General features: G+C 36.8%; 63 protein-coding genes and 2 tRNA genes (1 of these 65 running past the window's edge). 47 read left to right on the top strand and 18 right to left on the bottom strand.

Annotated features, from left to right (window positions below):
• Together IJF99_RS08135 and IJF99_RS08130 are read left to right on the top strand one after the other, a co-directional pair.
• Positions 1-709, top strand: the final stretch of a protein-coding gene (locus IJF99_RS08135) for a glutamate--tRNA ligase (RefSeq protein WP_292794045.1). 962 nt of this gene lie to the left of the window's left edge; the window shows 709 of its 1671 coding nt (coding positions 963-1671); the start codon falls outside the window, past its left edge; the stop codon is at positions 707-709.
• 8 nt (positions 710-717) lie between these two features.
• Entirely contained in the window at positions 718-1188 is a 471-nt protein-coding gene (locus IJF99_RS08130) for a hypothetical protein (RefSeq protein WP_292794042.1), read from the top strand.
• Positions 1189-1205: 17 nt separating this feature from the next.
• On the opposite strand, the gene IJF99_RS08125 is transcribed toward IJF99_RS08130, so the two are convergent.
• Positions 1206-2633, bottom strand: a complete 1428-nt coding sequence (locus tag IJF99_RS08125; RefSeq protein ID WP_292794040.1) for a hypothetical protein — start codon at positions 2631-2633, stop codon at positions 1206-1208.
• A 255-nt stretch (positions 2634-2888) separates the two neighbouring features.
• Here IJF99_RS08125 and IJF99_RS08120 point away from each other — a divergent pair, with 255 nt between their 5' ends.
• The 9 genes from IJF99_RS08120 (at position 2889) to fdhD (ending at position 11724) form a co-directional block, all read left to right on the top strand.
• Positions 2889-4124, top strand: coding sequence for an LL-diaminopimelate aminotransferase (locus IJF99_RS08120; protein ID WP_292794038.1), 1236 nt, complete (start codon positions 2889-2891; stop codon positions 4122-4124).
• A 9-nt stretch (positions 4125-4133) separates the two neighbouring features.
• Positions 4134-4826, top strand: coding sequence for a DUF6882 domain-containing protein (locus IJF99_RS08115; protein WP_292794036.1), 693 nt, complete (start codon positions 4134-4136; stop codon positions 4824-4826).
• 4 nt (positions 4827-4830) lie between these two features.
• Entirely contained in the window at positions 4831-5421 is a 591-nt protein-coding gene (locus IJF99_RS08110; protein WP_292794034.1) for a hypothetical protein, read from the top strand.
• 1 nt (position 5422) lies between these two features.
• A complete protein-coding gene (locus IJF99_RS08105) occupies positions 5423-6016 on the top strand; it encodes a hypothetical protein (RefSeq protein ID WP_292794032.1) in 594 nt (197 codons plus the stop codon).
• A 139-nt stretch (positions 6017-6155) separates the two neighbouring features.
• Entirely contained in the window at positions 6156-7175 is a 1020-nt protein-coding gene (locus tag IJF99_RS08100) for an adenylosuccinate synthetase (protein ID WP_292794029.1), read from the top strand.
• Positions 7176-7290: 115 nt separating this feature from the next.
• The gene (locus tag IJF99_RS08095) at positions 7291-8088 is read left to right on the top strand and encodes a class II glutamine amidotransferase (RefSeq protein ID WP_292794026.1); all 798 of its coding nucleotides are present in this window, start codon (positions 7291-7293) and stop codon (positions 8086-8088) included.
• Positions 8081-9472: a hypothetical protein gene (locus tag IJF99_RS08090; RefSeq protein WP_292794024.1), complete on the top strand. Its 1392-nt coding sequence runs from the start codon at positions 8081-8083 to the stop codon at positions 9470-9472. Before IJF99_RS08095 ends, IJF99_RS08090 begins: the two co-directional genes overlap by 8 nt.
• 24 nt (positions 9473-9496) lie before the next feature.
• Positions 9497-10885, top strand: a complete 1389-nt coding sequence (locus tag IJF99_RS08085) for a glutamate--cysteine ligase (RefSeq protein ID WP_292794022.1) — start codon at positions 9497-9499, stop codon at positions 10883-10885.
• 179 nt (positions 10886-11064) lie between these two features.
• Positions 11065-11724: a formate dehydrogenase accessory sulfurtransferase FdhD gene (fdhD, locus tag IJF99_RS08080; protein WP_292794020.1), complete on the top strand. Its 660-nt coding sequence runs from the start codon at positions 11065-11067 to the stop codon at positions 11722-11724.
• Between the two features lie 45 nt (positions 11725-11769).
• On the opposite strand, the gene IJF99_RS08075 is transcribed toward fdhD, so the two are convergent.
• From IJF99_RS08075 to IJF99_RS08060, 4 genes are all read right to left on the bottom strand, one after another.
• Positions 11770-12954 carry a coenzyme F420-0:L-glutamate ligase gene (locus IJF99_RS08075; protein WP_292794018.1) on the bottom strand — a complete coding sequence of 395 codons (1185 nt, stop codon included), beginning with the start codon at positions 12952-12954 and terminating at the stop codon, positions 11770-11772.
• Between the two features lie 106 nt (positions 12955-13060).
• Entirely contained in the window at positions 13061-13816 is a 756-nt protein-coding gene (locus tag IJF99_RS08070) for a HesA/MoeB/ThiF family protein (RefSeq protein WP_292794016.1), read from the bottom strand.
• 9 nt (positions 13817-13825) lie between these two features.
• Positions 13826-14833 (bottom strand): ATP-binding protein, encoded by a 1008-nt coding sequence (locus IJF99_RS08065; protein ID WP_292794013.1) that lies wholly within the window; start codon positions 14831-14833, stop codon positions 13826-13828.
• Between the two features lie 249 nt (positions 14834-15082).
• The gene (locus IJF99_RS08060) at positions 15083-15697 is read right to left on the bottom strand and encodes a class I SAM-dependent methyltransferase (RefSeq protein WP_292794010.1); all 615 of its coding nucleotides are present in this window, start codon (positions 15695-15697) and stop codon (positions 15083-15085) included.
• Positions 15698-15746: 49 nt separating this feature from the next.
• Here IJF99_RS08060 and IJF99_RS08055 point away from each other — a divergent pair, with 49 nt between their 5' ends.
• Both IJF99_RS08055 and IJF99_RS08050 read left to right on the top strand, forming a co-directional pair.
• The gene (locus tag IJF99_RS08055) at positions 15747-16682 is read left to right on the top strand and encodes an ABC transporter substrate-binding protein (RefSeq protein ID WP_292794009.1); all 936 of its coding nucleotides are present in this window, start codon (positions 15747-15749) and stop codon (positions 16680-16682) included.
• Between the two features lie 174 nt (positions 16683-16856).
• Positions 16857-17828 (top strand): ABC transporter substrate-binding protein, encoded by a 972-nt coding sequence (locus IJF99_RS08050; protein WP_292794007.1) that lies wholly within the window; start codon positions 16857-16859, stop codon positions 17826-17828.
• A gap of 21 nt (positions 17829-17849) precedes the next feature.
• Here IJF99_RS08050 and IJF99_RS08045 read toward each other — a convergent pair whose 3' ends face one another.
• Positions 17850-18476, bottom strand: coding sequence for a DUF447 domain-containing protein (locus tag IJF99_RS08045; protein WP_292794004.1), 627 nt, complete (start codon positions 18474-18476; stop codon positions 17850-17852).
• Positions 18477-18554: 78 nt separating this feature from the next.
• Entirely contained in the window at positions 18555-20651 is a 2097-nt protein-coding gene (gene acs, locus IJF99_RS08040) for an acetate--CoA ligase alpha subunit (RefSeq protein WP_292794001.1), read from the bottom strand.
• Between the two features lie 277 nt (positions 20652-20928).
• Here acs and IJF99_RS08035 point away from each other — a divergent pair, with 277 nt between their 5' ends.
• Positions 20929-21849 carry a DUF2121 domain-containing protein gene (locus IJF99_RS08035; RefSeq protein WP_292793999.1) on the top strand — a complete coding sequence of 307 codons (921 nt, stop codon included), beginning with the start codon at positions 20929-20931 and terminating at the stop codon, positions 21847-21849.
• Between the two features lie 12 nt (positions 21850-21861).
• Entirely contained in the window at positions 21862-22785 is a 924-nt protein-coding gene (locus tag IJF99_RS08030; RefSeq protein ID WP_292793997.1) for an MBL fold metallo-hydrolase, read from the top strand.
• Here IJF99_RS08030 and aroC read toward each other — a convergent pair.
• Entirely contained in the window at positions 22782-23882 is a 1101-nt protein-coding gene (aroC, locus tag IJF99_RS08025) for a chorismate synthase (RefSeq protein ID WP_292793994.1), read from the bottom strand. The two genes, IJF99_RS08030 and aroC, sit on opposite strands and share 4 nt — an antisense overlap.
• A gap of 98 nt (positions 23883-23980) precedes the next feature.
• Between aroC and hemB the strand changes: the two genes are divergently transcribed.
• From hemB to IJF99_RS07980, 9 genes are all read left to right on the top strand, one after another.
• Complete coding sequence (gene hemB / locus IJF99_RS08020) at positions 23981-24982, top strand: porphobilinogen synthase (RefSeq protein ID WP_292793991.1); 1002 nt, start codon at positions 23981-23983, stop codon at positions 24980-24982.
• Complete coding sequence (locus IJF99_RS08015; protein WP_292793989.1) at positions 24982-25860, top strand: triphosphoribosyl-dephospho-CoA synthase; 879 nt, start codon at positions 24982-24984, stop codon at positions 25858-25860. The genes hemB and IJF99_RS08015 overlap by 1 nt, the downstream gene beginning before the upstream one ends.
• A gap of 53 nt (positions 25861-25913) precedes the next feature.
• The gene (locus IJF99_RS08010) at positions 25914-26543 is read left to right on the top strand and encodes a stage II sporulation protein M (RefSeq protein WP_292793987.1); all 630 of its coding nucleotides are present in this window, start codon (positions 25914-25916) and stop codon (positions 26541-26543) included.
• A gap of 111 nt (positions 26544-26654) precedes the next feature.
• Complete coding sequence (locus IJF99_RS08005) at positions 26655-27275, top strand: TetR/AcrR family transcriptional regulator (protein ID WP_292793985.1); 621 nt, start codon at positions 26655-26657, stop codon at positions 27273-27275.
• A complete protein-coding gene (locus IJF99_RS08000) occupies positions 27272-27883 on the top strand; it encodes a GNAT family N-acetyltransferase (protein ID WP_292793982.1) in 612 nt (203 codons plus the stop codon). The genes IJF99_RS08005 and IJF99_RS08000 overlap by 4 nt, the downstream gene beginning before the upstream one ends.
• Positions 27884-28615 (top strand): NAD(P)H-dependent oxidoreductase, encoded by a 732-nt coding sequence (locus IJF99_RS07995; RefSeq protein ID WP_292793980.1) that lies wholly within the window; start codon positions 27884-27886, stop codon positions 28613-28615.
• Between the two features lie 44 nt (positions 28616-28659).
• Positions 28660-29043 carry a putative zinc-binding protein gene (locus IJF99_RS07990; protein ID WP_292793978.1) on the top strand — a complete coding sequence of 128 codons (384 nt, stop codon included), beginning with the start codon at positions 28660-28662 and terminating at the stop codon, positions 29041-29043.
• A 130-nt stretch (positions 29044-29173) separates the two neighbouring features.
• The gene (locus IJF99_RS07985; protein ID WP_292793976.1) at positions 29174-30715 is read left to right on the top strand and encodes a phenylalanine--tRNA ligase subunit alpha; all 1542 of its coding nucleotides are present in this window, start codon (positions 29174-29176) and stop codon (positions 30713-30715) included.
• Positions 30715-31488, top strand: coding sequence for an exodeoxyribonuclease III (locus IJF99_RS07980; protein ID WP_292793973.1), 774 nt, complete (start codon positions 30715-30717; stop codon positions 31486-31488). Before IJF99_RS07985 ends, IJF99_RS07980 begins: the two co-directional genes overlap by 1 nt.
• A gap of 10 nt (positions 31489-31498) precedes the next feature.
• Here the strand turns inward: IJF99_RS07980 and IJF99_RS07975 are convergent, their stop codons facing one another.
• Together IJF99_RS07975 and IJF99_RS07970 are read right to left on the bottom strand one after the other, a co-directional pair.
• On the bottom strand, positions 31499-32194 hold the full coding sequence (locus IJF99_RS07975; RefSeq protein ID WP_292793970.1) for a TIGR02253 family HAD-type hydrolase: 696 nt from the start codon (positions 32192-32194) through the stop codon (positions 31499-31501).
• Between the two features lie 36 nt (positions 32195-32230).
• Complete coding sequence (locus IJF99_RS07970) at positions 32231-32914, bottom strand: DNA polymerase domain-containing protein (RefSeq protein WP_292793967.1); 684 nt, start codon at positions 32912-32914, stop codon at positions 32231-32233.
• Positions 32915-33105: 191 nt separating this feature from the next.
• Here IJF99_RS07970 and IJF99_RS07965 point away from each other — a divergent pair, with 191 nt between their 5' ends.
• From IJF99_RS07965 to IJF99_RS07935, 7 genes are all read left to right on the top strand, one after another.
• Positions 33106-33453 carry a hypothetical protein gene (locus IJF99_RS07965; protein ID WP_292793964.1) on the top strand — a complete coding sequence of 116 codons (348 nt, stop codon included), beginning with the start codon at positions 33106-33108 and terminating at the stop codon, positions 33451-33453.
• Positions 33454-33611: 158 nt separating this feature from the next.
• Positions 33612-33902 carry a hypothetical protein gene (locus IJF99_RS07960; RefSeq protein ID WP_292793961.1) on the top strand — a complete coding sequence of 97 codons (291 nt, stop codon included), beginning with the start codon at positions 33612-33614 and terminating at the stop codon, positions 33900-33902.
• Positions 33903-33906: 4 nt separating this feature from the next.
• Positions 33907-34143 (top strand): hypothetical protein, encoded by a 237-nt coding sequence (locus IJF99_RS07955; protein ID WP_292793958.1) that lies wholly within the window; start codon positions 33907-33909, stop codon positions 34141-34143.
• A gap of 192 nt (positions 34144-34335) precedes the next feature.
• Positions 34336-34710, top strand: a complete 375-nt coding sequence (locus tag IJF99_RS07950; RefSeq protein WP_292793955.1) for a 30S ribosomal protein S8e — start codon at positions 34336-34338, stop codon at positions 34708-34710.
• A gap of 109 nt (positions 34711-34819) precedes the next feature.
• A complete protein-coding gene (gene hypE, locus IJF99_RS07945; protein WP_292793953.1) occupies positions 34820-35839 on the top strand; it encodes a hydrogenase expression/formation protein HypE in 1020 nt (339 codons plus the stop codon).
• 9 nt (positions 35840-35848) lie between these two features.
• Positions 35849-36244 carry an RDD family protein gene (locus IJF99_RS07940; RefSeq protein WP_292793951.1) on the top strand — a complete coding sequence of 132 codons (396 nt, stop codon included), beginning with the start codon at positions 35849-35851 and terminating at the stop codon, positions 36242-36244.
• Between the two features lies 1 nt (position 36245).
• A complete protein-coding gene (locus tag IJF99_RS07935; RefSeq protein ID WP_292793948.1) occupies positions 36246-36884 on the top strand; it encodes a hypothetical protein in 639 nt (212 codons plus the stop codon).
• A gap of 13 nt (positions 36885-36897) precedes the next feature.
• On the opposite strand, the gene cas4 is transcribed toward IJF99_RS07935, so the two are convergent.
• Positions 36898-37584 carry a CRISPR-associated protein Cas4 gene (cas4, locus tag IJF99_RS07930; protein ID WP_292793945.1) on the bottom strand — a complete coding sequence of 229 codons (687 nt, stop codon included), beginning with the start codon at positions 37582-37584 and terminating at the stop codon, positions 36898-36900.
• Positions 37585-37642: 58 nt separating this feature from the next.
• Here cas4 and IJF99_RS07925 point away from each other — a divergent pair, with 58 nt between their 5' ends.
• Both IJF99_RS07925 and IJF99_RS07920 read left to right on the top strand, forming a co-directional pair.
• Entirely contained in the window at positions 37643-38503 is an 861-nt protein-coding gene (locus IJF99_RS07925) for a radical SAM protein (RefSeq protein ID WP_292793942.1), read from the top strand.
• 35 nt (positions 38504-38538) lie between these two features.
• Positions 38539-39813 carry a DEAD/DEAH box helicase gene (locus tag IJF99_RS07920; protein ID WP_292793939.1) on the top strand — a complete coding sequence of 425 codons (1275 nt, stop codon included), beginning with the start codon at positions 38539-38541 and terminating at the stop codon, positions 39811-39813.
• On the opposite strand, the gene IJF99_RS07915 is transcribed toward IJF99_RS07920, so the two are convergent.
• From IJF99_RS07915 to IJF99_RS07900, 4 genes are read right to left on the bottom strand one after another with little or no spacing between them, the layout of a single operon-like run.
• Positions 39814-40617, bottom strand: a complete 804-nt coding sequence (locus IJF99_RS07915; protein WP_292793937.1) for a winged helix-turn-helix transcriptional regulator — start codon at positions 40615-40617, stop codon at positions 39814-39816. It lies immediately after the preceding gene.
• Positions 40618-40677: 60 nt separating this feature from the next.
• Positions 40678-42066, bottom strand: coding sequence for a single-stranded-DNA-specific exonuclease RecJ (recJ, locus tag IJF99_RS07910; protein ID WP_292793934.1), 1389 nt, complete (start codon positions 42064-42066; stop codon positions 40678-40680).
• A 23-nt stretch (positions 42067-42089) separates the two neighbouring features.
• The gene (locus tag IJF99_RS07905) at positions 42090-42359 is read right to left on the bottom strand and encodes a signal recognition particle subunit SRP19/SEC65 family protein (RefSeq protein WP_292793931.1); all 270 of its coding nucleotides are present in this window, start codon (positions 42357-42359) and stop codon (positions 42090-42092) included.
• 4 nt (positions 42360-42363) lie between these two features.
• Complete coding sequence (locus IJF99_RS07900; protein WP_366931262.1) at positions 42364-43125, bottom strand: uroporphyrinogen-III synthase; 762 nt, start codon at positions 43123-43125, stop codon at positions 42364-42366.
• Positions 43126-43252: 127 nt separating this feature from the next.
• Here IJF99_RS07900 and IJF99_RS07895 point away from each other — a divergent pair, with 127 nt between their 5' ends.
• Positions 43253-43717, top strand: coding sequence for a flavodoxin (locus tag IJF99_RS07895; RefSeq protein WP_292793926.1), 465 nt, complete (start codon positions 43253-43255; stop codon positions 43715-43717).
• A 24-nt stretch (positions 43718-43741) separates the two neighbouring features.
• Positions 43742-44257, top strand: coding sequence for a flavodoxin family protein (locus tag IJF99_RS07890; RefSeq protein WP_292793924.1), 516 nt, complete (start codon positions 43742-43744; stop codon positions 44255-44257).
• A 28-nt stretch (positions 44258-44285) separates the two neighbouring features.
• Here IJF99_RS07890 and IJF99_RS07885 read toward each other — a convergent pair whose 3' ends face one another.
• Both IJF99_RS07885 and IJF99_RS07880 read right to left on the bottom strand, forming a co-directional pair.
• On the bottom strand, positions 44286-45725 hold the full coding sequence (locus IJF99_RS07885) for a hypothetical protein (protein WP_292793922.1): 1440 nt from the start codon (positions 45723-45725) through the stop codon (positions 44286-44288).
• Between the two features lie 91 nt (positions 45726-45816).
• Positions 45817-46011 carry a hypothetical protein gene (locus tag IJF99_RS07880; protein WP_292793920.1) on the bottom strand — a complete coding sequence of 65 codons (195 nt, stop codon included), beginning with the start codon at positions 46009-46011 and terminating at the stop codon, positions 45817-45819.
• A gap of 105 nt (positions 46012-46116) precedes the next feature.
• Between IJF99_RS07880 and IJF99_RS07875 the strand changes: the two genes are divergently transcribed.
• From IJF99_RS07875 to IJF99_RS07840, 8 genes are all read left to right on the top strand, one after another.
• Positions 46117-46494: a hypothetical protein gene (locus IJF99_RS07875; RefSeq protein ID WP_292793918.1), complete on the top strand. Its 378-nt coding sequence runs from the start codon at positions 46117-46119 to the stop codon at positions 46492-46494.
• 5 nt (positions 46495-46499) lie between these two features.
• Positions 46500-46784, top strand: a complete 285-nt coding sequence (locus IJF99_RS07870) for a hypothetical protein (protein WP_292793916.1) — start codon at positions 46500-46502, stop codon at positions 46782-46784.
• Positions 46785-46872: 88 nt separating this feature from the next.
• The gene (gene purC, locus IJF99_RS07865; protein WP_292793913.1) at positions 46873-47601 is read left to right on the top strand and encodes a phosphoribosylaminoimidazolesuccinocarboxamide synthase; all 729 of its coding nucleotides are present in this window, start codon (positions 46873-46875) and stop codon (positions 47599-47601) included.
• Positions 47602-47868 (top strand): phosphoribosylformylglycinamidine synthase subunit PurS, encoded by a 267-nt coding sequence (gene purS, locus IJF99_RS07860; protein ID WP_292793910.1) that lies wholly within the window; start codon positions 47602-47604, stop codon positions 47866-47868.
• A 9-nt stretch (positions 47869-47877) separates the two neighbouring features.
• Positions 47878-48522 (top strand): phosphoribosylformylglycinamidine synthase subunit PurQ, encoded by a 645-nt coding sequence (gene purQ / locus IJF99_RS07855; protein ID WP_292793907.1) that lies wholly within the window; start codon positions 47878-47880, stop codon positions 48520-48522.
• Between the two features lie 14 nt (positions 48523-48536).
• Positions 48537-49253 (top strand): uroporphyrinogen-III C-methyltransferase, encoded by a 717-nt coding sequence (gene cobA / locus IJF99_RS07850; RefSeq protein ID WP_292793904.1) that lies wholly within the window; start codon positions 48537-48539, stop codon positions 49251-49253.
• A gap of 4 nt (positions 49254-49257) precedes the next feature.
• Positions 49258-51042, top strand: a complete 1785-nt coding sequence (gene glmS / locus IJF99_RS07845; RefSeq protein WP_292793902.1) for a glutamine--fructose-6-phosphate transaminase (isomerizing) — start codon at positions 49258-49260, stop codon at positions 51040-51042.
• 407 nt (positions 51043-51449) lie between these two features.
• Positions 51450-53276 carry a collagen binding domain-containing protein gene (locus IJF99_RS07840; protein WP_292793900.1) on the top strand — a complete coding sequence of 609 codons (1827 nt, stop codon included), beginning with the start codon at positions 51450-51452 and terminating at the stop codon, positions 53274-53276.
• Here the strand turns inward: IJF99_RS07840 and IJF99_RS07835 are convergent.
• A complete protein-coding gene (locus tag IJF99_RS07835) occupies positions 53273-54481 on the bottom strand; it encodes an MnmC family methyltransferase (protein ID WP_292793898.1) in 1209 nt (402 codons plus the stop codon). The two genes, IJF99_RS07840 and IJF99_RS07835, sit on opposite strands and share 4 nt — an antisense overlap.
• A 148-nt stretch (positions 54482-54629) precedes the next feature.
• On the opposite strand from IJF99_RS07835, the gene tgtA reads away from it, so the two are divergent.
• The 4 genes from tgtA to IJF99_RS07815 all read left to right on the top strand — a co-directional run bounded on the left by tgtA (position 54630) and on the right by IJF99_RS07815 (position 57514).
• Entirely contained in the window at positions 54630-56606 is a 1977-nt protein-coding gene (gene tgtA / locus IJF99_RS07830) for a tRNA guanosine(15) transglycosylase TgtA (RefSeq protein ID WP_292793896.1), read from the top strand.
• Positions 56607-56610: 4 nt separating this feature from the next.
• The gene (locus IJF99_RS07825; protein WP_292793894.1) at positions 56611-57279 is read left to right on the top strand and encodes a class I SAM-dependent methyltransferase; all 669 of its coding nucleotides are present in this window, start codon (positions 56611-56613) and stop codon (positions 57277-57279) included.
• A gap of 77 nt (positions 57280-57356) precedes the next feature.
• Positions 57357-57430, top strand: a tRNA-Gly gene (locus IJF99_RS07820).
• A gap of 10 nt (positions 57431-57440) precedes the next feature.
• Positions 57441-57514, top strand: a tRNA-Gly gene (locus tag IJF99_RS07815).
• The last annotated feature ends 157 nt before the right edge of the window (positions 57515-57671 follow it).

Here is a 57671-nt window from a genome sequence, read left to right as displayed (position 1 = left end):
TGGAAGATTAAAGATGGAAGACATTGCCCTGAGCACATCAAAAGCTAAAGAGGGTATCGAAAACGGCACCTATAGCGGATGGGATGACCCAAGATTAGGAACCTTAAGGGCAATTGCAAGAAGAGGGATCCAAGCCAAAACAATCTATGATTTAATCATTGAAATTGGTGTCAAAATGGCGGATTCTGCAATCAGCTGGAAGAAAATCTATGGATTAAACCGTAATCTTTTAGAACCGATAGCAAACAGATACTTCTTCTGTGAAAACCCTGTTAAAATTGAAGTTGAGGGTTATGAAGGCGGAAAAGCAGATATTGAAAGACCGCTTCACGCCGACCATATGGACAGAGGCAACAGGCATCTTGCATTTGATGGAAGTGCCTATCTTGCCGAGGCAGATATAAATGACGGTATTTTCAGACTGATGGATGCGGTCAATGTCAATATCGATGGTGAAAAAATCACTTATCATTCCACTTCATTTGAGGATGCAAGGGCAGCTAAAGCCAAAATAATCCAATGGGTTCCTGTAGAGGACAACATCAATGTTAAAATAGTGATGGATGATGCTTCAATTAAAACAGGTCTTGGCGAAAGCGCACTTAAAGATTTGAAAGTCGGTGACATTGTCCAATTCGAAAGAGTCGGTTTTGCACGTCTTGATGAAATATCCCAAGGGGAGTTAATTTTCTACTTTGCCCATAAATAGGTGATAAAATGACCATGTTTACAAATGGATTTTCAACACTTCAAATGCCTGAAGACTTTGAAGCTATTGAAGCTAAAGATGAATTTACAGAATTATATCTGGTAAATACTAAAATTCCAATGTCCATAAAGTTCTCAACAACCCCTACACTTGTAGGGCTTCCGGATATTAAGGCAGACATTGAACGGAACGTAACGGCAAATGAAAAAATAAATGTGATCAATTCCGACTTTATGGTGATAAATGATAATATCTATTATTTTATCATTTCCTCTTTTTCAGATGGGGAAAATCAAATCAGAAGAAACGAATTTTTATATGTTGAAGACAACAATCTCTACATTTTCGAATTTACTTATCCTTATGCTGATAGAGATTTGGACGACTTTTATTTAAACATCATCCGTTCTTTAAAAATTAGTGTGCCAAAATATATTGTTGAGAATGGTGAATATAGGATTAATCATGAAGAAAAATAGTGTAAAAAAAGATATAATTAATATATCTTTTTAACATCACTTGCTTTAATTTTAATATCTTTACGTCTGTACCTGACAGAGATGTCATCACCGTTTATTGCATAGACTTGACTTGAATAGGTTTCGCCGTCATGATTGAAGATAATTTCATCTCCTTTTTTAAGAACAACTTCTTCGTTATTGATGTCAATTTTAATATTGTCCCTTGCAGGCTTATCCTTGATTTCAGATAATTTAGGTCGTGCCAGTTCAGGTTCAGGTGAGTTTTTAGCCAGATTGAATACGCGTCTTGTATTGGCTTGCCTTAATTGTTGATCATGATATTCTTCATAGCTTGCTTCATAATCGGCATGGGTTTCATTGATTATAGGTTCGTATTCATCATATTCATTGACGTTTCTAATGAATTCTTCCTGAATTTTATCTTCGGAGTCTTCTTCACTTTCAGCAACGAATTTTCCTTTAACATCCTTGAATAATCTGGAACTTGCAATTCTGTTTTTAACTCTGTCGATATCTTTCCTGTAATCCAAATCCATATTGTCAGGCTCTTTTTCCTCGCCGAATATATTGGCGTCATCAATTGACGCTCCCATTTTGTAGTCTTTTTCTTCATCAACCTTACTTGGTGTTTTAAGGGCAGGTTCGGAAATCTCTTCGGTTTTTTCAGGGGTTAGTATTACTTCAGAAATCTCTTCTTTTTCTTCAATTTCCACTTCTTCGACAGGTTTTTGTGAAACAACTGATGGGGTTTCATCTTCTTGTGATTCGGATGTGTCTTTGATTAAGTCGCTTATGGTTTCGGTTTTATCTTCAGCAATAACCTCTTCAATAAGCGGTTCTTGAGTTTTGTTTTTGATGCTTTCTTTCAGTTCATTTAATTCAGTATCATCTTCTTCTTTTTTAATGGTTTGAGATTCTTTTTCCCTTTTGCTGTCTTTCCTTTTAGATTCTTTAATCAATTCATCGATTGTAAATAAATCCTTTAGTTCGCTTGTATCTTTGTTACTTTGAGTCATAATATCCATCTGGTTTTGTTTAATTGGTTCTTGAAATTTTTCAACTGTGTTATCATAATTAACAAGTACTTGATTTTGGGATTGGTATTCATATTTTGCAATATCACTATTTGCAACTTCAGGAACAATGAAATCATCATTCCGATTTGTTGTTTGAGTACTAGTTCTAAATAAGTTAAGGTTGTGTTCTTTTTTAGGAATATTTGGAGATAAACTACGAGGCACATTCCTTTGAGGAGCATTATTTTTCATGTTAATTTTTTCCTTGCCGATTGCTAATACTTTATCGATATTTTCTGTGCTTGGCAGGATTGATCCTTCCTCATGCGCTAATTCGTTGCCTCTGTAGTGTAGTCTGACACCTATTATGGCTATTGCAGCAATAATTGCAATAGTTATCCAAATTAAAATTGTTATTAAATTCATATTTCCAACCCTTATTTAGTATGTTTATATTTATGTGATATTCATTAATTTAAATATTTTCATGATTGGAATATCTTAATTCACAAGTATTAATTTTCATGATTGAATTATTATTCATTCTCAATATTCAGTTCTCCCCATCATTTTTTTTGTTTAGAAATGAACCGTGAATTTCAATGTATTTTCAATTAATCATTCATTTTATATATTCTAAAAATAATATATAAATTAGATTAATATTTATGAGGATTAATCATGGTTGTTAAAATTAATGAAAACTATCTAAAATTAAAAAGCAGTTACCTTTTTGTAGAGGTGGCTAGAAGGGAACAGGAATTTATAAAGAATAATCCTGATGCTAATATTATTAAAATGGGTATTGGTGATGTAACTAAGCCATTAGTCCCTGCAGTTATAGACGCATTTAGAAAAGCGGTCGATGAAATGGCTGACGGCGAAACATTCATGGGTTATGGCCCTGAACAAGGTTATGAATTTTTAGCCAAAGCCATCATTAAAAATGACTATGAAAAATATGGCATTTCATTAGATACTTCAGAAGTATTCATCAGTGACGGGGCAAAATGCGACACTGGAAATATCCAGGAAATCTTTGGAATTGATAATAAGATTGCAGTAACAGACCCTGTATACACTGTTTATGTAGACACTAATGTAATGGCAGGCAGAACCGGCGAAATGGGTGGCGATGGAATGTATGAGGGATTAACCTACCTCAAATGCAATGCCGAAAACGACTTCATTCCGGAACTGCCATCCGAACCTGTGGATTTGATTTATTTATGTTATCCTAATAATCCTACAGGCACCACATTAACTAAAGATCAGCTTAAAGTATTCATTGATTATGCAAAAGAAAACAAAGCAATAATCTTATTTGATTCTGCTTATGAGGCATTCATCACTGAAGACAATGTTCCTCACAGTATTTATGAAGTTGAAGGTGCTAAAGAAGTGGCAATTGAATTTAGAAGCTATTCAAAAACCGCCGGTTTTACCGGAACCCGTTGCGCATACACAGTCGTTCCTAAAGAATTGGTGGGTTATGATGGCGAAGGCAATGAGGTTGAAATCAATCCGTTATGGAACAGAAGACAAACAACCAAATTCAACGGGGCATCCTATCCGGTTCAAAGAGCCGCTGAGGCAACTTATTCTGAAGAAGGCCAAAAACAAATCAGGGAAGTAATCGATTATTATATGGAAAATGCCAAAGTAATCCGTGAAAGCTTAACCGATATCGGCCTTGAAGTATATGGAGGTGTCAGCTCACCATATATTTGGGTAAAAACTCCAAATAATATGGATTCATGGGATTTCTTCGACATATTATTAAATGAAGCAAATGTTGTAGGTACTCCAGGTTCCGGATTCGGACCTAGTGGTGAAGGTTATCTAAGGCTCACAGCATTCAATACTCTGGAAAATACCATTGAAGCCATGGATAGAATTTCAAAATTAGAATTTTAGGTGTTATAATTGAAAACTATAGAAAAACCAGTCACAATCGAAGAGGGAGATTCATTTAAAATATTATTATCTAAATATGGTGCTTTAGCTTTGGACAAGCAAGAAAATTTATCCGAATTAATTGGTGAAAAACTTGGAGATTTGGATATTGAAAAAGGGCAACTGACCTTTGACGACATTATCTTCCCGGTTCAGATTTTAGGATTTTTCATGCAGGAATCCAGACAATGGTCTTGGGCATGGGACAATGAGGAAATATTCGGAGACAAATTAATCAAATCTGCATTGCAAATGAAAACAATTGGAGAAGAGTTTGAAATTGCGGAATTCACTTCTCCTCTCTTGAATGCCACTTATGATGATTGCCATACTCTGGCGATGACATCAAGCTCCATTTTAGGTATGGATGCATATTATGCTGTATCAGAAGAAGGATTGGATATTTTCGTATGCATTAAATCAGATTTGATTGAGGAAACTGATTCCGCTAAAAAATTCAGGGACACTTTTTACACTTTCCAGAAGAATTTCAATATTTATCCAAAAATCGCGTTCGAATCATATACCAAACTTAAAGGATACGGTTTCAAGCCGCATGATGATTTTGCACTTGCAAAAATTGGCGAAGCCCGTGTAATGGCAGGATATACAGAAAGAGGAAACATCACTCGTCTCTTAATATTTGGTGATGATGAAAGGTGAGGATATGGATTCTGATTTAGCCGAAGAAATTGAATTCATGATAGATTTGCTTACTAAATCAGGATTTTTTGGTGTAGATGAAATTATAGAAATATTGGAGGACCAATTCATTGAAGAGGAAATTGATTTTTCCAGCTTCGATATTTCCTTAAATAATTCATCTAACGAAAACTTCTCCAAACTGGAAAAGGCATTCCTGGCACTCTCCAATGAGGATATTGTAGCCATCCATAATTGCGGCTATGACATCGAGGAAGGCGTTAATGATGCATTCGAGTTGCAAGTGCATCTTTTAAATAACAAATTCGAAGCCAGTGGTTTCTGCTTTTACACTTTTGAAGATGTGGAGGAAGGAATCTTTGACAGTAAATTAAAAATCACTTTCGGCGATTTTGAAAATGATGAGAATAAGGCTCTGGAAATAGGAAAGACTGTTTCCAAATATCTTAAAGATGAAGGTTTCTCAATCATTTGGGATGAAACAATTAACAACCAAATCGAGATTAATCCATTCCAATGGGATAAGTCCTATGATGATGAAAAGGAATATGAAGTTGAAGGAGCATATGAGGCTTTTATAGCTAACAGGTGTTAAAATGAATACAAGATCTTTAAAGTTAATTCGAGATGTTATTATTAATTCAGGTAAATGGACTCTAATCGAAATTGCCCAGGATTCAATTTATTTAGAATTTAAAGATATTGAGCTTGGAAAACCCAAATCAGATGAAGGGATGTCTTTAACAGTTCGTTTTGCCAAGGATTCATTTTTCACAGTTTTCTACAATAACATCTGGGACATCGATTTTTTATCAAAATATGATTATAAAAACCAGCTGCTTAGTGAAGAGGTATTTTTTGAAGTTGAAGATATGCAATTCATCGATTTTGAATACTTAAATACATTTTTCCATGATTTCAAAAGCGAAAAGTCAATTTCCAATGTTGACGATTTCAGCATCCACAATATCCGCAATGATTTTTTCATGCTGGTTAAAACAAAAGAGATAGCTTTTGCAGTCGGCGCAAATCAGATGGATTTCTTCACACCTTTCGAAAAACTTGATGATTCTTCTTTAAGGGAACTTTCAAACGAGTGGATGATGTATCTCTTGGAATACCATCAAAAACGTAACATTATCAAAGATCCGATGTGTGAAAATCATCCGTTGTTGTTTTCTAAAAAATAAGTTAGGAGCAATGTTCATTGATGTGTAATGCATTTAATTTTTAGACATTTCTGCAAAAACTTTTTAATAGATTAATCATAAAATATTATTGGTATGAAAATTATTCAATTTTCAGAATTGATTTTTAAGGAGTTATTATATGACTTGTAGTATTTTAGTTGGCGGAGCATGGGGTGATGAAGGTAAAGGAAAATGTATCACTTACCTATGTGATGCTGATAAACCAGACATTATTGCTCGTGCAGGCGTTGGGCCGAATGCAGGACACTCCGTTGAATTCAATGGAGAAAAGTATGGTTTAAGATTAACCCCTTCAGGTTTTGTACACACAGACGCTAAACTGATGATCGGAGCGGGGGTTTTAGTAAATCCTGAAGTATTATTTAATGAATTTGAAAACTTAAAAAAGTATAATGTTAAAGAAAGAATGTGCGTCGACCCTAGATGCGCAATCATTAATGAAGACCATATGAACAGGGACAAATCCTCAGAATATTTATCTAAAAAAATCGGCAGTACAGGTTCAGGTTGCGGACCTGCAAATTCTGACCGTGTATTGAGGACTATAGACCTTGCCAAAGATGTTCCTGAACTTGAGGAATACATCACCGATGTGTCATTGGCATGCAATGAAGCTATAGACAATGGTGAAGATGTATTTATTGAAGGCTCACAGGGTTTTGCCCTATCCCTTTACTATGGGACATATCCTTTCGTAACAAGTAAAGACACTACAGCATCAACATTTGCGGCGGATGTTGGAGTCGGACCAACTAAAGTAGATGAAGTCATTGATGTATTCAAAGCATATATTTCCCGTGTTGGAGAAGGACCGTTCCCAACTGAAATGACCCAGGAAGAAGCGGAAAGCAAAGGTTTGGAAGAATATGGTGTTGTAACTGGAAGACGTAGAAGAATAGGTTACTTTGACATGGAACTTGCTAAGGAATCCTGTAGAATTAACGGAGCAACCCAGATCGCATTAACATGCGTTGACAGGCTGTTTGACTGTGCACGTGTTCAAAACTATGATGAACTGTCTGCTGAAACCAAGGCTTTCATTGAAGATATCCAGACAGAAACCGGAGTGCCGGTAACAATTATTTCCACAGGGCCTGATTTAAAAGACACTATTGATTTGAGAAAAGAATTGTTGTAGTCTTTTTTCAATTCTAATACTTCTTTTTTTTTGAAAATGTTTATATAACATTAATTATAAAACAATACCTATCACAATATAACAATTGTGATATTAATTAATAGGAGGGAAATATATGTGTGAAATTTTTTGTTTTAATTCAAATACGCCAAAACAAATAAATAAGTGTCTGGAATGTTTTTATAATCACTCTGAAGAACATCCGCACGGATGGGGATTAGCCACTATGCAATCCAATGAATTTGTTATAAATAAGGAACCAATAAAAGCAACATGTAGCCAACACTTAAAAGATATATTATCTCATCCTATTATAGGAAAAAACGTGTTTGCCCATATCAGGCTGGCCACCGTAGGGGAAATCATATCTCCAAATTGCCACCCTTTCATTGAAGCCGATGACAATAACAGATCATGGATGCTGATACATAACGGGACAATATTCGATTATCCGAAGCTCAATGAATACAAAGATAAGGAAAACGGCGACACTGATTCAGAGAGGATACTCTTATACATCATAGATAAAGTTAACGAGTTTGAAAAAAACAAAGGAGGATTATCCACAATAAAGGAGAGATTTAATCTATTGAACCAACTCATCGTTGACTTATCTAAAAATAACAAGGTCAATCTAATGATTTATGATGGTGATTTAACTTATATCCATTCAAATATGAGGGATTCGCTATATTATCTGAAAAATGATGAAGGTTTTCTTGTCGCTTCAACTCCATTGACCGATGATGAAGAATGGAAACCGGTGGAGTTGAATAAGCTATTCGCTTTGATTGATGGAAATATAATTTTTGAAAGCGAAAAACATCAAAACGAGTTCATATTGACTGAAGAACATGAAAAAGCTATTGAAGACTTTTTAAAATCAATTAATCAGGTTGATAATAATGATTGATGAGGAAACTGTGAGAAATAAATTATATGATGAATTCATAAAGCCAACAGAGCAGAAAAAGAACTTCATAGGTATAGAAATCGAAATTCCCATTATCAATCTCGATAAAACGGCGGTCGATTTTGATGTTGTTCATAAGGTGACCGATAGGTTTCAAAAGCAATTTCCTGATTTTAAGGAAGATGGCATTGATTATGACGGAAATGTTTTTTCTCTTAAAAACAACAATAATGATGACATTTTCTGTTATGACTGCTCCTATAATAACATAGAATTTGCAATGGGAAGAGAAAAGGACCTATTTTCCATACATGATCGTTTTTGTGATTATTATGCATTTACAAAAGAATGTTTTGAGCAGTTTAATCACACATTAACTGGAATGGGCATCAATCCATACAGGAAGTATAATAAAAATCACCCGATTCCATCTGAAAGATATCTGATGCTTTATCATCATTTAAAATCTTTCAAAAACTATAGGGATATTCCGATGTATTTTCATGGGTATCCTGAATATGGGATGTTTTCATCCGCATCACAGGTTCAGTTGGATGTTTATAGGGAGGAGCTGGTCAAAACCATAAACATATTTTCAAAAATCGAACCTATCAAAGCATTGTTGTTTTCAAATTCGGTTCTGGTTGATGAAAATAAGCATGTGACCTGCTTTAGAGACGCTTTATGGGAATATTCGACTCACGGCATTAATCCCCACAATATCGGAATGTATGATGTGGACTTTAAAAACCTTGAAGACCTGCAGGCATATTTGGAATCCTTAAATATTTACTGTGTAATGCGTGATGGAGCATATATAAATTTCCCGTCAATGAATCTTTTGGAATACTTTAAAAAGGATTTTGTTTGTGGGGAGATATACTGTAATGGTGAATACAGGGAAATTGAAATAAAACCCTGCATTAAAGATATTAAATATTTAAGACCATTCAAATTCATCAATTTAACATTCAGAGGTACAGTGGAATTTAGAAGCGTATGCACTCAGCCGATAAGGGACTCCATGTCTGTTGCAGCATTTCATTTAGGCCTTAAAGAAAAATTAGATGAAATTGAAGAATTAATTAATGATGATAATATTATTTATCACAACGGATATACGGCAGGAGAACTTAGAAAATTGTTGATACAGGATGAAATTCCAGTTTTCATTGATAAAAATGAGTTATGTAAATTAACCAAGGATGTCGTTGATTTGGCAAATGATGGACTGAATGAAAGGGGAATTGGCGAGGAAGTTTTCTTAAATCCGTTATATGACAGAATTAAACAGCACAGCAATCCGGGAAAAGACATAATTACGTCAATGCATAATGGGATGAAATTGGAAAATATAATTAAAGATTATGGTGAATTAGAATAAAAGCATTGGCTTTGGAGGGGAGAAATGAATCTATTAAACTTATCAAAATTATCTGCAGATGAAATATTGGCCGGTTCATTTGGAATAGAATGGGAGAGCTTAAGAGCAAAAGGCGATGGAAAATTATCATTAACTCCACATCCCGAAGTATTCGGAGATAAACTGGCAAATCCTGTTGTAACCACTGATTTTTCAGAAAGTCAAATTGAAATCATAACTCCGACTTTCGACTCAATAGACAAGGCATTTGATAATTTTTCACTATTGTCCGATATTGTAAATGCATCACTTCCTGAAGACGAATATCTGTGGTTCCAGTCCATTCCATGTATTTTACCATATTGGGATCAGATTCCGATTGCCAGATATTCTGAAGAGGGGCATGCTTCTCAAAGGTATCGCGAAGACCTGGCAAAAAAATACGGTGTCAAAAAACAAATGATTTCAGGGGTTCATTTTAATTTTTCATTTTCAGACGATTTCCTGAACAGGTTATATGATATTGAAAACTCCGATTTGACTTTCAAGGAGTTTAAAAATAATGTTTATCTAAAGATTGCCAGAAATTACATAAGATATTGCTGGTTAATCATTTATCTGACAGGATGTTCCATAGGTTCACATAAGACCTTCTCTAATGATTGCATTCACCTGATGGATGAAAAGGACGATTATGGAAGTTTCTACTCAACAAGAGGACCTTCATTTAGAAATGCTTCATGCGGATATAAGAACTTAAAGGATTTGTATCCATCTTATAATTCTGTAAATGAATTTGTCAGTGATGTAAACAGATTCATTGAGGATGGTGACTTGTCAGAAGCTAAAGAGCTGTACACCCAGATTAGACTGAAGCCGAAAAATCCTCAGGACATGTTGAACTCCCTTGAAAAAGAAGGTGTTGAATATATCGAGATAAGGACTTTAGATATCAATCCATTTTACCAATGCGGACTTGTAAGGCAGGATATGAAATTCCTGCATCTGTTCTTGATATACATGTTCATTAAAGAGGAGTCCGATTATAATGATTGGCAGAAAGAGGCCAAATTCAATGAGGAGGCAACAGCTGAAACGGCTTACGTCGAATCAATGAGACTGCTTAGGGATGGCCAAGAGGTAACACTTCAAAGCTGGGCTGCAGAAATTATAAATGAAATGTATGGCATGTGTGAAGTATTGGGAATTGAAGAAGAGCATACATTAAGCCTAATGCTCAACCGTATTTCAAATTCCGATTTGACATACGGGAAACGACTTTTAAAATTGATTAAGGAAAAGGGATACATCAATGCTCATGTTGAATTGTCAAAAAACAATAAGCAGACAAGCATCAGCAGTCTAAAAAATGTTGATCCTGATGAATGTGATGAATTGAAGAAATATTTAAACATTGCTTTGGCAGGAAAATAGGTGATATTACGGACTTCTTAAGACAAACAGAAGTTATACAATGGAAGGATGGAAAATACAAAACAATTTATGAAAACAGTGTTGATGATGAATATACATATCTATTCATTGATTATCTGCCTCCCCGCAAGTTTTCAACATATCCAAAGAATCTGGAAGATTTTGCAATCGGATACTGTTTGGGTGAAGGTTTGATTAAGGATTATCAAGACATTAAATCAATAGAATTGGATGGAACTAATGTTTTGATATCCACATATCTCAATCATGACCCTGAAGAGGATTTGGAACAGGAAGGTATTGTTCAGGAAAGGAAGGGAAACTGTGAGCATGCCTGTGTCTGCAGACTTTTGGAATATCAGGGAGTGAATTCCGATAATGCCGGAGGAATCCGGTCAGAGTTGAAGACAATCGAGCCCAACACATCAGACTTAAGTATTGATGCAACTCAAATCATTAAGGATATTCAGCATTTGACTGACGAGGCAAAAATCTGGCAGAAAACAGCAGGAGTTCACGTTGCTCAATTAAAATATGAAGATGATATTATCATCCGTGAAGATGTAAGTCGCCATGTTGCTGTCGATAAGGTAATTGGGGCTGCTGCAAAAGAGGGGTATGATTTTTCAAGATGCTATATTTCTTATAGTGGAAGAATGCCTGCGGACATGTTAATTAAGGTGATAAGAGTTGGAATTCCAATAATCATCTCTAATGCGGCACCTGCATCATCAGGTATTGATGTGGCCCGTGCAGGAAATATTACGATGGTTGGTTTTGTAAGGGGCAACAGATTTACAGTTTATACCGCTCCAGAACGGATCAATCTCGAAAAATAGTGATGTGTCTGTTCATTAAAAATAAAAAAGAGAAGGTTTCGAAATTTAGTCATTTGCTAAATTATCGAAGTATCCTTGGATAAATATAACTGGTGTTCCTTTGTCTCCGGAACCGCTGGTCAAATCACATAATGAACCGATTAAATCGGTCAATACTCTTGGTGTGGTTCCTTCGGTGATCATTTGTCCAGTTAAGTTTTCATCTTTTTGTTTGATTTCTTCTTTGATAGCTTCTTTTAATTCATCGCCTTTCAAATCAGCGAATTTATTATCGGAAACGTATTTCAATTTAATTTCATTTGGATATCCTATTAGTCCGCTTGTATGTGCTGGTGAGACTACAGGATCTGCCAGTTCCCAAATTTTTCCAACAGGGTCCTTAAATGCCCCGTCACCGTAAACCATCACTTCAATCTGTTTGCCTGTAAGCTCAATCAATCTTTTTTGAACTTCGTTTACTAATTTGTCGCCGGTTATTGGGAACAGTTTTAATCTTTCTTCGGTAGCTTTGTTTGAACCGAGCAATCCAAAATCAGGATTATGACCTGAATCTCCAATAGGTTCATTTAAAATTTGATGCAGGCCGTATACGTTGGCACCTAATCCTTTAAGTGTTTTTGTTGTTTTTTCTCTGGTGTGGATATCACATGTCAAAACATCATTGTTGTAGTCAAGAATTGTTTTGATGTCATTGGAAAAGACAAATTCAACTTCACAGTCTTCGCTTTCAATCAATTCCCTGTAGAAGTCAATCATGTTAATTCCGGTAAATGGGTGAATCCATGATCCGAAAGTTTCTTTGTATTGCTCTTCAGAGATGACGCTTGCCAAATTAAATTCGCTTTCATCTAGAATTTGTTCATCAAGAATACCGTTTCCAACTTCATCTGCCGGAAAAGAGGTCAATAGAGTAATCTTATCCATTCCTCTTGCGATACCCTTTAAGATTATGGAGAATCTGTTTCTGCTTAAAATAGGATTTACTACTCCAATGTTTTTGGATGGGAATTTGTTTTGCAAATCCTGTGCAACATCGTCAACAGTCACATAGTTTCCTTCTGAAATACCCACAACCGCTTCGGTTATTGCAACGATGTCCTTGTCTCTGAATTCAAATCCTTCGCTTTCTTTTGCTGCCATCAGTGAATCTACAACTATTGTGGCCAAATCGTCGTTTTCTTTAATAATAGGTGTTCTTATTCCACGTACTACAGTACCAACACATCTCATTTTTTTTGCTCCTAAGAAGTATGAATTTTTTGCTGGAATGAAACTTCCAACAACCTATTAATTTTATATTTTTCAATTATATAAATATATTATTCTAATGAAAATATTAGAGTTCATCCAGTGAAAATGAACCTAGGTTGAGCAAATCGAAAGTTAAAATTTCGGGAGCAACTGTAACTTTTCCCACTCCGGTTATTATCTTGTAGGCTTCAAAGGCTTCAAGACATCCAATCAGATTGGGTGTAGGGCCAATAACTGGAGGTACTCCGGAGGTTACATTCTTCAATGCTTCAATTGTTTCTTCATCCAATTCTTTTCCAAGGGAAGGCAGATTGAACATTTCTTCATAAGTCTTTTCACTATTAGGCAAAAATACTGTAATTTGACCCATAGTCCCATGAATTGCTCCATGAATATATGGAATTTTTTTCTCACGGGCTTTTCTGGACACTATAACTCTTGTTAAAACGTTATCCAAGGCATCTACCACAATATCGGATGTTCCAATGACTTCATCAATATTGCTTTGGTCAATATGTTCATTGAATATTGTTGTTTTGACATATGGATTGATCAGCCTTACTTTTTCAGCGGCAACTGAACTTTTTTCAAGACCAAGGTCAGCTATTGTAGCTAATGTCTGTCGATTTAAATTAGATAAGTCGAATGCGTCCTTGTCAACTAAGACAAGCTCTCCGATGCCCATTCTTGCAAGCATTTCAATGGTTTCTCCACCGATTCCCCCGCATCCTATGACTGTGATTTTTGCATCTTTAAATCTCTGCTGTTCGCTTCTTGTTACTATGCTCATCTGGCGGGAAGCTATTTCCCAGTATCCGTCTCCAATGTATCTTGTCGGCATTATTTTCACCTAAATGTTCCTTCTAAGTTTCGGCAGTATTTCCATAAATGTGTCCAGTGCTGCATCATATGTTTCCAGGTCATCGCCTTCAATCAATCCGCTTGCATGGATTGTGATTTTATCTGACCGGATTTTTTCACCGGACTCAAAGTCAATTTCACTCAGTTGCATTTTTGTATTTTCAAGGTTTATGGTAAACGGAAGTTGATATGAAAATAATCCGTCCGAATAGTCGATACTGATGTATTCATTATCATCGATTTGCGATAAATTTAAAACGACTTTATCAAAACCTTGACATTTTAATTCATCGTCAATCTGTTTAAATGCATTGTCTTTCAGTATTTCATTAACATCATCAACTTCAACAATACCATTCTCTTCCAAATCCCTAACTTTCACGATTTCGCAGTTAGTCTTGTCTAAAATATAATCTTCACAATATCTGATTTTTTTTATTTTTTCATCAGTTATTCTGGTATTTGTGGGGATTCTGGTTGCAAGACATGTGGTTGACCTTGAATAGGGTATGTTATGTTCATCAAGGTATTCATGAATCTCCTTGGAGGTTAATTTAGCTTTGATGAACGGTGTTTCAAAACCTTTTTCATAGGTTATTAGGATACCTGGCCTGTCGGCTACCAGATCGCTAATATTGTTGCCGTCACAAATGAAGTCGAAACCTTTTTCACGGGCTATCTTTTCAATTGTCGAATACATCATGTCACGGCATGTGAAACATCTTTTCTGACTATTGGATAAGAGATTCTCCTCCTCATAGAAGTCAATGTCTATTATTTCATGTTTTACTTGGAATGTTTCACAGGTTCTTTTTGCATTCTCAACAAATCCTGTAGGGAATATATGATTATCGATTGTGATGGCCAATGTGTCTTTTGCAACTTTAGAAGATAAATAGGTGATTAATGTTGAATCAGCGCCACCGGAAAAACCAATAGCAATATTTTTGTCTTTCAAAATGTCTTTTACAATATTAATTTTATCTTCTAAGTTCATCTTATCCCTTGAATATCTTTTAATGAGTAATATAATCTAGGCGGTAATCCTTAACTCATTAGTATTTATGTTTTAATTATATTTTAGAGTTTGGAGTTTCAATACAATTTTTGCAGATATGGAAAAATAATATAACAATAGTTATTTTTTCCATAAGTAATCATAGTCTTAATTTCTATATAAATTTTTCTTTGAAATTAGGCAACCATATGATTTTTTTTCATGTTTTGTTTCATGTGATGAATAATTTCATTTTTCTGCGATAATAACTAAAATATAATCATTTTCTTTTTTAAAGCTATTAACCCTGCTGAAGCCGGCATTCAGCAAATATTTCTCCAGTTGAGGAGCAGTATAGACGCTCATTCCTTCAACGGTGGCTAACCATTTCTCATCATCGGGATGATTTCCGTCGGTTCCCTGCGCAATCATGAATCTGCCTGATTTTTTGATGATTCTTGAAACTTCCTTGAATGTTTCCTGTATTTCGGGCCAGAAATATATTGTTTCAAAAGCGCTAACCAAATCATAGCTTTCATCGCCAAGGGGCATATCGCTCACATCGGCATGAATGACCTTACATCTGCCGCTGTCAACGGAGTCCTTGTTTCTTTTAACTGACTCTGAGACGGATAATTCAGAGTAGTCAAGACCGTCAACATTATTTTCTGTCAATTTAAGGAATTTTTCAATATTGACTCCTCCACCGCAGCCAATGTCAAGTATTTTGTCATTTTCTCCAACATCAATGCATTCGAATGCGAATTCGGATATTTCCCTGTGGTTTTCGTTCATGTTTTCAATCGTTTGAATTCCTTCCTCACCATGTGGCTTCATGCATTGGTCAATCTTTTCGGCTACCATAATCAAAACCTTTAATTGTTTTTCATATATATTTAATATTGGTGATAAAATGGATAATAAAATTATCGCAATCATTATAGCAATTATTGTCATTGCCGTCGGTGCATTCTTCCTTTTTGGAGGGTCAGGCGAAGAGGTAACAATAGGTTATCTGCCGTCAGACCATGATGCAGCGTTGTTTGTTGCAGATGCACAGGGCAAATATGCAGAAAACGGAATCAACACAAAGCTGGTTCAGTTTAACAATGGCGGAGACTTGATGACTGCCATGGCCAGTGGCGATGTTGATGTTGGTTATGTCGGAATTACACCTGTTCTGTCTTCAATATCTAACGGCGTTCCTGTCAAGGTAATTTCCGCCGCTCAGACTGAAGGATCAGGAATCGTTGTTGCAAAGGATTCAGGAATCAGTTCAGTATCCGATTTGGCGGGTAAAAAAATCGCAACACCTGGTGAGGCTTCAATTCAGCACATGCTGCTTACATATTATCTGGAAGAGAATGGAATGTCCATCAGTGATTTGAAAGTTTCAGCAATGAAAGTTCCTTCAATGAATGACGCTTTAAAGACAGGTAAGATTGATGGAATGATTACTTTTGAGCCATACGTATCAATAGCTGAGAAAAATGGGGCAAATGTATTGGTTGACTCCAATGACATTATTCCAAATCATCCATGCTGTGTAGTTGTGGCATCAGACAAGTTCATTGACGAGCATCCTAATGAAACCCAAAAGATTTTGGAAATCCATGAAAACGCAACTGACTATATCAATAACAATGTTGATGAGGCAGCAACTTTACTTCCGCAGGACATTGTCAGTGATGTCGAAGTGGAAAAAACTGCAATGAAAGGTTTCCCATTCATATCCGGTTTGGATGATGATTATAAACAGCAAGTCATGGACTTTATGGATTTGGAAGTTGATTTGGGTGTTTTAAAGAAACCGCTTTCTGAAGATCAAATTTTCTGGCAGGGTAGTTAATCAACTGCCCATAATCTTTTTTTTACATAATCTTTAAATAGTTTGTATGATTAACTAGTAACAAGGGATTCAAAATATAACAATTGTTAATCAAGTTAATGAAGATATATATTTATAGCATACTTGTAAATATTAATAATTGTAAATAATTTAAATTATTTAATTGGTGAAAGAATGAATAAAAAGATTACATTTATTTTAGTGTTGGCACTCGCAGCATTTCTCGTAATGGGTTCTGCCAGTGCAGGCCTCTTTGACTTTTTGGGAGGGGGAGATGACACCGTAAAAATAGGCTATTTGCCTTCAGACCATGATGCCGCATTATTTGTAGCGGACGCACAAGGACTATACGAAGAAAAGAATATTTCCACTGAACTTGTTCAATTTAACAATGGTGGAGATTTGATGACTGCTATGGCTAGCGGTGATGTTGATGTTGGTTATGTCGGAATCGCTCCGGTATTATCCTCTGTTTCTGCTGGCGTACCTGTAAAAGTTATTTCTGCTGCTCAAGTGGAAGGTAGTGGAATTATCGTAACCGATGACTCCGATATTGAAGGTGCAAGTGATTTGGCAGGTAAAACCATTGCAACTCCTGGTGAAGCATCCATTCAGCACGTATTGCTTGCAGCATACTTGAACGATAATGGAATGTCTTTGGATGACATCAATGAATCTGCAATGAAAGTTCCATCCATCAATGACGCTTTAAAAACAGGCAATCTTCCCGCAGCAATTACTTTCCAACCTTATGTAAGTCTTGGAGTAACCGATGACAATATCGAGGAATTAGTAGATTCTTCTGAAATCATGCCTGGACACCCATGCTGTGTTGTAGTAGCATCACAGGACTTCCTTGATAATAATGAGGATACCGCTAAAGAGATTGTTGCAATTCACGAACAAGCAACTCAATTCATCAATGAAAAAATAGCAGCTGGTGAAACCGATGCTGTAGTTGAATTGTTGCCTGAAGATATTGTTGCAGACCCAGCAGCGGAAGTCGTTTCCTTAGAAAGTTTCCCATTCATCTTTGGTTTAGATGATTCTTACAAAGCTAATGTGGATGCATTCCAACAATTGGAAGTTGATTTAGGCATTTTAAATCAAACAGTTTCTCAGGAAGACTTATATTGGGAAGCATAGTTATTTAACTATGCTCTTTTTTTAATTTTTTTCGTATTCGGCCCTTAATCTGGCCATGGCTTCTTTTGTCTTTTCGTCAGATACCTTATTGATGACGCGTTGATTTTCGATTAGCCTGTCCATATACTCTTTTCTTTTTTCGCCGTCAACGATTTTATACCTTGAAAAGTTAACAAGCCCTTCAATCAGTCCGCTCATTCCACGGTTGTAGGCCTGAATGTTTTCATCATTTACAACAACATCTCTGATTTTTCCATAGATAAAGTAGATGTCATTGTCTCCTTTTATCTGGAAATCTTCAGGAGTCTTGATGTCGATGTTTTCAACATCCACAATAATGTAAGCAGGAGCGTCCTTAATGATGGCGATGTCTTCATCGTCGGTATAATATTCATCGCCCAGGCAATCTAGTGTTGCATAGGTGAAAGCCAGGGGGTCTTGTGTAATGTTTACTACATATTCCTTGGTATCCCGGATGTTTTGCAGTGTTTTTGATCCCTCAAAGATATGGCAGTGAACTTTATCTTCTCCCAAATAAATAAATGCAAAGGCTCCTGCATTCTTAACTCCATCATTATTGATGGTTGTTGTAATGCATTCATACTGCAAGTCCTTTTCAATTCCAAGCCTGCTTAAATCGTAGTTCATTTAAATTCTCCTAAAAAAAATTTGCATAGATAATTTTGAAAAATAAAAGAAAAAAAGAGTAATTTCTCATGTGAGAAATTATAATTTAATTTTAATATCGAGTGCACTTGAACCTTCTTCGTAAACGAATATTGGGTTAATGTCAAGTTCTGATATTTCTGGGAAGTCTAAAGTCAGTCTAGCTACTCTTTTTATAGCTTCTTTGACTTCTTCAACATCACAAGGCGCTTCTCCTCTGTATCCTTCAAGCAATTTGGATACTTTGGTTGATGCGATTTGTTCTTCAATTTCCTGGGAACTCATACCCTTAGCGAGGTTGAATGATACATCTTCAATAAGGTTTACATAGATTCCACCCATACCGAATGCAATCATAGGACCGAATTGTTTGTCACGAATCATACCAACAATGACTTCTTCACCGGAATCCATCATTTTCTGCACTTCTACACCATCAGGAACGATGTCCGGATGAGCTGCTTTGGCATTTGCAATGATTTCTTCATATGTTGCTTTTGCTTCTTCGGCGCTGCTGATTCCTACTTTCACACCGCCAATATCGGATTTGTGCAATATTTTGTCGGATGCGATTTTAAGCACAACAGGGAATTCCATTTCCTCAGCAAGTTCTGCCGCTTCATCGGCGGATGTTGATAATTTAATTGGTGCTGCTGAAATTCCGTAGGCTTCTGCAACAGCGTATGCTTCACTACCGAGTAATGTGTCTCTGCCGTCAGCTTTGACTTTGTCGAAGATTGCTTTTACGGCGTCTTTGTCAACATCATCAATGTTTTCAATCACATCGTCGTATTCTCTTTCTTCCAATCTTGCAAATTTGACCATGGCTTCGAGAGCTTTTACTGCGGTTTCAGGGAATACGTAAGTTGGTATGCCGTTGTCTCTCAATGCATCATTTGCATCTTCAAAGGTTGGTCCTCCCATGTTAACGACAATAACCGGTTTGTCGAATTTCTTTTTCTCTTCTATGATCGCTTCTGCAATTCCGTCAGGGTCAGCTGATGCTGTCGGACAAACCATAACGATTAAGCTGTCAACATCTTCATATCCCAATACCAGTTCTAAGGATTCTTTGTATCTGATTACCGGTGCATCACCCAATACGTCAATAGGGTTTTTGGCACTTCCTTCATCAGTTACGCATTCTTTTAGTTTTGCAGTAGTTTCTTCATCAAATTGAACGAGTTCCAATCCTGCTTTTTCCATGGCGTCTACAGTGAGTACTCCTCCACCACCGGCATTGGTGATAATGGCCACTCTGTCACCTTTTGGAAGTGGTGCTTTAGAAAATGCAAGGCCTAAATCAAATAACTCTGCCATGGTTTCCACACGCATGATTCCGGATTGGTGGAATGCAGTATCAAATGCCAAGTCACTGCCTGCCAATGCTCCGGTATGTGAGGATGCGGCTGCGGCTCCAGCACTACTTGAACCGGATTTGAGTACAATAATCGGTTTTTTGTGTGCGGTTTCCCTCATGGTTCTTACAAAGTCATCATCATCAGAAATTGATTCGAGATAACAAATAATTACATTGGTTTCATCATCTTCAGCAAGGTATTGCAGCAATTCGATTTCGCTTACTCCTGCTTTGTTACCTAAACTGATAACTTTACTGAATCCAATTCCGGAAGTTACACTCCAATCGATAATGGCCACCATCATGGCTCCACTTTGGGAGATAAATGCCATATTTCCTGTTGGAGGCATCATTTGTGAAAATGATCCGTTCAAAGGAGTGTGTGAATCAGTAATTCCTAAACTGTTTGGTCCAATGATGTTTATACCATATTCTTTACCAAGGGCAGTTAATTCTGCTTCTAATTTAACGCCTTCGCCACCCACTTCTTTGAAACCGGCAGTAATAACAACCATGTTTTCTATGCCGACTTCACCACATTCCTTAACTGCAGTGTTTACAAATGGGGAAGGAATAGTAATGATTACTAAATCTACTTTTCCAGGCACGTCTTTAATATTTGCGTAAGCTGTTTTTCCGAGGATTTCTCCTCCTTTTGGGTTTACAGGATATATTTCGCCTTCAAATCCATCGTTGATAAGATTGTCAACAATGATATATCCTACTTTTCCAGGGGTATTGGAAGCTCCAATAACCGCTACGGATTCAGGTTTAAACATCTTATTGAGATCTATCATAAGTTTTTCTCCTGTCATTTTTATATTTTCATGTTAAATTATCATGATAAATAATTAACAATTAATATAATTATATCTTTCATAATATTATTATTTAAATTTATTGTTGGATATTCAAAAAACTACTTAAAATTGCTTTATTCTTTTAAATAAATTTTTAAATAAAATTTTTTAGATTAGTTATTAACATTTATAATGTAGGATAATTATAAATATATATAATTAATAAATTACTGATATTTTAATAATTTTAAAAAATATCAAATTAGGAGATATTATGAGCTTAATTATTGCTTATGTTGGAAAAAAAGGCTGTGTAATGGCAAGTGATAAAAGAAAAATAGGATATTTCGGTGATAAAGAGAATTTAGCTACATTAGAAAAGGAATTATATGACGGAAAAATAGACAATGATGATGACTTTTTAAAAAGAGCTTCCGAACTGGGTATCTCAATTAAAATAACTGATGATGCCAATAAGATTAAAATAATTGGAAACACCATCAGAGGGGAAGTAAGTACAAAGGGAACCTTTGAAACAAGAAGGAGACGTATTTACGGCACTACAAATGGATACCAGATTGTTGAACTATTGGGGTCCGATACAGAATCCCGTCAAGCAGGAGAAAATGGGGTCATTATCTTTGGAAATGATTATGCAAAACGTTTGGCTCAAACATTAATCAAAAGAGAATGGAAATCTTCCCAAAGCTTAAGATATATGGGTGAAATTTTCCAGGGCATTTTAGAAGAGGTTGCTTCTAAAACACCTACCGTTGGGGATAAGGTTGATATTCTAATGCAACAACCTAAGTTTAATAAATCTGAAGCACAAAAACATTTAAATATCACAATTGACCATGATATTAAGGTTTTAACCAAATTCAGACAAGGATTGACAGAACAATTAATTCAGCAAAGTAAAGAAATCGAAATGGCCAATAAAATCCTCAACAAGGGTGAAGTCGGTCGAGTAGTTCAAATTGATGGAGATATGCTGTTCGTCCAATTGAACAATAAAACACAGGCCGTTGACGGAAATTGGAAACAACTTGCAGGACCGGGCCAAAACGTATTGATGTTTACAGAAAGTGACAATGTTAAGATAGGAGATAAGGTTATTATTGAAAATGAGGACTTATGCCTTAAAAAGGATAAATCTTCTCTAAGATGCGATATAATTTTATGCTCATTATAAAATGGGATTTGAATGAGAATAACATTTTTAGGCAGTGGCGGAGGAAGATTTTCCGCAATTAGCCAAAGAAGAATGACCGGGGGCATCAGGATTGATAACCTCGGCGGAAAAAATTACCATATAGATCCGGGCCCAGGAGCCCTAATCAGGACTTATCAGTTCGGATTCGATCCGCGAAATCTAAGCGGAGTTATTGTTTCACATTCACATACAGACCACTACAATGATGCAGAAATCCTCATTGAAGCAATGACAAAAGGCATGACCAAGCCTCGAGGAGTTATTGTAGGCAGTCAGAGTGTTCTGGAAGGCTATGAAAAATGGGGTCCCTGCATTTCATCATATCACAAATCCAAATCTGCCAAGATAGTTTTAAAATCAGGCGAATTTAATCAGATGCACAATGTAAAAATCAAGGGCACTAAAACATTACATGGAGACCCAACAGGATGCGGGTTTCAAATTGATTATAACGGTTTTAAGTTATCCTACACTTCTGATACTGGATATTTTGAAGGTTTGGCGAAGGAACATGAAGGTGCGGATATTCTAATTGCCAGCGTCTTGAGGCCGGGTAATAAGACAATCAACGGCCACATGTGTTCCCGCAATTTCATAGATTTAATTAATGAAGTGCAACCGCAAGTGGCTGTAATGACGCATTTGGGACTTAAGATGATTTCAAGCAATCCGGTTACAGAAGCCAAAAAGATTTCTAAAGCCACAGGAGTCAAGACCATAGCGGCATATGATGGTTTATCATTTAATGTGAACTACAATAATCCGAAACGATTCAGGCTGATTTCTCTAAAGGACACTCAATCATCAGTTCACAGCACCAGTCACACTTTATATGAAAGCGAAAGAAAGAATTCTTACCAATTGGCTTTCAAACATAATGAATTCGATGAATTGTCCATTATAAAGAAAAATTAGATTTGTTTTTCTAAATTAGTAGGATGTATAAAACCTGAACGTATCATATGGTCTGCAAGAACAATTGCTGTGCTTGATTCGGCAACGGCAGTTATTCTAGGACAGATACATGGGTCATGACGCCCTCTAATTTCTATTTTTTTATTTTCCATTTTTTCCAAATCGATTGAATCCTGACATTTGGAGATGGATGGAGTAGGTTTGACTGCAATTCTGGAAACTATCGGCATGCCATTGCTCATACCGCCTATGATTCCGCCGGAATTATTTGTTTTAGTGGTGATTATGCCATTTTCAATTTGGTATTCGTCGTTTATCTCAGAACCGGCATGTTCTGCAACATCAAATCCAAGGCCAATTTCAACACCTTTAACGGCACCGATATTCATCAGAATCCTTGCAAGGTCACCGTCAAGCCTTTCGAAGACAGGTTCGCCCAATCCCTGAGGAACTCCAACGGCTATTGTTTCAACGATTCCTCCGACAGAGTCTCCTTCCTCTTTTTTGGCTAAAATCAGTTCTTCCATTTCTTTTGCTGCCTTTAAATCGCCGCATCTTATAGGATTCTTTTCGATATTTTCCTTAATTGTGTTGAAGTCTAGAGGTTTTGCTTTAATGTTTCCTATTTGTGTTACGTGAGAAATAATTTCAATGTTCTGGGTTTCTAATAGTTTCTTGGCTATTGCCCCTCCGATTACATGGCCGATTGTAACTCTGCCGCTTCCACGGCCTCCGCCATTGTAATCATAGTTGCCGTATTTCATCATCCAGCCGAAATCACCATGAGACGGACGTGGTGTGTCCTTAAACATGGAATAATCTTTGGATTTCTGATTCTTGTTGAAAACGATTCCTGTGATTGGTGTTCCGTCAGTTCTGCCTTCAAAAATCCCGGATAAAATCTGGACTTCATCATCTTCTTTTCTTGGAGTAGTCACACTACTGGTTCCAGGTTTTCTTTTATCAAGCTCTCTTTGTATGTCTTCGGCGCTTAATTCAAGGTTTGCAGGACATCCGTCAACCACCGCACCGACAGCTTTCCCATGGCTTGAGCCGAAAGTGGTTATTTGAAATTTTTCTCCAATTGAATTTGACATGTTTTACCTCTGATTATTATTTGTTTTTCTAATTATATTAATATTCAGTATAAATTTTTAAATATTTTCAAATCATAATTATTAATCAAGTGATTATTATGCAATTTCCAACTACAAGAATGAGAAGACTCAGAAAAAATGCTAAGATTAGAAATATTGTTCGTGAAACTAAACTTGAAAAAGACGATTTGATCTATCCGATTTATTTTAAGGAGGAACTCCAAGGAGATGAAAAGGAAGAAATTTCATCACTTCCTGGCGAATACAGATATTCTTTGGATAGTGGAATTAAATTCGCAAAACAATTAGAGCAAAAAGGTTTAAAATCAATCATTGTATTTGGAATACCTAAAGAAGAAACTAAAGATGAAATTGCAACACCTGATTACTCAGCAACAGGGATTGTTCAAAAGGCGGTCAGAAGACTTAAAAAGGAAACAAACCTTGTTGTCATCACTGACGTATGCCTTTGCCAGTACACTTCACATGGCCATTGCGGCATGATAGTTGAAAATGAGGATACCGATGACGGAATCGAAATATTGAATGATGAATCATTGCCTATCATTGCCAAAGTCGCCCTCTCCCATGCCGAAGCCGGTGCAGATATTGTCGCTCCTTCTGATATGATGGATGGAAGGGTTGGTGCAATCCGCGAATGCCTGGATGAAAATGGTTATAAAAATGTAATGATAATGTCCTATTCAGCAAAGTATGCCTCAGCATTCTACGAACCCTTCAGGGTTGCGGCCTGCTCATCACCTCATGCGGGAGACAGGAAATCCTATCAGATGGACCCGGCCAATGCTGTTGAAGCCATAAGGGAATGCGAACTTGACGTAATTGAAGGATGTGACTTTTTAATGGTCAAACCGGCACTTCCATACTTGGATGTTGTCCGCATGGTTAGGGATGAGTTCATGCTGCCATTGGTTGCTTATAATGTAAGTGGAGAATATGCTATGCTTATGGCCGCTATTGAAAAGGGATTTTTAACTGAAAGGGCTATTTTAGAATCATTGCTTTCTATTAAGAGGGCTGGAGCAGACTTAATAATCACTAATTTCGCACCTTACCTGCTTTTAAATGAGTTGATATAATGGACGTAGATGAAATTGTAAAGATGGCCCAAATTGCTTCAGCGCTTGAAGTAAGCGGATATCCAAAACCTGGAAATGTACACAGAACCCGCGATTTTGAAGATATGGAATTCGAAGACTTCCTAATAAGCGGCATTGTTATAGGAGATGCCATTCGTGAGGCATGCACTGATGTGGACATTGAAAACCCGAGATTGGGTAAGTACATCCTGCAGGCTGTTAGTGAAACTGACAGATGGATTAAAAACAACACCAATCTGGGAATTGTGATGATGACAACTCCCATCGCTGTTGCGGCAGCCATTAGTGACTCATTTGATGATATTAGAGAAAATGTTAAGTTGTTAATGGCCAACACTTCCGTTGATGATGCATGCGATTTGTATGATGCAATCAACATTGCAGATGCCGGAGGAATGGGCGATCAGGATGAATACGATGTGTCCAGCGACAATGCCAAAAACGAGTTAAGGCAAAACAATCAGACAATGTATGATGTTTTAAAAATCTCAGCTCCTTGGGATATGCTTGCTCGTGAAATGACTTCAGACATGCCTGCTGTTTTTGAAATAGGATATCCAACTTATCATGAGCTAAAAGATGAGAAATCTAAATGTGACGCATGCGTTTTAACATTTTTAACTATCTTATCACAGGTTCCTGATACTTTAATTTCAAGGAAATACGGTTCGGATGAGGCCCTTAAAATATCAATGATGACTAGGGATTTACTCAACCTGAAGGATGGAAGTGATTTCAACGACAGGCTCAATGAATTTGATGATTATCTTTTCAAAAATGATTATAATCCTGGAACCACAGCCGATTTAACCGCGGCATCAATTTTTGTAAGTTATTTGAAAACCCATTTCAAATAATTTATTATTTTTTTTAGAAAATTTAATTAATCGTTGGATAAATATATTCATTTATGAATATATTAAACAAATTTAAAGATTTATTGGTCGAAACTTTCAGCGATAATAAGAAATTAATAATCGGATTATATATCCTATTCATCGTTCTTTTCATTGCTGCTTGGTTTTTTTCCGCTGATATAATAAGGACTAATTTCAGTGATGTTCCTGTTTCACCCAATTCTAATGCTATGGACGCAAGTAGTGCAATGGAATTTTTCATCCATAATGAGTTAGGCGGAATCTTAACCTATGTCTCTTCAATATTCTTTGCAATTCCTGCTTTTCTATTGTTGGCATATAATGCGGTTAATCTAGGACTTTTTGGCCAATTATTTGATACAATATTGCCAAATGGCGGCATTAAATATATTGTTTATTTAATTCCTCATGGAATATTTGAAATCACAGCTACTGTTCTCCAATCCGTTGCCGGAATATTGTTGTTCCTGTTTATTTGGAGATTCTTAAAGGCCATGCGAAGTAGTGAAACGCAGGGGGTTTCCGATTCATTTGAAAAAACCAAGAAAGTTTTGATTCAAAGCATAATACTAATGATTTTTTCAACAATACTGCTGCTTATCGCTGCACCAATCGAAGCGTATTTCTCAGTTCCGTTTTCAAATCTCATTGTAGGCGGTTAAAAAAGATTATCTTCAAAAACATTGTGTCTGCTAAAATAGTTAAACTAACAATCGTTAGTTTTATATATCATCAAGGATTAACATTAACTAACAACTGTTAGTCATGATATTATGAACAATAAGGAAAAAATTTTCAATGTTTCAATAGATTTGTTTTCAAAATATGGTTTTGATGGCGTATCAGTTCGCCAAATTGCTGGTGAAGTGGGAATAAAAGAAAGCTCAATTTACAATCATTATTCAAGCAAACAAGCCATTATGAACTCTATTTTAGATTATTATGTTGAAGAAATGATTAGTGATGAAATAGCATTGGACCAAGCAAGCCTAAACCTGGATAAGGGATTTGACTTTTTTTACAAAGCGGGCTGTGATGCATTTCTAACAAAGCTTAGAGAAGAGAGAATGATGAAAATAACAAGATTATTCTTCATAGAATCTTATCACAACGATGATGTGAGGAATTTCTTAAAGAAATCTGTCATTGAAGCTCCAATTGAAGGTTGGATTGTCTTGTTTAACTTAATGAAAGAAAAGAACCTGATTGAAAAGGATTGTGATGTGCGCCAACTTTCGGAATCATTCTTCTACTACGGAATGTTTTTGTTGTATGAACATTTCTTCCTAAATTATCCAGAAGATGACGACAAGTTTTTTGATGACTTTTTGGCTAAAACAGAAAAACATGCAAAGACAATTTTCAATTCTGTTAAAATTGAGGGGATCCAATGAAAATAAGGTTGGAAAATGAAAATGATTACCTTGAAGTTGAAAAACTTGTTAGGAATTCCTTCTGGAATGTATATCGGCCGGGAGCATATGAACATTTCATCGTGCACAACCTAAGAGGCGATAAGAGCTTCATCAACAAACTGGCATATGTCATTGAAGATGATGGAAAAATTATAGGCCATATTAATTATTCTAAAGGTGAAATTCTCTATGGAAACGAGTCAGTATCTGCAGTCATATTGGGTCCGATTTCAATTGATATTAACAGTCAAAATCGGGGATTGGGGTCAAAATTAATAAGTTACACACTGGAAATAGCTCAAAATGATAACATTCCATTTGTTTTTGTAGTGGGCGATGAGAATTATTACTCAAGATTCGGTTTTAAGAGCGCTTCGATATATAATATTTTCTTGGAGGAAACAGATGTCTCTCAGGAAAACCCATTTTTCATGATTAAGATTTTTGATGAAAGCAAAATTGAAAAAGATTTGGGGATATTCCGCATTCCTGATGTGTTCAATGTAGATGAAGCGGAAGTGGATGAATTTGACAAGAAGTTCGAATATAAGGAAAAGTTAATCAAGGAAGGGCAGTTAGGTGTTTAAATGAAATATGTGATTATCAACGGATCTCCAAGAGTGGGAAATACATGTGAGGTCATAAAGCAGGTTAAAACTAATTTGAATGGCGGATTTGAGGAAATCCATTTGGCAAAGGAGGATATTCCATTATGTAAAGGATGTTACAATTGCATTAATTTTAGTGAGGAAAAGTGTCCCCACCACAAGAAAATCAAACCGATTCTTGATAAATTAAGAGATTGCGATGGGATGATTATAGGCTCGCCGGTTTATGCAATGAATGTAACGGCCATTTTGAAAAACTTCCTGGATCATGCCGCTTATTTATATCACCGGCCGGAATTTTTCACCAAGAAAGCTTTGGTGGTTGTTACAACAGCCGGTGCGGGCCATAAAAAAGTGGCTTCATACATTGATGAGACATTAAGGCATTGGGGTGTAAATAAAGTATATAAACTCCCAATGGCCTGCGGCGGAAAAGAGGAACTCGAGACAAAAGGAATAGATAAGATTGCACAAGAATTTTCCAAGAATGTCGAATCAGGGAAGTTGCATTCCCCTAAATTTGGGGATGTAATGTTTTTCAATGTATGGAAGGCTATGGCATTATCAAAGGATCCAATTGAAGCGGATAAGCAATATTGGTTTGAAACAGGTTTGGTCAATCATGATTTTGCACCTGAAGTAAACTTAAATGTTTTGAAAAAATTGTTTGCGAAATTGATGTTTTTTATTCTCAAAAGAGTTATTAAATAGTAGACTTATAAAAAGAATTATTATATTACAGGACTGGTGATAATATGGTTGAAAAGATTGCATTGGCTCCATGCAATGGAATGAGTCCTAACGGATTGGTGTCCCGTGTTGCAGTGGGGGACTGTAGAAAGGAAGATGAGAATATAATATCTATCTGTATGGGTTCAACTTCAGCCGATATCGAAGGCAAAAACAATCAGATGCTTAAAAAATATCCGATAATTGCGGTTAACGGATGTTCAAACGGGTGTGTAAACAAGATACTTGAAAACAAGGGAATCTATGTTGCTGATACGGTTAGCGTTGGTGAAGCTTTAAGTGGCTTTGAAGTATCTGCAAAGGACCCTTTCAGATTGGATGGCGAAGCTGAAGAATGCGTTAAAATTTTAAAGGAAGAACTGATTAAAACAATAGAAAAATTGTTCTGATGAGTCAGCAGGAATATTATTTCATTATTTTTTTTATTTTTTTCGCTATTTTTTTAAATTCAGCACTAAATTTATAAATTAATCTAAACATATATTATCATATTATTAATCTATAAATTATGGTGTTTGAATGAGTGAGGATATTAAAAAAACCATTAGTGAATTACATATTTATGAAAAGAAACTTTTAAAGGAACTGGAAGCTAATCCGGATGCCACCCCAAACAGGATTGCTTCAAATACTGGTATGGATATCAAATCAGTAATGAGCGCAGCCGGATCACTTGCATCTAAAGACATTATTGAAATGCGCAAAGATGTGCAAATGATATATTCATTAACAGAAGATGGACTTAAATACGCTAACCAGGGACTTCCAGAAAGAAAGATATTGAATGTTCTGGCCGAAAAAAAACAGATTCCTATGAAGGATTTGGCCGATGAGGCAGGAATTGACAAAAAGGAAACTGGAATTGCTCTTGGATGGTTGCGTCAAAAGAACTGGGCGCAAATCGATAAAGGCGTAATCAACATCACAGATGTGGGTAAGGACTTCGCAGGCAAGTCTGATGTTGATGAAAAAGTTCTGGAACATCTTAAAGCCAATGCTGACGGTGTTAAACTCTTTGCTGATGATTTAAGGGATGGCTTTAAAAAGTTAACCGGTAGGAAAAACATCTTAAATATTAAAAAAGAAACCTCACACTCATTTAAAATCCTGCCTAAAGGAGAAGAAATACTCAACGTTGGCTTTGAAATAAAAGAACAAGCTACCCAATTAACTCATGAACACCTGAAGGAGGGTGAATGGAAAAGCTTGGAATACCGTCCATATGATATAAAGGCGGAAGCTCCTGTAATTTTTGCCGGCAAAAAACACCCATTAAGAGTAATCATTGATGAAATCAGGGAGATATTCCTGAATATGGGCTTTTCAGAAGACAATGGAGAATTTGTCGAATCTGCATTCTGGAACTTTGACTCACTTTTCCAGCCACAGGATCACGCAGCCCGTGAAATGCAGGATACATTCTACCTTAAGAATCCTTTGACATGCGATTTGCCGGATGATGCGCTTGTAAAACTCACTGCGGAAACTCATGAAACCGGTGCCGATACAGGTTCCATTGGCTGGCAATATGATTGGAGTGAAGACATTGCACGCCAAAGCGTTTTAAGAACCCACACAACCGGAATATCAACCAAACACTTATTCAATCATGAACCTCCAATTAAAATGTTTTCAGTTGGAAGGGTGTTCAGAAGAGAGACTTTTGATTATAAGCACTTGCCGGAATTCCATCAGGTGGAAGGATTGGTTTGCGATAAAGGAATTAGCTATCAAAATCTTCTAGGAACTCTAAAAGAATTCTATAAAAAATTAGGTTTTGAAGTGAGATTCAGACCTGCATACTTCCCTTACACATATCTGTCCACTGAAACCGAAATCTATCTCGAGGAAAAGGAAAGCTGGATCGAGCTTGGAGGGGCAGGAATGTTCAGACCTGAAGTATTAAGGCCATTGGGCATTGACCAACCTGCATTGGCTTTCGGTTTGGGTATTGAAAGACTTGCCATGATTAGGTATGATGTTGAAGACATTCGTATGCTCTACAAAAGCGATATCAAATGGCTTCGTGAATTGCCTACCGTTAATGGAGTCGAATTATAATGTCAGTGAAGCTAGTTTCATGGAACGTTAACGGTATCAGAGCAGTATCCAAAAAAGATGAGTTTTGGGACTGGTTCGAAAACACCGATGCGGACATCATCAACTTTCAGGAAGTCAGAGCAACACAGGATAAAATTCCTAAAAGATTAGCTGATGTGGAGGGATTCCACCAATGTTTCAATGAAGCCGAAAAGAAAGGATACAGTGGAGTCGGAACCTACTCCAAAATAGAACCTGTAAGCGTCACTAAAGGGCTTGGCGTTGAGAGGCTGGATTCTGAAGGCAGAGTTTTAAAGGTAGAATATCCCGACTTCATTTTATACAATATCTACTTCCCAAACAGTGGAATGGAAGCTAAAAGACTGGATTTTAAAGTTGATTTCTGCAATGCGTTATTGGACCAGCTTGTTGAACTTAAAAACGAAGGCAAAAACATAGTCATCACAGGGGACTATAACATTGCCCACAATCCGATTGATGTTTATAATCCTAAAAACTGCGAGGGAAAATCAGGTTATTTGCCGGAAGAAAGGGCATGGCTAGACCAGATTGAGGAAGCGGGTTTTGTCGATACATTCAGAATGTTTGATGAAGGGGAAAATAACTTTACCTGGTGGAGTTATAGGACCCGTGCACGTGAAAGAAATGCCGGCTGGAGATTGGACTATTTCTATGTAAATGAAGAAATGAAAGATAACGTAAAATCAGCTGAAATTTTATCAGACATTTACGGTTCAGACCACTGCCCGGTAACCTTGGAACTGGAGTTTTGAAGCTTGGCGATTATAAGATAGTGTTTACGTCACCAATATTGTCAATGATGGTAATATCTAATTTTTCCTGTTTAATGTATTCCCTGTCCTCTTCGGTAATGTCTGCATTGACAAGAATTGCACTCATGCCCGCATTGACTGCGCCCAGCGCATCTTCTTTGAATTTATTGCCTATCATAACGGATTTTTCAGGGTTTCCTTTCATTTTTCTAAGAGCCACATCATAGATTAGCTTGTTCGGCTTATTTTTACCAACTGCTTCTGATGTGATAACTTCATCGAAAAATGAGTGTATGTTTAGCCTAACTAATTTTTCCCATTGTTTGATGGTCAGTCCGTTTGATATGACTGCAAGACGATATCCTTGGCTTTTAAGATAGATTAGGGTATCGATGGTTTCTGGAAATGGTCTTAAAAGAGCCATTTTAACGTTGTGGTAGGTAATCATGCCGAGCGCCACCAGCATCGGATCCTCATGGCCTAACACTACTTGGGTCAATACATTAAAGTGTTTTCCATAATTGGAACCTTTTTCACGGATAATTGTTTTTAAAACACCATATGCCTCATCCTTGTCAAGGGGCAAACCGTTGTCCACCATCAATCCTATTGCCGCTTTTCTTGCGGTTTCCGCAAAATCGGATGTGTCAAGCAATGTGCCATCTACATCGAAAAATACAACACGGTCATCATCATTTTTAATCATATGGTTTTTAATATAACCTTAAAAATATTTAAATATTTAGAAAAATGCATCTAAACTTTGTTGGACTTCACCGGCTGCAAGGTCCTGCAGGTCTTTTTTGCTGTATCCGAATGAATACATAATCCTTTCAACTGCAGGTATCAGCTGATTGTTGATGTAATAGTCCTTGTCATAGTCATAGCCTTCGCTGTATTCATACGGCACGGCCCTCTGGCTGATTGAGCCTTTTCCTTTAACTATTATGTATTGGATGATGGTTCCTCGTGAAACCTTAACGCCATGTTCCTCGATTCTCTGGGCCGCCACGACATGTGGGCCAACTTGCTTATACTGGTTTAATGGTTTGGTTATCTGGGTGTGGATAATAAGTTCTTTTTTATCAACTTCGCCTTTTTTAATCCGTTTCAGGACTTTTTTCACTTCATCAATAGCCTTATTGGAATCCCCTTCTTTTAAAATAGCCATTAAAATAGATTCCTGTGTATTTTTCACTATTGGAGCCCAGTCTCTCCTAACCAATTCCAATCCTTTCGCTATGATTTCCCCATCCTCAATCACGGCATATCTTTTTTTGCTGACAAAGAAGCCTCTTCTGTAAAATCCCTCATATTCCAATTCCATGCTTTCGGGCAGTGTTGAATTGAGGTATGTCAGGAATTTCTGGGCTTGCTGTTTAATTTCAGCTTCAAGAGCAATTTGTTCTGGGCTTTCTTCAACCAATTTTTACACCTATTTTATAATTTAGTTAATGGTGTTAATATCTTTTTTTGAAGTCAATTTTATCAAAACGATGCAATTTAATTGCATTAGAATGCTTAAATTTAGGTGAAAAATAAAAATAATACTTTTCAAATGCTCTTGGACATTCATTATATATTATATTAAATATAGTTTAGTGTGGAGTTGATATTATGAAAAAAGAAAGATTAATTTCAAGTTATGACGAAATAAACGATACATTCGTTGGCAAAATAGATGGAAAAAATGGATACATAGCAGATTATGGCATAAGCGATGGGGTATTTCTGGCAATTAATGATTCCAATATGCCTACATCAGTTTTCATCCAAAACGCCTCTGAAGTCTTGAACACTTCAAAAAGCACACTCGAAAGTGCTGATGTTAAAATAGGCATTGACTGTGACAGCAACAATCTAGTGTTCAGGATGTGTGTTGAAGGTTCATTGATTTTTGCAACAGAATGCAAAAACACTTTCGGCATTCCTGATTTGAAATATCTGATAGATTGCAACATGTAGGACCTGACGATTCCTACAAACGGGGAATAGCGCTTTCAATGGAGTAAAAATACTCCATTATCCCCCAATCTGAGGATTGAACAAGGACTTTCACATTTCAATTGACCGTTAAATTTTAAATATCAGTTAATCAAATAACTATTAATCGAAGTGATAATATGAAAGATGAAAATATCAATGTTGATTCTGTAGATGAAATCGTTATAGTGGTGCCTCCGGAGGCCATTGAAGATGGAGAACTGGAAATAGACTTGGAGGAATTGGGAATTGATGTTGAAGAGTTAGGTGATGAAGTAAATATCGTAATACAGGTTGAAGGCGAAGAGGAACTTGGCGACGATATTCTGGATGATGAAGATTACCTTGACGAACCGAATGAATGGCAATTCGATGATGATCCATATAATGTAGTTTACTATGAATTTCCCGATGAAGACGATGAGGAATAATTAAATGTCAAAAGAAATTCCATATTATACCCTTGATGAAGATGGAAACTCACAATCTGTAACTTCGGCTGAAGCGTACATTGATGATGGAGACCTAAAGCAATTGCTGCTTGAGTTATTGGGTGATGATGTTTCTGATGAGGATATTCAACAAATTCTTGAAGCTGCATCAGATGAAAATTTGTCTGAAGAGGAATTCGATAAACTGATTGATGAATTTATTTTAAAAAATAAAAATTGAAATTCTTATTTTAGGCCTTAAAAATATAACATTTATATATAATGATAAAGTAATATTTTATTATCATTATTCTTTAAGGCTCTTTTTTGCTCTCAATAATTAAGTTATCAATAATCTTGCCGATGGCTTAATTGAAAAGGGACTTATTGACAGCGATTATTATATTACAGATTATATTTATTAGGTGAAATAATGGCAATTTCTCAAGGAAAATCAACAAGAAGTCCATCAGGTGCAAGAAATGTTGCACACCGTGGAAAAAGGAAATCAGAATTAGGAAGAGACCCAGCTGAAACTAGGTTAGATGAAAAAAAATTAAGAAAAATCAGAACCCGTGGCGGAAACGAAAAACTCAGGTTAGCTACCGGTAATAAGATCAACGTTACCGACGCAAACGGCAAAACCCAAGTTGTAGACATTTTAGGAGTAGTCGAAAACACCGCAAACCCTAACTACGTAAGAAGGAACATCATTACCAAAGGTGCTATCGTAGAAACTCCTGAAGGTAATGCTAAAGTAACATCCAGACCTGGTCAAGATGGTGTTATCAACGGAATTTTAATTTAAAGATTTCTATCTTTAAATTCTCTTTTTTTTTATATACTTTTTTCATAATTTTAAATACTTGTTTTTACAAATATTACTTTGTTAGTTATTATTAGATTTAGGAGATAAAATGTCAGAAGATAAAATTAATATGAATCATGGAGCCGGCGGAGAAGTCATGGCTAATTTAATCTCCAGCACAATTTTAGACAATATCACTAAAAAAAGTGTGAATGGTGGTATTAGCTTGGATGACTTAGATGATGGAGCATCAATTCCTTTAGGGGATTATGAAATTGTTTTTACAACAGATGGTCACACAATCGACCCATTATTTTTCCCGGGAGGGGACATCGGCAGAATTTCAGCCGCAGGAACAATAAACGACGTTTCCGTAATGGGTGCTCAACCATTAGCTATTTCAAACGCGATTATCATGCAGGAAGGCTTCCCGATTGAAGATTTGGATAAAATCATGAAATCCTTAAACGAAGCCTGTGAAGAGGTTGGTGTTGCAGTAATTACCGGAGATACAAAGGTGATGCCTCAAGACAAGCTTGACGGTATTGTTATGGTCACAACAGGTATAGGAATAGCCAAAAAGGGTGAAGTGGTTCGTGATTCTGGTCTTGAAATCGGCGACAAGATTATTGTCACCGGCAGTTTAGGAGACCATGGTATGAGTCTTATGTCATTTAGGGAAGGATTTGGTTTTGAAACAGATTTGAAATCAGATGTCGCTCCTATGTGGAATATAATTAAGAAAGCTTTAGATATTGGTGGAGTTACAGCTATGAAGGACCCTACCCGTGGAGGCTTTGCAAATGCAATCAATGAAATGGCCTCAAAAGCAGGTGTAGGTGTTGTGCTTGAACAAGATGCGATTCCTATAAGAGAGGAGGTCCATGCTGTTTCTGAAATGCTGGGTATTGATCCGTTTGAAGTAGCCAATGAGGGAAAAGTTGTTATGGGCGTTAAGGCCGATAAGGCTGAAGCGGTTCTGGAAGCTATTAAAGGCGAAAAGTATGGTGAAAATGCAGCAATAATCGGTGAGGTTGTTGAAGGCGATTATGTTGTCGTCAACACCCCTATAGGTGGTGAAAGAATTCTCGAAGCCCCGATAGCCGATCCGGTTCCTAGAGTATGTTAAGGTGAAAATATGGCTACAGTATTTACAAGAAGAGTAATTGCATATATCATTGATTTTTTTGTAGTTTCAGCGATAATGTGGATTTTATCTTACTTCATATTTGCGGTAATGACTCCAAGCACAGTTTATAGTGTTTATCAGTATTTCCCTTATTTTGTACCTTTCCTGATATTGATTTATTTTATATTTTGTGAAAAAAACTTTGGCGCTACAATTGGCAAATCCGTATTGTATCTTAAAGTCAAATCACAGAACGGTCATGATATTTCATGGCCTCAGGCAATTGTACGTAATCTGACAAAAATATATTGGGTTCCAATTATTTTTGATTGGTTAATAGGCCGATTTTTGAAAACTGATAGGATATTGAACAGCATTACACGTACCGTTGTTGTAAGTGATTAGGATGATAAAAAAAGTCCAGGTTCTCTGGTATCTGAATAAGGAAGATTTGGAAAACTATTGCATTGACTTTAAAGAGTATAAATCACATAAATTAGATGGTTATGAGATTGTCGATGTTGATGAAGACCTAATCTATGACTTATGCGACCGCGATCCTGACAGATTGGAGCCGTTAGGCTATTTTAAAAATAAGAAGGAACTGGAAAACTATTTGTCAGATACAATAACCAATAACGAATTTGATTTGGAGTTGGATTCTCCGGAACTTAAAAATAAAATCCAAAAGGCCATTGATTCAATTGATTTCAGCGGCGAGGATTATTATATCTCAATTGGCGAAGGAATTGGAACTGATGATGCTCGAATAGCCAGTTGGTTTGATTCGCTTAGAAAGGAGTATAACAGTTCATCCAAAGATAATGTGTGGGTTCTGGCGGTAACAGGATATGACCCTTATGATTTGTCTTTAACGGGCAGAACATTGTCATATGTGCTTGCAGATATTTTAAACGTAACCGAAGCATCACTTGATAGTCTAATCCCAAATAAGGGCCACATATCTATTGAGGAATGGAATGGGATTTTGGATAAGGTTTATAAGAAAAACAAAATCCATTTGGGCTTGAATAGGGTTGTTTAGTTCCAAATTCTTTTCATTTTGAATGTTCACAATCATTTTTGAATCTGCATGATCTGCATTTTTTAGGGTTTTTAGTTGCTATGAATGGTTTTGTACCTTCAAACAAACCGTGCATTCTCTCAATTGTGAATTTTATTGATTTTTCAACTTCGGGAGTGAACACTTCAATCCAGAATAAATTGTCTGTTCCCCTTTCTCTTAATGCCCCTTTTATTTTTCTTTCATCGCCGGTCATGTCTTTATATGCAAGACAGTATGCCCTTACCTGATTCATTGTTGATTCATAGGGGGTTCTTCCAGGCTTGTCATCGATGATTACGATTTCTTCGGGTTTCATCCATATTTCATCGATATATCCTCTAATTCCATATTTGGGAGCCACTACAAAGCATTCCCTTGACATTGTTGCGGTTTGTTTGGATGCTTCAACCGCATCTTCAAATGTGGATGGTGTCGCGTCCTGTTTAAATATGTCTTCAAGTTCTTCGTGAATCCTGCTTCCCTGGGTCATTGCCCTTGTAGGTTTTGTTTCTATGCCTTTCATGTACTCGAGATATAGCTGGTATTCACAATATCCTTGCTGATTTAACCAGCTGATGGGGAAATTGTTTTTCCCTTCAATTATTTGAAGACCTTTTATTGACGGATGGTCTTTAGTTTCATATTCCTTTTCATATCCAGTAATGTTTTTCTGTTCCATGTTTTCCTTTTTGTCAATGATAGTATAATTAATTAACTTTAAGGACCAAAGTAATCTCATGCATTATGTGAATTCAAAAAGTATACTGTCACCAAAAAATGGAATGAACCTTTACAGGGGTTGCACTCACGGATGCATATACTGCGATTCCAGAAGTGAAGTTTATGCTATGGGCCATGAATTTGAAGATATTGAAGTGAAGCAGAATGCATTGGAATTGCTCAAAAGGGAATTGATAAAACGCCCTAAAGCCATGATTGGAACTGGAGCGATGAGCGACCCGTATATTCCTCTTGAAAAAAGACTGAAGCATGTCAGAAAATCATTGGAACTGATTTACAGATATGGATTCGGGTTTACATGCATCACCAAATCGGATTTGATTTTAAGGGATTTGGATTTGCTTAAAAAGATTAAAGAAAAAACAAAGGTTGTTATCCAGATGACCATAACGACGGCAGATGATGATTTGTGCAGGATTCTGGAGCCGAATGTCTGCCCGACTTCAAGACGAGTTGACGTTTTGAAAACCTTAAACGACAATGGAATTCCAACTGTGGTATGGTTATGCCCAATACTTCCCTACATTAATGATACGGAGGAAAATATCAATGCCATTTTAGATTATTGCATTGACAGTGATGTCTATGGAATATTGTGTTTTGGAATGGGCCTCACCCTAAGGGAGGGCAGCCGCAATCATTTCTATAAAAAATTGGATGAGAATTTCCCAGGATTGAAAGGGAAATATGTTAAAGAATTTGGAAATGATTATGTTCTGCCAAGCCAAAACAGCGAGAAGTTAATGGGAATCTTCAAAAAAAGGACTTCCAAAAATCATATACTGAATGATAATGAGAAGATATTCGAGTATCTCTCAGAATTTCCTCAAAAAACCATACAGTCCAAGCTAATCTAAATGATTATATAACTTGTTTTTTAAATATTAATGTAATGAATTTTGACGATTTGAACATTTCAGATGAGATTAAAAAAGCCATTGGGGATATGGGATTTGCTAAATTAACACCAATTCAGCAAAAAGCAATTCCTCAAGCCCTAAAGGGAAAAGACATAACCGGTCAGGCACAGACAGGTTCGGGTAAAACAATTGCATTTGCAGTTCCAATTCTTGAAAGGATTTTCATTCCCGACAGATCCCCTCAGGCGATTGTCTTATGTCCGACAAGAGAGCTGTGTATGCAGGTCGCATCCGAAATCTCCAAAGTGGGAGGCAATATCAAAAAACTCAAGGTTTTAGCGGTTTATGGTGGTCAGCCAATCGGTAAGCAGACAAGGGTTCTTAAAAAAGGTGTCCATATAGTTGTTGGAACGCCTGGCCGTGTAATTGACCATATTGAAAGAGGCAATCTTGATTTAATAGGTGTTGAAAGTGTCGTCCTGGATGAAGCCGATGAAATGTTGGAGATGGGATTTAGAGAGGACATCGAAAGGATTTTATCGGATGTGCCTCGTCAAAGGCAGACATTGCTTTTCTCAGCAACCATTCCATTGGATGTTAGACGGATAGCTGAAAAATATCAGAATAATCCTGAATTTATAAGAATTTCAAACAAAAAGAAGAATATCCCTAAAATCGCCCAATATGCATTCAGATGCGACATTAAAGATAAATTTAATTCATTGATAAGATTAATCGAGGCCTATGATGTTAATCGGGCATTAATATTCTGCAACACTAAAAAAAGCGTTGATTTTGTTTATAAGCACTTGAAAAAATACGATTTTAAGCTCGACAGTCTTCATGGGGATATGACTCAGCAGACCAGAGACAAGGTAATGAATAAATTTAGAAACGGAAACATTAACATTCTGGTTGCAACTGATGTTGCTGCCAGAGGTTTGGATATTGCAAATGTCGATATGATTATCAATTATGATGTTCCTCAAAACACTGATGATTATATTCATAGGATTGGAAGAACGGCAAGAGCGGGAAGTACAGGTTTTGCATTTACTTTAGTTTCAAAAGACGAGCTTTCAAGATTCAACAATATTAAAAAGGAAAATCCCGGCAAAATCGTTGAAAAGGATTTGCCCACGCTTCAGGAAATAAGTTCCATTAAAACTAAAAAAATATTGTCCGATGCCAAATCTTTGATTGACGGCAGCGATATTGAAGATTATATCAGAATAATCAAAGATGAATCTGAATATGATGGTTTGGAATTGGCGGCGGCGTTATTAAAGATGATGAGGGAAAAATAATTATTTTCCACCATCTATAATATTGAATTTGATTTTTTCTTTTTCGAGTTCGCGTGTAAATGCTTTTCCCATGTCTCCAACACAAATCGCAAGCACGTTAAGTCCTTTACGGGCTGCATTTGCACTGGCTTGTGGAGCGGCATATTCAATGTCTATTGGCAAACCCAGTTTTTTGACTATTGCGCGTGAAACTGTTCCTGCAACGGCAATCTTATCAATTTTTTCACCGCTGTTTGTTCCTTTTTCATAGACGTTTTTAATTAAATCGATATCGCAGACTTTTGATCCTCCCTCTTTAATGGTAGGTACGATAATGACGGTAACTTCCCCAACGGTCATGTCAATGATTCCGGTTAGATTGGTCAATGCCACATCCATGCCTTCTTCAGCATCATCGAGAACGATACCTGTTGCGTTTTCCTCTTTTTTATGAGCGTATAATACTCCATCGTCCATGTATAAACCGACGATATCGTCTTTTTCAAGATTTTCTTTTGCAATGGCAGGCCAAATTGTTTTATAATGATTCATTGTTTCTAAAACTGAATCGCTATATTTCCTTAAGGTTATTGCATCTTTTTTTACTTTGTCTATGCCCTCTTGGGTTATTTTATATGGGGACCTTCCATCCTTTGAAGTGATGTATCCCAATTCAATTAATGTTTTGATATTTTCCGAAACTGCTTGAATAGTTATCCCTAATTTATCAGCCAAATCTTTTTGTTTGAGGTGAGGGTCTTGTTTGGATATTTCACTTAGTATTTGGAAATGTGTAAGTGCACCTCTTTTTTTAAATGTTTTCATAATAATCATTCCTCAATTAAAATTGATTAATTTTTATTTTTATCTTTACTAGTATATATACTAATTTGTTAGTTTGCCTTCAAGTTCATTATTGAATTGTTCAATGAAATCAGATTTTTTATCAATAGGTATATATGCGCCGCATGCCATTGAATGCCCACCACCACTTCCTCCAACATTACGTGCAATCTCACGTATCATATTTCCAAAATGAATTCCATCGTAGGAAAGTAGTCGGGAACATCTAAGAGAAACTTTAATTCCGTCAGTATCTGTTTGGGTAAATCCAATCACTGGTTTTTTCCAATTGCAATATCCTAAAATCATTCCGGTTATGGTACCTACAATTTCAGGTTTAATGCCGGTTCCATCGAAATATTGCAAGTTTTCAAGTTCAATTATATTTGAATGTTCACTGTCAGCAACTTTTTCTATTGCCTGTGCAAGATTGCGTCTGTGGTCACGGCTTACAACTTCAAGTTCATCAAGGGCCACAAACCTGTCACCTTTCAAAACCTCCATTGCAATTTTCTCTTCATGATTTCTTCCGCATGCGTTCATGGCGGTTGAAAACTCGGATGCATCCCTTAAAAAGCTGTGAGGGTCTTCTTTTAGGAAGGTATATGAATCTCCAATGATCAATTGGGAGATGTACTGAACATATCTTCCGGGAACCACCTTTGCAATCATTCCAGAAAGGCATTGGTATAGCTTGGCTTTTTGTTCCATGGTAAGTTCATTCAATGTTTTCCTATTGTTCTTTTCATCGATTCCAAGCTCTTCTAAAACAGCCATTGTTTCAGTTGTGTTATTTGTAATTGGGAGTCTTACATCATTAAAATAGGAAAGCGCAACGAATAATGGGCGTGTATTTCTTCCATAAATGTTTATGTCATTTTTAATCACTTCAAGGTATCCCCCGTCAATTGCGTCCTGCTGGATGATTTCGTTCAGCCCTTCAAAATGACCGCTTCGGGTATTCTGCATATCTCCAATAGCGGACAGGACCCCAATCCAACTCAGGTCATCATATCCGAATTCCTTAGCAAGGAAGTAGCATAATCCTCCTCCGCAAACGTAATATGATCCGTCGATGCCGTGATGCAGGGGATTTATTTCCAGATAGGTATAATCTTTATCATTCCTGTAGTCCAGTTCTCTTAAAGGGGGATGATGGTCCAGTATAATAATTTTCTGACCTTCTTTTGCTTTTGCATCTATCAGCTGACCTGAACCCAAGTCCGAAAATATGGTGAGTTCATGGTCAAGTTCAATGTTGTCCAGAACATCAAGGTTAACGAATTCGATTTCATGGTCTTTATTCTGTCTGTCTAGTATGGTTGATAGTATTGCGCCTGAACATATTCCGTCGCAATCGATGTGGGAATATACTTTAATGTTGTCGGATGATTCGATGATTTTCTTTGCTTCTTCATATTGTTCAGACATTAATTGTGGTATTTGCATGGCAATCAGTTTCTCATCTGTTTAATTTCCGAACTAACTTCACGTATGAGTTCTAATTTTGTTCCTTCCCATTCGACAAGTATTCTTCCAGATTTTTCATACCATTTTCCTGGATATGAAACTTCCTTTTGAACACTATGTTTTAGTCCTAACCTCTTAACGGCTCTTTCAACATCGGAAAGTGTCGGGTCTTTTACAGCATCCTCTTTAGCGATTTTACGCCCTTCCTTAAGAGTTAAATTTTTATTTAAATATTGCGGCCATATAGTTATCATTTTTTCACCTATTTAATTCTTTGAATAATAATTCCATCATATCTGGAACTGTGTAAGTGTCGGGGTAAATGTAGTCAACATCATATTTATCCAAGACTTTTGCAGTAATCGGACCAATGCTGACAGTTAATAGATTTTGCGATAATAATTTAGCTATTTTTTCTTTGTCCTCAACTATCTCAAAGAAATTTTCAACAGTTAATGGACTTGTAAATGTAATGGCATCAATCTCCTTATTTTCGATTTTTCCGATAAGTTCTTCGACTGATTTTTCATCCATCGGAAACAGGGATTTGTATGCTTCAGCTAAAATCACTTTATTTCCAAGCTTTTCTAATTCTTCCGGGAGCACCGCTCTTGCAGAAGCGGTTCTTGGGATTCCTATGGTTTTTCCTGTGATGCCTTGTCTTTTGAACTCTTCAATAAGGCCTTCAGCGGTAAACTCTTCAGGCATCAAGTCAACTGTCAAGCCTTGTTTTTCAGCTAATCTGCCAGTTTTATTTCCTATAACTGCTAATTTGCAATTCAAATCTTTCAGAAAGTCCGGATGAAATTTGTTCAGTGAAACGATTGTTGTTGGTGAGGTGAATATTATCCAGTCAAGTTCATCTTTTCTTGCAACTAAATCCTTAAGGGATTGTGTGTTCACCGGTTTTAAATCAAGTGTTGGAGCTAAAAATGCTTCACCACCAAATTCCTCAACAATTTCACAGGCTTTCTTGGCTCTGTCTTTAGGTCTTGTTATTGCAACGACAGGTTTTGACATCATATTACCTTCTTAATTTATAATGTTATTATTTTGTTTTTATTGGTTTATATTTTTTTTTAGTTTTGACTGTTGCAAATGTAAACAAGTATATAATATGAAAACTTATTTTTAAGTAGGTGATAAAATGAGTAATGTATTGGTAACCTATTTCTCCGCTAGCGGTGTTACAAAAAGAGTAGCGGAAAAAATAGCTGATGAAAACGGATATGACATATTTGAAATTGTACCTGAAGAAATCTACACTCCGCAAGATTTAGATTATATGGACAAGAATTCCCGTTCAACAATAGAAATGAATGACAAGTCATTCAGACCTCCTATCGCTGAGACATGTGATGTAAGCGGATATGACACTATTGTAATCGGTTTTCCGGTATGGTGGTATACCGCACCTACAATAATTAACACTTTCATCGAAAGCGTTGACTTGTCCGGAAAGACAATCAAAGCGTTCTGCACCTCCGGCGGATCAGGCATCGACAAATGTGTAAGTGACCTGCAGGCCAGCTATCCGGAACTCAATTTCTCCAAGGGAATGAGATTTATGGGTAATGCTGATGGGGCCAAAGAATGGATCGAAAGTGAATAGATAATTAATCTGAGTTGGTTGTTCATGTCAAAAAAAGTTATTGTATTGAGCTCTTCTCCTAGAATTGGAGGAAATTCCGACACATTATGCGATGAATTTGTAAGGGGAGCACTTGATGCGGATAATGCAGTTGTAAAATACAATCTGGAAGACATCAGGTTTCATGCATGTAAGGCATGTTACAGATGCAAAACTCCTGAAATGAAATGCTTCCAGGAAGACGGCCTTGCAGAAGTCCTGGATAAAATGATGGAGGCTGATGTAATAGTATATGCAACACCTGTCTATTATTACTCCATGTGCGGAACATTAAAAAGATTCTTTGATAGATGTTATCCGATATTCAGGCATCTTGAAAATAAAGAGTACTACATTATAACTGCAGCAGGTTCAGATAATGGCAATGTCTTAATTGGAATCAGAGATTTCATAAGCTTTTCCAAAAATCCCACTGAAAAAGGAGTATTCTCTGCTTTCGGTGATGTAAAATCTCAACCTGAATTATTGAAAGAAGTTTATGAGGCAGGTTTCGAGTGTTAAAAAAAATTAGGAAAGAATTGATTCTTTCCTATCCTTCAAAAGGATTTGATTTGTCATATTTTTGACCATCAACAGTTAAACTGAATTCACCATATTCAATGTTTCCGCTTAGTTCAAGAGAAGAAACAGTACTGTCACCAGTTAAAGTCCAAGTTGAACCTTCACCAACATTAACAGTAGTGTTTCCGGTAGAATTAATGGCTCCGTCAAATGCAGTGTTTTTCATATTCCAATTGAGGGTACTGATTGAGTCAACAATTATATTGCCTTCAATATCTTCACTGTCGGTGTTCAATTCACAGACTCCTCCATTTGAGCCTTCAGTTCCCCACTGATTTTGACCGGTGGCCTCTAGCAATACTCCGCTACCAAAACTCAGTCCGGTATTTTCTAAATTGATTATGCAAGCAGTATTGGTAATGTGGAACATCGGAGCAGTTGTGTATACAGATGAATCTTCAGCAATGGCTAATTCTGAATTTTTAGCTGTGAATAAGGAGGTACCTACATCAGCATCTCCACTCATACTTTGATAGATGAATACTCCACCTAAATCAACATATTCTCCTCCATCCTGCCTATTTCCTTCGGCATATCCGGTTAATTGAGAGTCTGTTACTTCAATACTGTTTTTACCTTCAATACAGGCAATCTGTGATACGTAAGCGGTACCTTTTGTATTTTCAACAGTAATATTTCCGGTGGAATAAATTAAAGGTGAACCTCTGCCGCTTTCTTTGCTGACTCCTGTATTGATTTCAGAGTTTTTGACATGAACTTGGCCTTCACCACGGTCTGTTGCAAGGGCGGCGCAGCTTTGACCATCAGTATTGATGATAACATTTTCAGCATTGATTATACCATTATAAGTCGCATCCAATCCTCTTGATTTATCGGAGTGGGTTGTTATTTTCACATTTTTGATGGTGGCTTCTGTTGTGCCGTCAGCGCTTGACTGACTGGATTCGCCTCCGCCGTTTCCACCGGATTCCGGAGGTTGTCCTCCTTCTCCTGAACCCTGGGATGAATCGCCGCTGCTTGAAGAGGAAGCTTCAGCATTGGTTACAAAAATCCCATTTGATCCTTTGGAATCAGTGTTTATTTCAACATCCGAAATGTCCAGTGTTCCGTTGGTGTTTACCAGAATGGCGGAATTCACTCCATAAAAATCAGCATCGTCACCACTTGTTGCAGTATCGCCGCTTTTATCGATTATGGAATTTGCAAGTTTTAATGCTCCTCCATTCTTGATTAAAACGGTATTGACATCTGCGCTGTCAGTGTGGTAATTTCCGTTACTTTCGTCTAAGATTTCAGAGTCAACAACAATGTTTTCCCTGTCTTCCAGAGCATTCGCATCAATATTAATTGAATTGCTGATAGTATCATTTGAATTCGTAAGTGCAAAGGCTCCTGCACAAATTATAATCAGAATTGCAATAATTGCAATAACGTATTTTCGGTTCATAAAAGTAATAACTCGAAAGTATTATTTAAATATTTGTTAAAAAAACATTGCTTTTATGCATAAATTGTTATAATTTGACGCATTTTATGGGTTAAGTAAAATCTTTGTCCCAATTGCCGTTTTCTTTTTCAAGGGTAATGGTTAAAACACTGCCGTTTTCCTCATAAACTCTTTCGAAGCCGGATTCATGGGAGTTATCGCTGCCAACATCTTCAGTGTAATAAACTCCGATAAACAGCCCCAATACTGAAAGTAGAAATATGAGCAGTATAATTGTGTCTTTCATATTCATCATAATAATTAATTAATTCTCATAGGTTATAAAATTAGTAGAAAAGTATTTTAATACCTATGATTAAATAACTATTGAAAAGCTTAATGAGGTGAAAATATGAAAGGCTTTATTTTATTAGTATTTGCCATCATCGCAGCTGTTTTAGTTGTTGGTGGTGCTGTTGCATATCAAGTAATGAATGAAGTAAATATTGGTGCCGATGATGCTGATTCAGGATTAGTCGGCAAATTAATTGATAAAGTAAGTAATGTTGAATCTTCAGAAAGTTCAAATTCAGATTCGGAGGGATCAATTATGGATACTGTAAACGATATTGTTAAAGAAGAAGTAAAATTCAATGCTCAAAATGGTGAAGGATATTATCGTGAAGTAACCTATAAAGATGGTGGATTCAGACAATTCGATACTGAAACTGGTGAATTGATCGGTTCATCATATGAATCCGACCAAGACAAGCTTCCAAGTATGGAATGATTAAATTGATTTTAAAAGATATATTGCTTCATTTCGACATTAATGAAGACTTGCCGGTCCATCTTTTGAATCAAAACTTCAATAAAGTGTTTCTCGATGGGGATTTAACCATTAGGGGAGATACTTATAAGATAGTAGTTAAGACACGCCAGAACGTCACTCATATGATGTTTATCAAGCCGAATGAGGAATTTCCACTTGTCATAATGTCCGAACTTCCAAACGGCTTGTTGAACGGTATGAAATTCGGACGAAGCGAAGGCGAAGAAATTCCAACTAACAAACTATAACTACTATTTTCCTTTAATTTTTAACTATTTTTATATAATATTAACTTCTAAAATTATATTATAATAATTTAATAATTTTGTTGATATCATGGACAAAAAAGAGTTAATTAATAGTGGAAAAGTAAAAAGCGTATTTACCACAGATGAAGACGACAAAGTAATCATCGAGTTTAGAGACGACATGACCGCCGGTGACGGTGAAAGAAAAGAGGTAATGAACGATAAAGGATTGTACAATGCAGTGATTTCTGCTAAAATCTTTAAGGTTTTAGATGAAAACGGCGTTGAAACCCAATTCATCGATTTGCCTCAACCTAATGTCATGATTGCAAAAAAGCTTGACATGATTCCGATTGAAGTGATTGTGAGAAATATCGCTACAGGAAGTTTAGTCCGCAAATATCCTATTGCTGACGGAACCAGATTGGAACCGCCGGTCGTACAGATGGACTTTAAGGATGATGAATACCATGATCCTATGTTAAACGATTCCCTTATCAAAGCATTAGGAATCGCCACCCAGGAAGAAATCGATATCCTAACAGAAAAGGCTTTAAAAATCAATGAAATCTTAACCAAATTCTTCGCTGATGCGGGAATTATTTTAGTCGATTATAAAGTCGAATTCGGTAAGGATAAAGATGGAAACATTATTTTGGGAGATGAAATCTCACCTGACAGTTGCAGACTATGGGATAGCGAAACATTGGACATGCTGGATAAGGAACTGTTCAGAAAAGGAAAAGACGATGAAGTGATGGATGCCTATATTGAAGTTTACAATAGAGTTATTCCGGATGATGAAAAGGTGATTTAAGTGTTATTCGATATTGAAGTTAAGATTTCTTTAAAAAGCGGTATGTTAAACCCTGAAGCGACAACAATCGAAAGGTCTCTTGATTTGTTGGGTTATGAAGTTGAAAATGTGAAGACTGTCGAAACAATCAAGTTCCAAATGGAAGGCGAAGACAGGGAAGTTATCAGGGAAAACGTCACTGACATGTGTGAAAGATTACTCTGTAATCCTGTAATCCATGATTATAAAATCAATGTCATTCCACAGAACATGGCCTGTGGCAAATAAGGTGTAATTATGAAAATTGGAGTAATTAGATTTCCTGGAACTAACTGTGACCGTGATGTGGCACAGGCATGTGAACTGGCTGGCCTCAATCCGGAATATGTCTGGTGGAGTGAAGAAAAACTAACGGACTATGACGGGATTGTCATTCCGGGAGGATTTTCATATGGAGATTACCTGAGGGCGGGTGCAATGGCTTCAATCACACCGGTCATTGATGGAATCAAGCAATTGGTGAAAGAGGAAAAACCGGTTTTGGGAATCTGTAATGGTGCACAAATTCTGGGAGAAATAGGACTCGTTCCGGGAATTTTCATCACAAACGAGAATCCTAAATTCAACTGTGAATGGGTGGACTTGAAAGTCGCAACCAACAGAACCCCATTTACCAAGGCATTCAAAAAAGACCAGACTATTGCTCTTCCGATTGCTCATGCAGAAGGAAGATTCTACACTGAAGACATTGATTTGTTAAAAGACCAGGACCAGATTGTTTTGCAGTTTGAAGGCAAAAACCCTAACGGGTCCATGGAAGCCATTACAAGCGTTTGCGATGAATCCGGTCTTGTCTGTGCGATGATGCCTCACCCAGAAAGGGCATGTGAGGAAATATTCGGTTCTGATGATGGTTTAAATTTCTTCAAAGGATTTTTATAATAATAAGTGATAAAATGGTAGTTTATTTAATTGGTGCAGGACCTGGAGATGCTGATTTAATAACTCTTAAAGCTGTAAAAGCTCTAAATAAAGCTGATGTTGTTTTGTATGATTATCTGGCTAATGATGAAATATTGGCTCATGCTCCTGAAACTGCAGAAAAGATATATGTAGGTAAAAAAGCGGGAGAGCATTATAAAACTCAAGATGAAATCAATGAGTTGATTATTGAACAAGCTCAAAACCATGAAAATGTTGTAAGACTTAAGGGAGGAGATCCTTTTGTCTTTGGCCGTGGTGGAGAAGAGATATTGGCTTTAATGGAACATGATATCAAGTTTGAAGTAATTCCAGGTGTAACTTCAGCTATTGGAGCACCAACTTCTCTCGGACTACCGGTAACTCACAGGGCAGTAGCGACATCAGTTACAATCGTAACCGGTCACGAAGACCCGACAAAGGCCGAAAGCCAGGTTCATTGGGATTATACTGCAGATACATTAATAATATTGATGGGTATCGGAAACATTAAGGAGAATACTTCAGAAATAATGAAATATCGCTCACCAGACACACCGGTGTGCGTTGTTGAAAGCGGAACATTGCCTGAAGAGAATCTTGTATTCGGCACATTGGAAGATATTTCAGATAAGGATATCAACACTCCTGCAATAATGATTATTGGGGATGTTGTGAACATGTATAAGGACATTTACGATTATCAAAGGTGATTAGATGTGTGGAATTGTAGGATGCATACTAAAAGAGGATAAGAATGTGGCACCTATTCTGTTTGACTGCATATCCAAATTGGAATACAGGGGATATGATTCAATAGGTCTGGCCACTTTCAGTGATGAAAAACTCTACATTAAAAAGGATAAGGGCAAAATTGCTGAAGTGGATAAAAGTCTGGACCTTAAGGACATGCCCGGAAACTTCGGGATTGCTCATGTAAGATGGGCTACCCATGGTGACCCCTCAAAATTAAATTCACACCCTCATGTTGATGAGGATAATCATATAGCTGTAGTTCATAATGGAATTATTGAGAATTATTTGGAAATTAAGGAGAAATTAATCCTTGAAGGGCATGTTTTCAAATCAGATACTGATACCGAAGTGATTCCGCATTTAATCCAGAAGTTCATGGCGGAAAAATTCGATTTGGAGCATGCAGTGAGAAAAACAATCGACGTGATTGAAGGGGCTTATGCGATAGCAGCAATCAGTGTCGACGAACCTGATAAAATCGTTGCAACACGTAAGGACTCTCCATTGATTGTTGGGATTGGTGAAGAGGGATATTACCTTGCTTCCGACTCCCCGGCCATTTTAAAATATGCTCGTGACATTATCTATCCTGAAAGGGGAGAGATTGTCATTTTGGATAAGGAGGGCGTTGTTGTTCACGATGAATTTGACAATGTGGTGAATAAGGAAATCGAGACAATCAACTGGACACCGGAAATGGCTGAAAAGGAAGGCTATGACCATTTCATGATTAAGGAAATCAACGAACAGGCAGTGGCCGTCAGAAATACTCTAACTCAAAAGGACAATATTCAAGAGATAATTGATGATGTGGGTGATTTGCAAAGGATTTGTTTTGTGGCTTGCGGAACTTCCTATCATGCCTCATTAACCGGCAAATACCTGATAGAATCTCTTGCAGGCATCCCGACTGATGTCATTCTGGCTTCCGAATTCAAGTATTCCGCAAATACTTTAAATGATAAGACATTGGTTATTTTCATATCCCAATCAGGTGAAACTGCAGATTCCCTCAAGGCGCTGGATGTGGCGAATGTTACTTCAAAGACACTTGGAATCGTTAATGTTGCAGGTTCATCAATTACCAGAAGAGCCCAATATGTAATTCAAACCCAAGCAGGTCCAGAAATTGGAGTTGCAGCAACAAAAACCTACGTTGCCCAATTAACTGCAATCTATCTGTTTGCGGCATTGATATCCAAAAACATGGAGCTTTTAAAGGAACTTGATAAAGTGCCGGATTTCATTGATGAAGCTTTGGAAAGCGTTGATCTGGTCAAGGAGTTATCAAAAAGATATAACTATGCGCGCGACTTCTTCTATCTGGGCAGAGGATATTCATATCCTACCGCACTTGAAGGAGCATTGAAACTTAAGGAAATCACATATATCCATGGTGAAGGTTATGCTGCCGGTGAATTGAAACATGGTCCTTTGGCTTTGATTGATGAAGGAATTCCTGTCGTGGTTGTAATTCCGCCTGGAGACAATTACAGGAAAACCATGAGCAATTTGGAGGAAGTCAAGTCACGTGGAGCTAATGTACTGGCTATAGGTTCTGTTGATGATGAATCACTTAAGGCAAAGGCCAATGACGTGATTGCAATCAATGGTGATGTTAAAGAAATTATTGCTCCTCTTGTTTATGTTGTGCCGTTGCAGTTGATAGCATATTACATTACTCTTGAGAAAGGCCATGACCCTGACAAGCCTAAAAACTTGGCAAAATGCGTCACAGTGGAATAATTTAATTTTGTAGCTTAAATCTGATTTAAGCTATTTTAATCTATTTTTTTCTTTCTAACTTATCAGATTTTGGCTGACTTTTTATCTTAAAATGTAATTGTCATTTGTTTTAAGTATAATGTTATTTCAGATAGTTGCATTCTTTTTCAATTAATCTTTTTCATAAGATATTCATTTTAAATTTATTCAGTCTTTTATTGTAAATTTCAATCAATCTAATATTATTATAACTATTATTAACTTATTATTGCTTATTTATTCAAAATTAAACTTATTTGTGCTTATTTTGAAAAACAAAACCTTTTTATACATTAAACAATTTATACTTTAACAAGAGCAAAATGTTAAATGGGGTTAACGTTATGTTTAATAAAAAAATTAGTTTAATTTTAATTACTCTAGTTTTTATGTTGTCTCTGTCAGTGGTCGCTGCTGCTGATTCAAATTCAACTGATGACATGATTTCTAGTGAAGTGGATGAGGAACCTCCATCGGGAGAGGAAGTTGTCTTATCCGCTAATGAAAGTACCACTAGCCAGGTTAGTGATGGAAACTATACATTGACCGGCAGTGATGTAAGCATGTATTATAAGGGCGGATCCAGTTATTCTGTTGTATTGCGTAACGGAACTGGCCCTGTTAAAGGAGCCAATATCACATTAAAGCTTAATGGGGTAAGTTACTTAAAAACAACTGATTCATCAGGTAAAGTTTCTGTTCTTTTAGATTTAAAGCCTGATACATATACCATTTCAGCTATTTTTGGAAATCTCACTTTGACCAATAAGATTAAGGTATTGCCTGTTATCAAGGCTAAAGATGTAACCAAGACATATTCCGGCTCAGCAAAATACACTGCCACATTTTTGGATTCAAAAGGAAATCCTTTGAAGAACACCAATGTCAAGTTCAAATTAAAAGGAAAGACCTACACCAAAAAGACCAACGCAAAAGGTGTTGCAAGCCTGGACCTTGATTTGAAGGCCGGAAGTTATGTGGTATATGCAATCCATCCGAACGGTTATCAGGTTTCTAATAGAATCACCGTCAAATCCTCAATCACAGCCTCTAATCTTAAAAAGTATTATTTAGGTTCCAAAAAGTTCAGGGCAACATTTTACGGATCCAACGGCAAGGTTCTCAAGAAGAAATATATCATATTCAAAATCAAAGGATATACCTATTATAAAAAGACAAATTCCAATGGTGTTGCGACTTTAAAGATTCTCTCCACTCCGGGCACATATAAGATTCAGTCAATTAATCAGAATACCGGTGAGAGAAAAACCAGCACAATCACTGTTCTATCACCTTTGTCTGCCAAGTCAATGAAGGTTTTCACCGGTGTCACATCTAAATTTGAAGTTACACTGCATCAGAAGAATGGTGCATTGGCAAAGAATAAGAAGATGGTTGTATATGTTGCAGGTTCTAAAAAGACAGTTAAAACCAATTCCAATGGTGTTGCAACCGTCAAATTCAATCTGGCAAAAGGAACATATACATTCAAGGCCGTTGATCCATATACTAAATATACTATAAGCAAAAAGGTTTATGTTTATCTGGCTTCAATAAAGGCATATGATATGGGAGCAATCGCCAATCAGGCTTCATCATATGAAATAACCTTATTGAATCAGAACGGTCAGGTTGCAAAAAATACTTATGTGCAGATCAAACTTGACGGCGTGGTGCATAAGGTCAAAACCAATTCAAAAGGTGTCGCATCTGTAAAATTCAAATTGGGTGTCGGCAAATATAATGTCGTTTGTAAAGATTTAACAACCGGTTATCAAATAACCAAAAAGATCACGGTAGTTGAAGATAGAATGGGAATATCTTATGACCAATATGGTGTTTCTGAAGATGGAATGACTATTTTAGCAATCGGCAGACCATCCGCATCAGGCGAATTGTCAAAATATGGTTATACATGGTATATGGTAGAATTCGAAAGAACCTGTCCTCATTGCGGCAGCCATGAGTTATACTGGGGTGTCTTTTGGGCAGGAGATGAGACATCTAACTGGGGCGTTTTCCCGGAAACCGGAAACAGTGAAGGAGGAAGCGTTGAAGGAGCGATTTTCTGTGCAAACTGCGACGCCGATTATTCCATATTCGGTAAAGAACATGTACTTTCAAATCCGAAACAGTTAAAATCAATCTATGGACCAATCGATTCTACAAAAGATATGGCCTATTTGCTCAAAAGCGGGAATTATGTGAGAATCTAATTTCCCCTCTTTACTTTTTTTAATCTTTTTTTCATTTCAAGAATTCTATCTGTAGAATTGCTTGATGAATCCTGTTTTTCACTGTAGTCGTCTTCAACTTCCACGATATAATTCGCTTCGGGGGATGTTGTGGAGGGAATATTCATTTTTGCAAGGTTGCGTTCAACACGTCTCTTGAGCTTCTCGTCATCCATTTCCTGACCTAAAAATATTGGTGTTTTAACGGCTGATGAGATTTTGGTATTGTGGCGGGCGGTGTGTCTTTCTTCAGCTCTCGCATCTAAAATGTATTCGCTGGAATTGTTTAAACCAGGGTCCCTGAATGGAATTCCCACGTCGGATAATGCTATTCTTATCTCATCGTTTTTCGGAAGAGCCCAGTCAAGCATTTCAGTATTCGGACTGGCAAGGGTTCCGCCCTGCATCCTTCCGAATATCGGACCCAATCCAATATAAAAGCCGGATTCAATAAAACCTGCCCTGACGGGTGCCGATGAAGTGTATGTTGCAACTATCCCATCATCCTTGATTATTCGTCTGAATTGCTTGAAAAATTCGACTGAGAATAATTCAGGAGCCATGTTCTGGCTGAATGGGTCCAGGAATATTGCATCATAGGCATTGTCTTCAAGGCCCTGTACAGTTTGCCTTGCATCTTCAATAAACACATTAATGTTGATGTTTTCTGGAATTTCTGCAGTTTCCAGACTCAGGGTTGCGTAATCCTGTGCAATCAGCTCATTCTCTATGGCTTTTTTGGTAATGTCATGTTCCGGTATTGGTGATGGCACCAGAAGTCCGCATGCAAAGGTCGCTTTTGATATTTCAACCATGTCTATTTTCAGATTTCTTGTTGAGTTTTTCATGAAGTCAGCTATCGCCGCTGATGAATTATATCCGAGCCCGGCACATATGTCCAGGATGGCGATGTCTTTTGAATAATCGAATTTCATCGGCTTGATAAATTTCTCAAATGACTCACTTATTGCACCGGTAGATGTATGCAACGTTTCAACTTTATGGTTTATTTCTTTTGAATTAATAGAATAAGATCCGTCATCTGTTAAAACAAAATAATTGCTGTAAGTATCAAAAAAATTAAGTCTGTATTCATTATTTCGACTACTTTTTTCTTTGGCGAAAGTTTCATTAATCAAATCGAATATGTCGTCACTGATTATTCGGGCGTTTTCTTCATAACTCATTTTATCTAAATGATAGTTTAGTTTGTGAAACTTTAAATATTTGATTATTATTTACAACCCATCATTAATTTTAAAGTCTTTTTTGAGCAAAATTTATATAATTTCTAATTTAAATGTTATTTTAATGAATTATAGTAAGGTTAAATAAATGTTTGAGATAAAAGCAAAAGACGGAAAAGGCCGTGTCGGAGTTCTAAAAACAAAACACGGTGATGTAAAAACACCTGCACTAATGCCAGTTATCCATCCCAGAAAACAGGCCCTGGACGTAAGCAAATATGGTGCAGATATTGTAATTACTAATGCCTATTTGATTTATAAAGATCCCGAACTAAAACAAAAAGCCATTGATGAAGGATTGCACAAGCTCATTAATTTCGACGGACCCATAATGACTGATTCAGGTTCTTTTCAGTTATCCGTATATGGAGATGTGGAAATTACAAATAAGGAAGTCATCGAATTTCAGGAAATGATCAAAACGGATATCGGAACAAGTTTGGATATTCCGACCGCTCCTTTTGTAGACAGACAGCAAGCAGAAAGCGATATGGAAATCACAATTGAAAGAGCCCGCGAAGCGATAGATTATAAAAAAGAGCAGAATATGGAAATGCTGTTAAATTCCGTAGTCCAGGGTTCAACATTCCTTGATTTAAGAAGGGAATGTGCAAAGGAACTGTCCGCTCTCGATGCCGATTTGTATCCGATAGGCGCTGTTGTTCCTTTGATGGAATCCTATCACTACAGGGACCTTGTCGATGTAGTGATGAACTCCATGAAGGAGCTGTCAGACACCGTTCCACGCCATCTGATGGGTGCCGGACATCCGATGATATTCGCATTATGCGTGGCTATGGGATGCGATTTGTTTGACTCTGCAGCTTATATTCTGTATGCGGAAGATGACAGGCTTTTATCAACCAGAGGAACATTCAAGCTGGAGAACCTGCAGGAAATGCCGTGTTCATGTGAAGTCTGTACAAAATACACACCTGATGATTTAAGGGCAATGCCTAAAGAGAAGAGACGGGACCTGATTGCCCAACATAACCTTCATGTATCTTTTGCGGAATTAAGATTAATCAGGCAGGCGATTTATGACGGAAATCTGATGGAACTTGTCGAGGAAAGGTGCCGCGCACACCCTGCACTTCTGGAAGCCCAAAGGCAGCTTGGAAATTATTCCGCTGATTTGGAGAAATATGATCCTAGAAGCAAAAAATCAGCATTCTTCTATACCGGTCCCGAATCATTATGCAGGCCGGAAGTGTTGAGGCATATGCAGAAATTACGTGAAATGCCTAAAAAACGCGACCTGCTGATATTGCCTCCAACAAAAAAACCTTACTCTAAATTTATCTCAGGAAAACTCGGCGAATTCTATATCTATGGTGCTGAACAGGAATTGGATTTGGAAAACACTGATTTTATGGTTTTGGACATACCTTTTGGTTTGATACCTCTTGAAATAGATGAGGTTTATCCGTTAAGCCAGAATGACGCTCCAAAAACCCGTGATGTGGACAGCATTGAATTCATTGAGGATTTCATCACTGAATTCGTCGAATACTATGAACAGGTCCTCATCCATTCAAGAATCATTAAGGACTTGGAAATAGGTCTTTACAATAAATGCAGTTTCGAGGATATCAGATACCAGAAGGATGATGTCAAAAAAGTCAAGGCAATTGCAGATTACCAATTTGGAGTCGGAGCGGGTGACGCATTGTTTAAGGGCAACATCATAATAGAAAAAAGTAAAAAAACAGGTAAAATAAGACATATCTATGACGGAAAGGTGCTGATTGTCAATATGAGGGCATCCGATTCATATTTGATTCTATCGAAAGAAGGTGCCAAAAGGCTTCACAATGCAATGCCATATCCGCAAAATCGGGTTGTGGTAAACAAGGACTCAGAACCATTCGCGCTCGATGGAAAAAGCGTGTTCTGCAAATTCGTCGTTGAATGTGATGAGGATATACGTGCAAAAGATGAAGTCCTGATAGTGAATGAGCAAGACAAGCTATTGGCTTACGGAAAGGCATTGCTCGGAGCATGTGAAATAGAACAGTTCGAAACAGGACAAGCCATTAAAACCCGTAAAGGAATGAGAAAGTGATATTATGAGTGATAACGATAAAGTGAATACCGGTCATCATATTGAAGATAAGGAATTGATAAAGAATGCAAGAAAGCCTGTTGGTGAGTTGGGCCATCAGATTCTTGACAGGATGAACAAATCCCATGAGGCCATGGCGCAGTGGGGCGTAACCCATTTTGAAATTGCCCCCGACAGCAAGATATTGGATATCGGATGCGGCGGCGGAAGAAACATCGAAAGGTTTGCACAGCAGATTTCTGAAAGCGGCAGAGTCGTTGGGATTGACTATTCTGAAGTGAGTGTTGAAAAATCAATAGAACTGAACAAGAAATCCATTGACAGGGGAATCGTTAATGTACTGCAGGGATCTGTTTCAGACATGCCATTTTATGATGAGACATTTGATATTGTGACCGGTTTTGAAACAATCTATTTCTGGCCGGATTTCATTAATGATTTAAAGGAAGTGAATAGGGTTCTTAAAAAAGGTGGTTTGGTATTTTTCTGCAATGAAGCAGTCTATCGTGAGGGGGAAATGGAAAAATATGATGATTTGGTAGAATTACTGGATATGAAAATATATTCTGAAGATGTTTTAAAGGAATCCCTTGAAAAAACCGGCTTTAAAGATTTTAAGGCCTACATTGATGAAGATAATGATTGGATTTGTATTACTGCTTTAAAAATCTGATTTTACCTTATTTTTCTCATTATGGCGAAACCTTTATATATAATTAAAACATATGTTTACTTGTTGTTAGTTTTTATGCGGTGTTAGTCCAGCCTGGTTAAGACTCTAGCCTGCCACGTTAGAGACCCGGGTTCAAATCCCGGACGCCGCATTTTTTATATGCAGTCGTGGTATAGTCTGGTTATTACTTGGGCCTTCCAAGCCTACAACCCGGGTTCGAATCCCGGCGACTGCATTTGTTAATAACTTCTTTTTTTAAAATTCTTATTTTGTTGAAAAAATACTTTATTTTTAGTTAATTTTATATAATAATAAAAATAAAATATGAATAATTAAATTAATTATTTAATTTGGTTTAAGATTATTAATTAAGGTGATTTAATGGTAGGACT

Source organism: Methanobrevibacter sp., assembly GCF_017406825.1.
GTDB lineage: Archaea > Methanobacteriota > Methanobacteria > Methanobacteriales > Methanobacteriaceae > Methanocatella.
This window is presented reverse-complemented; position numbering and strand designations above follow the sequence as displayed.

Excerpts from the sequence above, each read along its gene's own strand:
- IJF99_RS08130 (WP_292794042.1), top strand. The coding sequence starts at position 718 with ATGACCATGTTTACAAATGGATTTTCAACACTTCAAATGCCTGAAGAC.
- IJF99_RS08125 (WP_292794040.1), bottom strand. The coding sequence starts at position 2,633 with ATGAATTTAATAACAATTTTAATTTGGATAACTATTGCAATTATTGCT.
- IJF99_RS08120 (WP_292794038.1), top strand. The coding sequence starts at position 2,889 with ATGGTTGTTAAAATTAATGAAAACTATCTAAAATTAAAAAGCAGTTAC.
- IJF99_RS08110 (WP_292794034.1), top strand. The coding sequence starts at position 4,831 with ATGGATTCTGATTTAGCCGAAGAAATTGAATTCATGATAGATTTGCTT.
- IJF99_RS08105 (WP_292794032.1), top strand. The coding sequence starts at position 5,423 with ATGAATACAAGATCTTTAAAGTTAATTCGAGATGTTATTATTAATTCA.
- IJF99_RS08100 (WP_292794029.1), top strand. The coding sequence starts at position 6,156 with ATGACTTGTAGTATTTTAGTTGGCGGAGCATGGGGTGATGAAGGTAAA.
- IJF99_RS08095 (WP_292794026.1), top strand. The coding sequence starts at position 7,291 with ATGTGTGAAATTTTTTGTTTTAATTCAAATACGCCAAAACAAATAAAT.
- IJF99_RS08090 (WP_292794024.1), top strand. The coding sequence starts at position 8,081 with ATGATTGATGAGGAAACTGTGAGAAATAAATTATATGATGAATTCATA.
- IJF99_RS08085 (WP_292794022.1), top strand. The coding sequence starts at position 9,497 with ATGAATCTATTAAACTTATCAAAATTATCTGCAGATGAAATATTGGCC.
- IJF99_RS08075 (WP_292794018.1), bottom strand. The coding sequence starts at position 12,954 with ATGAGATGTGTTGGTACTGTAGTACGTGGAATAAGAACACCTATTATT.
- IJF99_RS08070 (WP_292794016.1), bottom strand. The coding sequence starts at position 13,816 with ATGCCGACAAGATACATTGGAGACGGATACTGGGAAATAGCTTCCCGC.
- IJF99_RS08065 (WP_292794013.1), bottom strand. The coding sequence starts at position 14,833 with ATGAACTTAGAAGATAAAATTAATATTGTAAAAGACATTTTGAAAGAC.
- IJF99_RS08060 (WP_292794010.1), bottom strand. The coding sequence starts at position 15,697 with ATGGTAGCCGAAAAGATTGACCAATGCATGAAGCCACATGGTGAGGAA.
- IJF99_RS08055 (WP_292794009.1), top strand. The coding sequence starts at position 15,747 with ATGGATAATAAAATTATCGCAATCATTATAGCAATTATTGTCATTGCC.
- IJF99_RS08050 (WP_292794007.1), top strand. The coding sequence starts at position 16,857 with ATGAATAAAAAGATTACATTTATTTTAGTGTTGGCACTCGCAGCATTT.
- IJF99_RS08045 (WP_292794004.1), bottom strand. The coding sequence starts at position 18,476 with ATGAACTACGATTTAAGCAGGCTTGGAATTGAAAAGGACTTGCAGTAT.
- acs (WP_292794001.1), bottom strand. The coding sequence starts at position 20,651 with ATGATAGATCTCAATAAGATGTTTAAACCTGAATCCGTAGCGGTTATT.
- IJF99_RS08035 (WP_292793999.1), top strand. The coding sequence starts at position 20,929 with ATGAGCTTAATTATTGCTTATGTTGGAAAAAAAGGCTGTGTAATGGCA.
- IJF99_RS08030 (WP_292793997.1), top strand. The coding sequence starts at position 21,862 with ATGAGAATAACATTTTTAGGCAGTGGCGGAGGAAGATTTTCCGCAATT.
- aroC (WP_292793994.1), bottom strand. The coding sequence starts at position 23,882 with ATGTCAAATTCAATTGGAGAAAAATTTCAAATAACCACTTTCGGCTCA.
- hemB (WP_292793991.1), top strand. The coding sequence starts at position 23,981 with ATGCAATTTCCAACTACAAGAATGAGAAGACTCAGAAAAAATGCTAAG.
- IJF99_RS08015 (WP_292793989.1), top strand. The coding sequence starts at position 24,982 with ATGGACGTAGATGAAATTGTAAAGATGGCCCAAATTGCTTCAGCGCTT.
- IJF99_RS08010 (WP_292793987.1), top strand. The coding sequence starts at position 25,914 with ATGAATATATTAAACAAATTTAAAGATTTATTGGTCGAAACTTTCAGC.
- IJF99_RS08005 (WP_292793985.1), top strand. The coding sequence starts at position 26,655 with ATGAACAATAAGGAAAAAATTTTCAATGTTTCAATAGATTTGTTTTCA.
- IJF99_RS08000 (WP_292793982.1), top strand. The coding sequence starts at position 27,272 with ATGAAAATAAGGTTGGAAAATGAAAATGATTACCTTGAAGTTGAAAAA.
- IJF99_RS07995 (WP_292793980.1), top strand. The coding sequence starts at position 27,884 with ATGAAATATGTGATTATCAACGGATCTCCAAGAGTGGGAAATACATGT.
- IJF99_RS07990 (WP_292793978.1), top strand. The coding sequence starts at position 28,660 with ATGGTTGAAAAGATTGCATTGGCTCCATGCAATGGAATGAGTCCTAAC.
- IJF99_RS07985 (WP_292793976.1), top strand. The coding sequence starts at position 29,174 with ATGAGTGAGGATATTAAAAAAACCATTAGTGAATTACATATTTATGAA.
- IJF99_RS07980 (WP_292793973.1), top strand. The coding sequence starts at position 30,715 with ATGTCAGTGAAGCTAGTTTCATGGAACGTTAACGGTATCAGAGCAGTA.
- IJF99_RS07975 (WP_292793970.1), bottom strand. The coding sequence starts at position 32,194 with ATGATTAAAAATGATGATGACCGTGTTGTATTTTTCGATGTAGATGGC.
- IJF99_RS07965 (WP_292793964.1), top strand. The coding sequence starts at position 33,106 with ATGAAAAAAGAAAGATTAATTTCAAGTTATGACGAAATAAACGATACA.
- IJF99_RS07960 (WP_292793961.1), top strand. The coding sequence starts at position 33,612 with ATGAAAGATGAAAATATCAATGTTGATTCTGTAGATGAAATCGTTATA.
- IJF99_RS07955 (WP_292793958.1), top strand. The coding sequence starts at position 33,907 with ATGTCAAAAGAAATTCCATATTATACCCTTGATGAAGATGGAAACTCA.
- IJF99_RS07950 (WP_292793955.1), top strand. The coding sequence starts at position 34,336 with ATGGCAATTTCTCAAGGAAAATCAACAAGAAGTCCATCAGGTGCAAGA.
- hypE (WP_292793953.1), top strand. The coding sequence starts at position 34,820 with ATGTCAGAAGATAAAATTAATATGAATCATGGAGCCGGCGGAGAAGTC.
- IJF99_RS07940 (WP_292793951.1), top strand. The coding sequence starts at position 35,849 with ATGGCTACAGTATTTACAAGAAGAGTAATTGCATATATCATTGATTTT.
- IJF99_RS07935 (WP_292793948.1), top strand. The coding sequence starts at position 36,246 with ATGATAAAAAAAGTCCAGGTTCTCTGGTATCTGAATAAGGAAGATTTG.
- cas4 (WP_292793945.1), bottom strand. The coding sequence starts at position 37,584 with ATGGAACAGAAAAACATTACTGGATATGAAAAGGAATATGAAACTAAA.
- IJF99_RS07925 (WP_292793942.1), top strand. The coding sequence starts at position 37,643 with ATGCATTATGTGAATTCAAAAAGTATACTGTCACCAAAAAATGGAATG.
- IJF99_RS07920 (WP_292793939.1), top strand. The coding sequence starts at position 38,539 with ATGAATTTTGACGATTTGAACATTTCAGATGAGATTAAAAAAGCCATT.
- IJF99_RS07915 (WP_292793937.1), bottom strand. The coding sequence starts at position 40,617 with ATGAAAACATTTAAAAAAAGAGGTGCACTTACACATTTCCAAATACTA.
- recJ (WP_292793934.1), bottom strand. The coding sequence starts at position 42,066 with ATGTCTGAACAATATGAAGAAGCAAAGAAAATCATCGAATCATCCGAC.
- IJF99_RS07905 (WP_292793931.1), bottom strand. The coding sequence starts at position 42,359 with ATGATAACTATATGGCCGCAATATTTAAATAAAAATTTAACTCTTAAG.
- IJF99_RS07900 (WP_366931262.1), bottom strand. The coding sequence starts at position 43,125 with ATGTCAAAACCTGTCGTTGCAATAACAAGACCTAAAGACAGAGCCAAG.
- IJF99_RS07895 (WP_292793926.1), top strand. The coding sequence starts at position 43,253 with ATGAGTAATGTATTGGTAACCTATTTCTCCGCTAGCGGTGTTACAAAA.
- IJF99_RS07890 (WP_292793924.1), top strand. The coding sequence starts at position 43,742 with ATGTCAAAAAAAGTTATTGTATTGAGCTCTTCTCCTAGAATTGGAGGA.
- IJF99_RS07885 (WP_292793922.1), bottom strand. The coding sequence starts at position 45,725 with ATGAACCGAAAATACGTTATTGCAATTATTGCAATTCTGATTATAATT.
- IJF99_RS07880 (WP_292793920.1), bottom strand. The coding sequence starts at position 46,011 with ATGAAAGACACAATTATACTGCTCATATTTCTACTTTCAGTATTGGGG.
- IJF99_RS07875 (WP_292793918.1), top strand. The coding sequence starts at position 46,117 with ATGAAAGGCTTTATTTTATTAGTATTTGCCATCATCGCAGCTGTTTTA.
- purC (WP_292793913.1), top strand. The coding sequence starts at position 46,873 with ATGGACAAAAAAGAGTTAATTAATAGTGGAAAAGTAAAAAGCGTATTT.
- purQ (WP_292793907.1), top strand. The coding sequence starts at position 47,878 with ATGAAAATTGGAGTAATTAGATTTCCTGGAACTAACTGTGACCGTGAT.
- cobA (WP_292793904.1), top strand. The coding sequence starts at position 48,537 with ATGGTAGTTTATTTAATTGGTGCAGGACCTGGAGATGCTGATTTAATA.
- glmS (WP_292793902.1), top strand. The coding sequence starts at position 49,258 with ATGTGTGGAATTGTAGGATGCATACTAAAAGAGGATAAGAATGTGGCA.
- IJF99_RS07840 (WP_292793900.1), top strand. The coding sequence starts at position 51,450 with ATGTTGTCTCTGTCAGTGGTCGCTGCTGCTGATTCAAATTCAACTGAT.
- IJF99_RS07835 (WP_292793898.1), bottom strand. The coding sequence starts at position 54,481 with ATGAGTTATGAAGAAAACGCCCGAATAATCAGTGACGACATATTCGAT.
- tgtA (WP_292793896.1), top strand. The coding sequence starts at position 54,630 with ATGTTTGAGATAAAAGCAAAAGACGGAAAAGGCCGTGTCGGAGTTCTA.
- IJF99_RS07825 (WP_292793894.1), top strand. The coding sequence starts at position 56,611 with ATGAGTGATAACGATAAAGTGAATACCGGTCATCATATTGAAGATAAG.